Source organism: Streptomyces sp. NPDC107654 (assembly GCF_055639035.1).
In genome coordinates this window covers 1-56167 of sequence record NZ_JBVKBI010000011.1, presented here as the reverse complement: position 1 = coordinate 56167, position 56167 = coordinate 1, and the positions used below count along the sequence as shown (strand labels likewise).

Genomic DNA, 56167 nt, shown 5'->3' with positions numbered 1-56167 from the left:
GCCCAGGTCGCGCTCTTCCAGATGGCGCTTCTGGATGCGGTGCACCCGGCGGGTGAGCCGCAGCAACTGCTCGGCGAGCAGGCCGTCGGGATCGGGGGTGGTCATGCGGGAACAATATCAGGATGCCGTTCATTGTGAGTATAGGTAACAATGAGCTGCGATCCGTTCCGACATCGTCGGTCGACCCCCGGCCGGCGCCCGTCCTTCCCGTAGGAGCCCATGCACCCCGACCGCGAACCCTCCTGGACCCCACCTGCCGACGCCGGCGAGCAGCCCCGGCAGGTGCGCCGCATCCTGCGGCTCTTCCGTCCCTACCGCGGCCGTCTGACGGTCGTGGGCCTGCTCGTCGGCGCCTCGTCACTGGTCTCGGTGGCCACGCCGTTCCTGCTGAAGGAGACGCTCGACGTCGCGATCCCGCAGGGCCGCACCGGCCTGCTGAGCCTGCTCGCGCTCGGCATGATCCTCAGCGCCGTCCTGTCGAGCGTCTTCGGCGTGCTGCAGACCCTGATCTCGACCACCGTCGGCCAGCGGGTCATGCACGACCTGCGCACGGCGGTCTACGGCCGGCTGCAGCGCATGTCCCTGGCCTTCTTCACCCGCACCCGCACCGGCGAGGTCCAGTCCCGCATCGCCAACGACATCGGCGGCATGCAGGCCACCGTCACCTCCACCGCCACCTCCCTGGTGTCCAACGCCACCAGTGTGGTCGCCACCGTCGTCGCGATGATCGCCCTGAACTGGCGGCTGACGATCGTCTCGCTGCTTCTGCTGCCGGTGTTCGTCTGGATCAGCCGCCGCGTCGGCAACGAACGCAAGAAGATCACCACGCAGCGGCAGAAGCAGATGGCCGCGATGGCGGCCACGGTCACCGAGTCGCTCTCGGTCAGCGGCATCCTGCTCGGCCGCACCATGGGCCGCGCCGACTCGCTGACCGCGTCCTTCGCCCAGGAGTCCGAGCACCTGGTCGACCTGGAGGTCAGGTCGAACATGGCCGGGCGCTGGCGCATGGCGGTGATCACGATCGTCATGGCCGCGATGCCCGCGGTCATCTACTGGACGGCCGGCCTCGCCCTCCGGTTCGGCGGCCCGGAGGTCTCCCTCGGCACCATCGTCGCCTTCGTCTCGCTCCAGCAGGGCCTGTTCCGCCCGGCTGTGAGCCTGCTCGCGACCGGCGTCCAGATCCAGACCTCGCTGGCGCTCTTCCAGCGCATCTTCGAATACCTCGACCTGCCCGTCGACATCACCGAGCGCGAGCGGCCGGTCCGCCTGGACCGGATCAAGGGCGAAGTCCGCTTCGAGGACGTCGAGTTCCGCTACGACGACAAGGGCGGACCCGTCCTCGACGGTGTCGACCTCACCGTGCCCGCCGGCGGCAGCCTCGCCGTCGTCGGCCCCACCGGCGCCGGCAAGTCCACGCTGGGCTATCTGGTGCCCCGCCTGTACGACGTCACCGGCGGCCGGGTCACGCTGGACGGAGTCGACGTGCGCGACCTCGACTTCGACACCCTCGCGCGCGCGGTCGGTGTCGTCTCCCAGGAGACGTACCTCTTCCACGCCTCGGTCGGTGACAACCTGCGCTTCGCCAAGCCGGACGCCACCGACGAGGAACTGCACGCGGCGGCCAAGGCGGCGCAGATCCACGACCACATAGCCGCCCTGCCCGACGGCTACGACACGGTCGTGGGCGAGCGCGGCCACCGCTTCTCCGGAGGCGAGAAGCAGCGGCTGGCGATAGCCCGCACGATCCTGCGGGACCCGCCCGTCCTCATCCTGGACGAGGCGACCAGCGCCCTCGACACCCGCACGGAAGCCGCCGTCCAGGAGGCCATCGACGCGCTGTCGGCCGACCGTACGACGATCACCATCGCCCACCGTCTGTCCACCGTCCGCGGTGCCGACCAGATCGTGGTGCTGGACTCCGGACGCGTCGCCGAACGCGGCACGCACGAGGAACTCCTGGAGCGGGACGGCCGGTACGCGGCCCTGGTGCACCGGGACGCGCAACTGCAACCGACAAACTGAATATATGCCGGGTTTATGACGATATGCGTATTACCGTGCCCGCATGCAGACGAACACTCCGTCACGGAGCAGAACCCGACTGACGCGCCGGGGCAGGCTTGCCGTCCTCGTGACCGGCGCCGTCGTGGCCGGCACCGCCGTGGCGGTGCCGCTGCTGACGCTGGGGGCCGGCCGCGAGCAGGCGAAGCCCGCCCTGCTGGTGATCTCGGAGGGCTGGCGGGCGAACCAGGTCTACGACGCGATCGACAAGGCCCTCGCCCTGCCACCGGGAAGCACCCGCAAGTCCCTCGGCAAGGCCGGCCTGAAGCTGCCGAACGAGGCCGGTGGCAACCCGGAGGGCTATCTCTTCCCGGCGACCTATCCCGTCCCGAAAGGAGCAACCCCTCAATCCCTGCTGCAGCTCATGGTCGACACCGCGGACAGGAAGTTCAACGGCGCACCCGTGGCGGCCGGCGCCCAGCGCAACGCGGTGAACGTCTACCAGGCCGTCACCATCGCCAGCATCGTCCAGGCCGAGGCCGCGACGAAGGCGGACATGGGCAAGGTCGCCCGGGTCATCTTCAACCGGCTCAATAGCGGGATGCCGCTGCAGATGGACTCGACGCTCCACTACGCGCTGAACCGCACCACCGTCGACACCAGCCAGGGCGACACCCGGATGGAGAGCCCGTACAACTCCTACCAGCGCATGGGCCTGCCGCCGACGCCGATCGACAGCCCCGGCGAGGACGCGATGCGCGCCGCGCTCAACCCGACGCCGGGTGACTGGCTGTACTTCGTCACGGTCGCGCCCGGGGACACCCGCTTCACCGCGAGCTACAACGAGCACCTTCGGAACGTGGCCGAGTACAACGCCCTGCACCAGGGTGCGTCGACGGCCCAGCCGAGCGGTGGCCCGCTGGGCTCCTCCCCGGCCTCCCCGGAGCCGTCGGGCAACTGAGCAGGCGGCGCGTCACGCGGCGACCGGCTCCTCGGCGAGCAGCCGCCTGATGTCCCGGACGGCGGTGCGTCCGGCCCGGTTGGCCCCGATGGTGCTGGCCGAAGGGCCGTAGCCGACCAGGTGGATCCGCGGATCGGCGACCGCGCGGGTGCCCTCCACCCGGATACCGCCGCCCGGCTCGCGCAGCCGCAGCGGAGCGAGATGGTCGAGCGCGGCCCGGAACCCGGTCGCCCACAGGATCACGTCGGCGGCCACGCGCCGGCCGTCCTTCCACTCCACGCCGTCCGGGACGATCCGGTCGAACATCGGCTGCCGGTCCAGGACCCCGTCCGCGAGACCCCGCCGGACGGCGTCGTTCAGGGGCAGCCCGGTGACCGAGACCACGCTGCGCGGCGGCAGCCCCTGGCGCACCCGCTCCTCCACCAGCGCGACGGCCGCACGACCCGCCTCCTGGTCGAACGGGCCTTCGCGGAAGACGGGGGGCCGCCGGGTGACCCACGTCGTCGCGGCGGCGTAGGGGGCCAGCTCCAGCAGGTGCTGGGTGCCCGAGGCGCCACCGCCCACGACCACGACCCGCTGCCCGGCGAACTCCTCGGGTCCGGCGTACCGCGCGGTGTGCAGCTGGCGACTACGGAAGGTCTCCCGGCCCGGGTAGAGCGGCCAGAAGGGCCGGTCCCAGGTGCCGGTCGCGTTGATCAGCGCCCGCGTCGACCAGTTGCCGTCCGACGTCTCCACGAGCAGCCGCCCCCCGTCGCCCTCGCGGACCGCGCGCACGTCCACCGGGCGCCGTACCCGCAGGCCGAAGGCGCGCTCGTAGCGGTCGAAGTACTCCCGGACGACCTCGGCCGAGGGGCGGGCCGGGTCGGCGCCGGTCAGCTCCATGCCGGGCAGCGCGTGCATCCCGTGCACCTTGCCGAACGTCAGCGAGGGCCACCGGAACTGCCAGGCGCCACCCGGTCCGGGGGAGTGGTCGAGGACCACGATGTCGCGGTCCGGCTCGAAGCCGGTGCGCCGCAGGTGGTAGGCGGCGGCCAGACCTGCCTGACCGGCACCGATGACGACGACCTCGACCTCACGGACTTCGTTCACGCCTCAACCAACAAGGAGGCGGGTGTGGATCTTCCCGGCCACGCGTCGACCGGCGGCCTGATGCGTTCGACCCTGCTCACCACGCGCGGTCCCATCGACCTGCCGCGTGCGGTCCCATCGACCTGCCGCGTGCGCCCCGCCGCGTGTCGCCGAGCATCGGCCAAGCTCCACCCGATCCCCGCCTGTATCGGACAACGCGGGCGCCACGGGGTGTGGAAACCGGCGTATGGGTCAGGATGGGGGCATGTCCGATGCCTTCACCACACGCATGCTCAACGTCTCCACCGGTACCCGGGAACGCGTCGTCGACCTCACCAGCGACTGCGAGGACTTCCTGCGGGCGGCGGCGGCCGGCCGCGACGGCCTGCTCAACATCTTCGTCCCGCACGCCACCGCCGGCATCGCCGTCATCGAGACGGGCGCCGGCAGCGACGACGACCTCCTCGCGGCGCTGCACACGCTGCTCCCCGCCGACGACCGCTGGCAGCACCGGCACGGCAGCCCCGGTCACGGCCGCGACCACGTCCTGCCCGCCATCGTCCCGCCGCACGCGACCCTCCCGGTGATCGGCGGACGTCTGGAGCTGGGCACCTGGCAGTCGGTGTGCCTGGTGGACACCAACAAGGACAACCCCGACCGCCGGGTCCGGCTGAGCTTCCTCGGCTGAGCGGCAGCCCGGGGCGGTGACCGGCGGATCACGAAGGGCCGGCCCAGGCGGCCCGAGCCGGACCCGGCGACGGCACCAGACCGAGGCGCTGGGCGCGCAACACCGTGCCGACGCGGTCGCGGGTGCCCAGTTTGCGGTAGATGTTCTCGACGTGCTTGTGCACCGTGCGGACCGAGATGCCGAGGCGCCGGCCGATCGCGTCGGCGGTGAGCGCGTCGGTGAGCAGCAGCAGGACGGCGGTCTCGCGCGGGGTGAGCGCGCACTCCGCCGCCCGCTGGTCCGCGGCGCGGGCCGGACCGAGCGCCCGCCGCCACTCCTCCAGCAGACGGCGCTGCCGCTCGACCGCCGCCAGCAGCGGCTGGGCGCGCTCCGCCATCACCACCTGCTCGTCGGTGAAGTCCGCACCGGCCCGGTACACCAGGCACCCGGTGATCGGCTCGGCGCTCCCCGGGAGCGGCACGCCCAGCGCGTGGTCGACGTCCAGCACCTCGCGCAGCAGACGGGCCGTCGGGCTGCCCGGCCAGGTACGGCCCACCGCCCGGAGCGCGGTGACCGGCGTGCGGTCGGTTCCGGGCCCGTAGTGCCCGGCGAAGGGGTACCCCGCGCGCAGCAGACCCAGGTCGGCGTCCCCGAGCCGGGCCAGTTCCGCGGCGGCCGCGTCGGGCACGGTGCCCAGCGTGCCCCGGCTCTCGTTCCAGTCGTCCAGCTTGTGGATGACCGCCTCACCGCCGCACACCTCGGCCAGCGTGCCGGCCAGCAGCGGCCACAGCCGCTCGGGTTGCCGTTCGTGCAGCGCCGCCACGGCGACGGTCGTCATGCGCTCGTAGGCCTTGTCCAGCCGCACGAGTTCCTCCGGTTGCCTTGCGTACTCGTCCTCCCCCCGTCGGCGTACGTACTTGTACGCATACCCCCGCGGTCCCCCGCTGTCGCACACTTCAACCGGCGACACCGGCCTGACCGGACGCATCGCGCCCGACGGGCCGCCGGCACGGGGGAACGGCGGCCCGTCCGGTGTCGCCGGACGCACCTCTCCGCGGATCACCGCTCGGCCCCTCCTTGGGCCTCGGCCCGGCGTGCGCCGCGAATTCCCGCACGATCCTCGCCGTCGATCTCCGTACCGTCCTCGCCGCGGGTCACCGCTTGTCCTCCACCGTCCTCCACGGATCTCCGCTCGGCGGACCCGCGGGAGAACCGACGACGCCCCCCGGGTGGAGCCGGAGGGCGTCGGGACAGGGCCGAAGGATCAGCCGCGCTCGGCGCCGCTCTCCTTCTCCTTCTCCAGGTTCTTCAGCCGCACGGACTCCTTGCGGACCTCGGCCTGGGTGGCGCGCTCCTTCTCCAGCCACTCGGGCCGCTCCTGCTTGAGCGCCTCGATCTGCTCGGTGGTCAGCGCCTCGGTGACCCCGGCCCGGGCGAGGCCGGCGATGGACACGCCCAGCTTGGCGGCCACCACCGGACGCGGGTGGGGACCGTTGGCCCGCAGTTCGCGCAGCCACTCCGGCGGGTTGGCCTGCAGCTCGTTCAGCTCGGCGCGCGAAACCACACCCTCCTGGAAGGAGGCGGGGGTGGCGGGGAGGTACACACCCAGCTTCTTCGCCGCGGTCGCGGGCTTCATCGTCTGGGTGCTCTGCTGCGACTTCATGACGTCAGGGTATCGGCCGTGTGCCGGGGGCCCGACCACGGCCGGTGGCGGGGGGCTCCGGTGGCGGCCGGTAACCTGGCCTGGTGACAGGCTCGGAGGATTCACCGTCGTTCCGGCTCGCGTACGTTCCCGGGGTGACGCCCGCCAAGTGGGTGAAGACCTGGAACGAGCGCCTGCCCGACATTCCGCTCACCCTCGTCCAGGTCCCGGCCTCCGAGGCGCCCGAGGTGCTGCGGGCGGGGGAGGCCGACGCGGGCCTCCTGCGGCTGCCGGTCGACCGTACGGTCTTCAGCGCGATCCCGCTGTACACCGAGACCACCGTGGTGGTCGTCCCCAAGGACCACCTGATCACGGCGGCGGAGGAGGTCACCCTGGCCGACCTCGCCGACGAGGTGCTCTTCCACCCCCTGGACGACGTCTTCGACTGGGAGGCCCCGCCGGGCGAACCGGCCTTCGAGCGGCCCGCCACCACCGCCGACGCCGTCGAGCTGGTGGCGGCGAACGTCGGCCTGCTGGTCGTCCCGCAGTCCCTGGCCCGCCTGCACCACCGCCGGGACCTCACCTACCGCCCGGTCGTCGACGCGCCTCAGTCCAGCGTCGCCCTGTCCTGGCCGGAGGAGGCCACCACCGATCTGGTGGAGGACTTCATCGGCATCGTCCGCGGACGCACGGTCAACAGCACCAGGGGCCGCACCCCGGCGTCCTCACAGGCCAAGCCGTCGCAGACGAAGGCGCAGGCCAAGGCCCAGGGCAAGGCGCAGGGCAAGTCGACGGCGAAGACGCAGGGCAAGGCGTCAGGGAAACCGGCCGGCCGCACGGCAGGCGTCCGCGCGGGCGGCAACAGGTCCGCCAAGCCCGCCCAGCGGGGTAAACCGCGCCGGAGGTCGTGAGCCCGTCCGGCGAGAGCACGCCGGCGGACCCGCGCCCGGACGCTCAGGCCCCGGGCCGTACCGCCCCCTCGGCGCCGCTCTCTCCCGCACCGCGACCGACGGCCTCCGCGACCCTCTCGGGCTCCGGGCGCACGTGCCGTTCCCGCAGGTCGGCAACCGCCAGCACGAGCGCGACCACGATGATGCCCACCGCGGAGAGCAGTCCGAGCTGCATCGCGGTGTCGGTGCGGCCGTGGTTGGCGAGGTGGGCGAAGTACACCGAGCCCACCACCGCGATGCCGGCCGCCGAGCCGACCCGCTGGCCGGTCTGCAGCACGCCCCCGGCCGCACCCGCGCGGTGGACCGGGACCCGGGTGAGGGTGAGGGTGGTGTTCGGGGAGACCGTCAGGCCGGACCCGATACCGCCGACGAGCAGCGGCAGCGCCGACGCCCAGCCCAGGTTCGGTCCGGGCACCAGCTGCACCGCCGCCATCACCCCGAGCAGGCCCAGCGCGACCCCGCCGAGACCGATGACGACCAGCTTGCGGCCGAAGCGCACCACCAGCCGGCCCCCGGCGGCGGCCCCGACCGCCGAGGCCGCCGCGAAGGGCAGGACGGTGAGCCCCGAGGCCAGCGCGCTGTAGCCGAGGCCGTTCTGCAGGTACAGGGCGTAGAGGAAGAAGACGGTGGTGAAGCCCGCGAAATAGGTGAGGCTGATCAGCGCGCCGAGCGTGAAGGAGCGCAGGGAGAACAGCCCCAGGTCCACCAGGGGCGCGCGCCCCAGCAGCCCCATCCGTTTCTCCCACACCCAGAACGCGCCCAGCAGCGCCAGGGCCACCGGCACCAGCGCCCACTTCTCCCGTCCGGGCCACTGCTGCTCCTGCACCAGGGGCAGCATGAGCGCGAACACACCCGAGCCGAGGAGCAGCACGCCGAACAGGTCGAACTCCTCCTGTTTGCCCGTCGTCGCCGGGTAGCGGGGCAGCAGCCGGATCCCCGCGGCGAACGCGGCCACGCCGATCGGCAGGTTGACGAAGAACACCCAGCGCCAGCCGTCGTCGGTGCCGACGGCGTCGATCAGCAGACCGCCCGCGAGGGGGCCCGCCGCCGTCGACACCCCGATGACCGTGCCGAGGACACCGAACGCCTTGGCCCGCTCGGCACCCTGGAACATCTGCTGGATCAACCCCGAGGTCTGCGGCGCGACCATGCCCGCGGCCGTGCCCTGGATCAGCCGGAACACCACCAGCCAGCCGGGCCCGGCCGCGAGGCCGCACGCCAGCGAGGCCACCGTGAACAGGGCGAGCCCGATCAGGAATGCCTGGCGCCGGCCGCGCATGTCGCCGAGCCTTCCCGCTGGGACCAGCGCGAGCCCGAAGGTGAGGGCGTACCCGGAGACCACCCATGACTGGACCGCCTCCGAGGCCCCCAGCCCGCGCTCCAGGGAGGGCAGCGCGACGTTCACGATCGAGGTGTCGAGGAGCGAGATGAATCCCGCCGCCAGACAGACCCCGAGCGCCTTCCACCGCCGCGCGTCGGGCGCGGGTGGGGCCTGGACTGTGCTCATGGGGTCACGCTATGCAGTCGAGGCTCCCCCCGCCACGCGAGCCACAGCTCCCCCCGGCCACGCGAGCCACCGGTCGCTCCCCCGGAAACGATGCCGCCCCGCCACCCGCCGGTTCCGCGCCGCCACCCGCCGGACCTGCGCCTCCACCCCGACGGGCACCCGCCGCCACTCCCCGGACCCGCGCTCCCACCCCGCCGGAGCCGCTCACTCCAGTTAGGCGGCCCGCCGTGCCGTACGCACCACCGCGTCGCCCGCCGCACGCCCGAGCCGTCCCTCGGCCACCCAGGTGTCCACGACCTTCCCCGCCCGGGTGACCAGCGCGCCCTTGCTCCGGAAGGGTGCACCCGCCCACACCGCGTCCAGCAGTGTGGTCCCGCCCGGGCGGGACGGGTTGGCGACGCCGGAGTCCAGGCCGCCGGAGACCGCCCGGGACTCGCCGCGGCGGACGTACGCGTGGGCCGGGTCCCCGGTGCCCTCCGGGAAGGGGGCGAACTCCGTGCCGTTCAGGGTGTAGTGCAGACAGGTAAGGGAGTGGATCAGCGGGCCGAGTCCCGCAGCCACGCGTACGCCGACCGCGCCGTGAACTCGGCCTGCCCGCCCCGCAGCAGCAGCGACGCGGTGGTGAACTCGGGAGCGTCGGCCTGGGCGGGGACGTACGGGACCGCCACGCACCGCATGCCGGCCGCGTGGGCGGCGGCCGCGCCGGGGGCCGCGTCCTCCAGGACCACGCAGTCGGCCGGGTCCGCGCCGAGCCGGCGGGCCGCCTCCAGGAAGACGTCCGGGGCGGGCTTGCCGCGGGGGACCTCGTCCGCCGAGACCGCCGTGCCCAGGTGGGCGGCCAGGCCGGTGCCCGCCAGGATCGCCTCGATGGCCTCCGGTGAGGAGCCCGAGGCCACCGCCATCGGGACGTTCTCGGCGGCCAGCAGCTCCACGAACGCCCGCATCTCGGGGTACGCGCGCGTGCGGGCGCGGGCCAGCTCCAGATAGCGGCGGTTCGTCGCGGCCAGCAGCTCCGCCGCCGGGACGCGCAGGCCGTAGCGCTCCCGCCACATCACCACCGCCTCCCGGGTGCTGATGCCGACGTAGCCCTCGTGGTCCTCCCAGGTGAACCCGGGCACGCCGTGCTCGGCCAGAACCTGTCGGCTCGCCTCGTAGTAGTTCGGCTCGCTGTCCACCAGCGTTCCGTCCAGATCGAAGATGACCGAGAGGGTGCCGAGATCGTTCATGGCGTCCAGGATGCCAAGCGTCAGCCGCGGGCCGCTCGGCCGACCGACTCCACCAGGGGCAGCAGCCGGTACGGGACGCGCTCGCGCAGCGCCACCTCCGTGCGGGTGCGCACCACGCCCGGAAGGCTGATCAGCTTCTGGATCACGTCCTCCAGATGCGCGTTGTCCCGGCCCACCACCCGCGCGAGCATGTCCCCGCCACCGGTGATCGAGAAGGCCTCCACGATCTCCGGTACGGCGGCCAGCGCGTCCCCCACGTCGTCCAGATGGCCCTGGGTGACCTCGATGTGCACGAACGCCAGCACCGGATGTCCCAGCGCGGCGGGGGAGAGGGACGGACCCGTGCCGGTGATCACGCCGTCCCGTTCCATCCGGTCCAGCCGGGCCTGGAGCGTGCCGCGGGCCACCCCGAGGATGCGCGCGTACTCGCGCACGCTGGTGCGCGGCTGCTCCAGGAGCAGTCGCAGGATGCGGGTGTCGAGTTCGTCCACGGCCATGATGCACGACTGTACCAATGGCTCAGCACCTTGAGAGGGGCGTCTGCCGCCCGACCTGGTCCGTTGGCATTCCGACGACCGCTGGTACCCCGTCGAAGCTGTGCCAATGGACCAGCGATTCGGGGAACACTTGAGCCAGTGACCTCGGTGATGCTCTCATGGACGTGTCGATGGCGCTGCGGATCCCCGCGGCGCCTTTTCTGTGCCGGTGTACCCGTGTACCCAGGGGAGGGCAGCAGTGCTGAAGAGGATGTTCGTGGCTCCGGACCCAGGGCGGGCGCGGTTGCGCTTCGCCGCGCGGGCCGTCCTCGGCATCGGGCTGGCGGTCGTGGTCTGCGCATTCGCCGGACACTCCCTCGCCGGTGCGGTCACCGGCGGCCTCGCCGCGCTGCTCGCCCTGTTCACCGTCACCGACCCGACCGTGCGCGGGCAGGCGGTCACCACCGCCCTGCTCCCCGCGGTGGGTGTGCCGGTGCTGGCCGCCGCGGCCGAGCTGCACGCCCACCCCGTCGCCCGCGACCTCACCTTCCTGGCCGTCGTCGGCGCCGGCGTCTACGCCCGCCGGTGGGGCCCGCGCGGGCACAGCCTCGGTGTGTTCGCCTTCATGACCTTCTTCGTGGCCCAGTTCCTGCACGCCACCCCGGGCCGGCTGCCCGAGCTGTACGCCGCCGTGCTGCTCTCCGTGCTCACCGCGGCCGCCGTCCGGTTCGGCCTGTGGTGCTACGAGCGCCGGCTGCCCGCGCCCGCCGTACCCGCCCCGCCCGCCGGGACCGGGCTGCTGCGCGTGACCACCCGGCAGGCGGTCCAGGCCACTGCGGGCGCCGGGTTCGCGCTCGTCGTGGGCCAGCTGGTGTCGGGGCAGCGCTGGTACTGGGCCGTCGGCGCCACCTGGTGGATCTTCGTCAACACCGCCTCGCGCGGCGAGACGCTGGTCCGCGGTTTCCGCCGGGTCCTCGGCACCGTGATCGGCATCTGCCTGGGCTTCCTCGTCGCCGTCCCCGTGCACGGCGCGCCCGTGCCGACGGCCGTGCTCGTCGCGGTCGCCGTCTTCGGCATCTTCTACACCGCCGCCGTCTCCTACACCTGGATGATGCTCTGCGTCACCCTGCTCGCCGAACTGCTCTACGGCCTCCTCGGCGTCCTCAGCCCCGGACTGCTCGCGCTGCGGCTCGCCGAGACCGGCGTCGGGGCGCTCGGCGCCGCGCTCGCCGTCCTGTTCGTGCTGCCGGTCACGACGCACGCCACGACCGACGCCTGGATCCAGCGCGCCCTGCGCTGCGTGCACGCCTGCACGGCCGAGGCCGCCGCCCGCCTGGCCGGCTCCGCCACCGCCGACCCCGCGCCGCGCGTGGCCGAACTGGAGCAGCTGCTCGGCCGGGTACGGCTCTCGGTGGCCCCGCTGGTGCACCCGCTGAACCCGATGCCGGCGCGCAAGGCGCGGGCCCGCCGGGTCCTGGCGCTGCTCGACGACTGCGCCCGCGAGGTCCGGGGCCTGGTCGCGGTCGCCGCCGACCCCGTGGCCTCCCACGACGCCCGCCTCGCCGCCGCCTGCTGGCGCGTGGAGCACGCCGTCGAGGCCCTCACCGCGGGCCGTACCGAACCCCTCCAGCACCCCGCGGAACCGCCCGCCGAACCCGCCCTCGCCCATCTGCACGGCCTGGAACGCGCGCTCGCCGACCTCGCGGAACCGCTCCGGACGCCGTCGCGCTCGCGGCTGGTGGGCGCCTGACGCGACTGACTCGCTGACCGGAGAGGCGGCATCGGCGGAGCCGTTCGCGGGGTGCTCGGCGCGGGCGCGGGCGCGTTCGCGGAGGTGGCGGGCGAGTGCGCGGTCCAGTCTGCGCAGCACCAGGCCCAGTTCCGGCTCGTCGTGGGCGGCCTCGCGGAAGCTGCCGAGGAGGGCGGCGACAGCGCCGAGGCAGCGGCGCATCACGGCCGCCTGGCCGGAGAGGCGGCCGGGAGCGGCGCATCACGGGAATCGAACGCGCCGATTCCCGACGAACCGTCCACAGCATCCCCCTCTTGGTCTAGACCGCCTTCGGCCGACTGCTACCGTCGGCCCCGGAACGGCTCCACGGGCGGCTCGACCGAGAGGGGACAGACGGTGGCACAGGACGGCAGGGCGGGCAGGCGCCGGGCGTTCATCGGATCGTTCACGGCGGCGGGCGGCCCCGGACTGGTGACCGCGGAGGTCGCCCCGGACACCGGTGCCCTCACCCTCCGCACCGCCGTGAAGGACCTGCCCGACCCCTCCTACCTGGCCCTCTCGCCCGACGGTGGCACCCTCTACGCGGTCAGCGAGACCGCCGAGGGAGCCGTGGCCGCCTACCGCGTCACCGGTGACCGGCCCGAAGCCGCCGGCACGCCCGTCCCGGTGGCCGGCAGCAGCCCCACCCACCTCGGCCTGTACGCCGGGCACGTGCTGACCGCCAACTACGGCTGCGGCAGTGTCACCGCCGTCCCGGTGCGCCCGGACGGCGCTCTCGCCGGCGCGCCCTCCGGACGGCTCCAGCACACCGGCTCCGGCCCGCACGACCGGCGCCAGCGCGGCCCCCACGCCCACCAGGTGCAGGCCGACCCCAGCGGGCGGTGGGCGGTCAGCGTGGATCTCGGCACGGACTCCGTGCGGGTGTGCACCCTGGAAGACGGCAGCCTCGCCCTGCACCGCGAGATCGCCCTGCGCCCCGGCTCCGGCCCGCGCCACCTGGCCTTCCACCCCGACGGCGCGCACGCGTACGTGGTCAACGAGCTGACCCCCACCGTCACGGTGTGCCGCTGGGACGCCGCGAGCGGCTCGCTCAAGCCGCTCACCGAGGTTCCCGTGCTGCCCGGCGCACCGGCCGGCGACGCCTACCCCTCGGGGATCGTCGTCTCACCCGACGGCCGCTTCGTGTGGACCGCCACCCGCGGTGAGGACGTGCTCTCGGTCCTCGCCGTCGAGGCGGACGGGCTCCGGCTCACCGGCACCGTGCCCTGCGGCGGGCACTGGCCGCGCGCGCTGGCCCAGCACGACCGCTTCCTCTACGCGGCCAACGAACGCTCCGGCGACGTGACCTGGTTCGCCGTCGACGAGACGACGGGCACGCCCCGCTACGACGGCTCGGTACGGGTCACCGCGGCCTCCTGCGTCGTCTTCGGCTGATCGCGGAAGGGGGCGGCCGGGTGCCTCCTGTACGGCTGCCTCCGCCGGCTGCCCCCGGTACGACTGCCCGGGCGCGGCTGCCTTGGGGAAGGCCCCCAAGGGATGCCGGATGCTCGGTGAGACTGGCGAGGGGGGAGGCTCACCAAAGGCTGTCGGCGGAGCTGCCGGGCAAGGCGAAGGGCCCGCCCCGGGACGGGGGCGGGCCCTGTGTCGTACAGATACCGGAATGCCGGAGCCGGTCGCCTGAGGCCGGGCGGCCGCGGGCGTCAGCGGACCGGTGTGCCCTGCGGCTGCTGCGGGGAGATGCCCAGCGCCGTCGTGTACTTGGCGAGCGCGAGCTTGCCGATCGCCGGGTACGCGCCGAGCGCCTCGGCCGTGGAGCAGCCCGCCTCCTCGGCCGCCGCGGCCGGCAGCGCCGGGTCGATCTCCGGGCCGATCAGGTACGGCGCCAGGGCCAGCTGCTGCGAGCCCGCGGACCGCAGCTGCTCCGCCACGGAGGCGATGGAGCCCTCCTGGTCCAGGGCCGCGGCCATCACCGGCACGGCCAGGCGCGCGGCGAGCAGCATGCCGGTGATCCCGGCCGCCTGCACGGCCTCCTCACCGCCCACGGAAGCCAGGATGATGCCGTCCGCTGCGGTCGCCACGGTGAACAGCCGCGCGCGGTCCGCGCGGGCCAGGCCCGCCTCGGACAGCCGCACGTGCAGCGCCTCGGCGAGCAGCGGGTGCGGGCCGAGGACGTCGGTCAGCTCGGCGGCGACCCGGCTGTCCATCACGGACTGACGGATCTGGCGCAGCAGCGAGCCGTCCGGGCCGGCCAGCAGCGGGACGACGACCGCGACCGGGCCGTCGGGCTCCTTGATCCCCTCGATCCCCGCGGCGACGGCCCGCTCGTACCGGGCGGCGCGCTCATCGGCGGCACGGCCCAGCACGGAACGGAGCGTCGGGAACTCGGAGTCGTCCCCGTCCAGGTACCCGATCCGGGCGTCGAGACCGGGCAGCTCGGAGCGGGCGATGCTCACGACCTCCTCGACGAGGCTGCGCGTGGTGGTGCTGGGCACACCGGGCACCGCGAGGACGAGCGCGGGCGCGCCCTCGGGAGCCACCAGCGGTTCCGGGCGGCGGTGCCGTCCGGGCTGGCGGGGTCGCGGCATTCGTACGGGCAGGCCGGACGCGGGTCCAGTGGGGGAGCTCATGGCGCCGCATGTTACTGGCTTACCCGCCTCCGACGTTCGGGGAGGGTGCAGGTGAGCGGTATCCGTCCGCTTTTGTCTGATGAGTTACGTGGTGAAGACACATGTTCCGGGCACGTGCCGGGAACATGGGACGGCAAAGAGTGTGCAAGGGTGAACAATCCGCTTTTACGGCTTCTCAACAGCCGTGCCCCGGAACGCGGCAGAGCGGCACGGGTTCACCCGGCAGGGTGAGCAGGCCGAACGCCAGGTCGTCGCGATGCGTATCGTGCCGTGCGCTCGCGACTCGTACCGCGCCGTGCGGGGGGCGTCCTCGGCCGGAACCCGCCGGGGCGTGCGGCCGTCTGCCTCCGACTCCTCGCGCAGCGGCGCGAGCCGGGGCTCGCTCGCCCGGCCGGAACAGGCCGCCGGCGAGCGCGGGCCGGGGCCCCGTCCGCCCGGCACACGGCCGACGAACTCGCCCTCCGGTCCGTCGGGGACGTGGCCCCGACGAACTCGGCCGTGTGCCGGGCCGCGGCGCGCACGACGACTGCCAACCGGAGCCTGGAGCCTCAGGAGTCCACCGTCGGACACCCGGGGACGGTCACGGCAGTCGCCAGTCCACCGGCTGGCCGCCCTGCTGGATCAGCAGGTCGTTGGCCCGGCTGAACGGGCGCGAGCCGAAGAAGCCGTACTCGGCCGACCTGGGTGAGGGGTGCGAGGACTCCACCACCGGCAGGCGGCCGAGCAGCGGACGCAGATTGCGGGCCTCCCGGCCCCAGAGGATGGAGACCAGCGGCTTGCCGCGTGCCGCCAGGGCCCGGATCGCCTGCTCGGTCACCTCCTCCCAGCCCTTGTCGCGGTGGGCGCCCGGGCGACGCGGGGCCACGGTCAGCGCCCTGTTGAGCAGCAGCACGCCCTGTTCCGTCCACGGCGTGAGGTCGCCGCTGGACGGCTGGGGCAGTCCCAGGTCGGTGTTCAGCTCACGGAAGATGTTGATCAGGCTGGGCGGCAGCGGGCGTACCTCGGGCGCCACCGAGAACGACAGGCCCACCGCGTGCCCCGGGGTCGGATACGGGTCCTGACCGACGATCAGGACCCGTACCTCGTCGAAGGGTTGCTGGAAGGCCCGCAGGACATGGGGTCCGGCCGGGAGGTACGTGCGTCCGGCGGCGATCTCCGCGCGCAGGAAGTCGCCCATCTCGGCGATCCGTCCGGCCACGGGTTCCAGGGCCTTCGCCCAGCCCGGTTCGACGATTTCATGCAAGGGTCGTGGTGCCACGGGCGTCACCCTACTGCCGTACTCCACCCGGTGATCAACCGATGGCCCAAGCCCGGCGCGGACGCCCCGCGGCCCCCGCGTCCCTCAGCCGACCACCGCCGCCCGCACGCACAGCACGTCCGGCAAGTGCGCGGCGAGCTGCTGCCAGCTGTCGCCGTCGTCGGCCGACGCGAACACCTCGCCGTTGCGGTTGCCGAAGTACACGCCGGCCGGGTCGCGGTCGTCGGTGCACAGCGCGTCCCGCAGGACCGTGCCGTAGTGGTCCTCCCGGGGCAGCCCCTCCGACAGCGGCTCCCAGGTGCGGCCCGCGTCCGTGGTGCGGAAGACCCGGCAGCGGTGCTCGGCGGGCACCCGGTCGGCGTCGGCGTTGATCGGGAAGATGTACGCCGTCTCGCCCCGGTGCGGGTGCGCGGCCACCGCGAAGCCGAACGTGGTCGGCAGATCCGCGCCGATGTCGGTCCAGTGCGCGCCCGCGTCGTCGCTGCGGTACACCCCCCAGTGGTTCTGCAGATACAGCCGGTCCGGGTCGGCCGCGTCCCTGGCGACCTTGTGCACGCACTGGCCGAACTCCGGGCTGGGATCCGGAAGGAACACCGCCGAGACCCCGGAGTTCGACGGCGACCAGCTCGATCCGCCGTCCGTCGTGCGGAACACGCCCGCCGTGGAGACGGCCACCGTCACGGCCCGCGGATCGCGTGCGTCGGTGAGCACCGTGTGCAGGCCCTCGCCGCCCCCGCCCGGCACCCACTGCGAACGGGTCGGGTGCTCCCACAGCGGCCGGACCAGCTCGAAGCTCTCGCCGCGGTCCTCCGAGCGGTACAGCGCGGCCGGTTCCGTGCCCGCGTAGACCACGTCGGGCTCGGCCGCGGCCGGGTGCAGCTGCCAGACGCGCTCCAGGGAGGCGCCGGTGTCCTTCGGGAACTTCACGGCGGGCCGGGCCGGTTCGGTCCAGGTGCGGCCGAGATCGTCGGAGTGGAACACCGACGGCCCCCAGTGCGCGCTGTCGCCGCCCGCCAGCAGCCGGGGGCGGGCACCACGGGTGTCGATCGCGACCGAGTAGACGGCCTGCGCGTTGAAATACGGACTCTCGTCGAACTCCCAGGGGCCGTCGCCCCGCCGCCGCGCGATGAACAGGCCTTTGCGCGTGCCCACCGCCAGCAGAACCTCGGTCATGCCGATCACCTCCGGACGCCGTTGTCCAGGTAGTCGTCGTAGCTGTCGTAGCTGACGTAGCCGTCGTCGGATATCGGCCAGTCTGCACCCCACCACTGACACTCACCCTCGGAGTGCGTGTCCGTGCAGGTCACGGCCTGTGTCGTGGGTCCGCAGGGGGGCCCGGCCGGTCGTGTTCCGGGATGCGCCTGCGCGAGAGGGGTGTCTCATGCGAACGTCGGGGAGACGGCTCGTCGTGAGCAACGGAGCGATCTCCCCCGTATGGGAGGGCGGTCCGGCCGGTCGGTGCGCTCGTGAGGAGGATGCCCTTGAAGGCGTTCCGTGGTCCGAAGGTGTGGCTGTGGCGCTGGCGGCGCAACCCGCTCAAACGCCGGGCCGACGTGCTGGAGGCCTGGGTGGTGCTCGGCGCCTGCCTGCTGACCGTCCTGGCCGGAGTGCTGGCCGGCCTCGCGGCGGCCGGCTCGGTGGAGCAGGGACTCGCTCGGGAGAGGGCCACCCGGCGGCCCGCCGTGGCCCGGGTCGTCGACCAGGTACCGGGGTCGTCCCCCGCCTACGGCAGCCATGCCTCCGCCGGCGAGCGGGTCTGGGTCGAGGTCCGCTGGACCGTGTCCGACGGCTCCGCCCACACCGGCCAGGTCCGCGTGGAGCCCGGCAGCGGGCCCGGGGCGCGGGTCACCGTCTGGACCGACCCGCAGGGCCACCTCGTCTCCCGCCCCACCACCGCCTCCGAGGCCGCCTTGCGGGCCACTCTCATAGGCCTGCTGGTCGGCGCGAGTGCCGGCGCCGTCCCCTTCGTCGCCGGCCTGGCCGTACGCGGCCGGCTGGAACGACAGCGCCTGGCCGCCTGGGACACCGAGTGGTCACGGCTCGGCCCGCAGTGGGGGCGGATGGTCTGACCTGGCGGGCCGTCGCGGATCCGGGGCGCTCGCTCCGGCAGCCGTGGGCGGGCGGTCGCGGCTCGGGGCGCGGGTGTGGGCCTGGCCGGTGTGCGGTCCGGGCCCCGACCGTGCTCTGTCCGTCGGCGTCGGGCCGTCAGGCCGTCAGGCGTGTGCCGGGGCCTGTCGGCGTCCGTGAGGCCCCCGCCGCCCCGGGGCGCCGTGTGGCGACACACAGGCCCTACGGGGCCGTCGTCACCAGGAGGTTCGGTGGCTGCCGGGGGCCCGCAGGGAGGGTTCTGCGCCGCCCAGGGCTGACGCAAGCACGCCTGGCGAGCTCCGAGGCGCTCGCCGCGGTCCGGAACACCGGGCGTCCTCGACCACGTCCATGGTCACCGTCAGGCCCGGATGCCCGCTCCCGGGCCCTCTTCCCGCCCCGCCAACCTTCACGGCCGCGCGGCGGTGCCTCGTGGCCCCCGGCGTCCCCTGCGAGGCCCCCCGCCCTCTGCTGCCCGGCGGCCCGCGCTTCCGCCGAGGCCCGCGCCGCGCCCCGCGGCGCCGACCGTCCCCCTGCTGCCGCCTACACCCCCGCCAGCACCCTCCGGCACATCCGCAGCAGCTCCTCGTCGTCCGGGATGTCCTGCGGGCCGTAGGCGCCCTGCTGGGCCGTGTGGCGGCGGGGGCGGGTCAGTTCGGTGGCGAGCAGGTCGTGCAGGGGCGCGGCGGCGGGGCCCATGGTGGTCAGGCAGTGGGCGATGGGGATGCGGGTGAGGGGGTCCGAGGTCCAGGCCGATCTGAAGAGGGGGAGGACCGGGGCAGGGTCCCCGGTGATCTGCCACAGCGCACACGCGGCCGGTATCCGCTCCCGCACCGGGCCCTCCCCGGCGAGCCGGAGCAGCTCGGGCAGCCCGGCGCGCGCGGCCGGCCCCAGCCGCGCCAGGTGCCGTGTGGCGTCGCGCCGGGCGCCGGGCTCCGGCCGGGCCAACTCCTCCAGGAGAACGGGGAGTACGGCCGAGGCGTCACCGTCGACGGACCACAGCGCGCCCGCCGCCGTCGCAGCGTGCCGGGTCCGCAACAGGGCGCGCAGCAGGGGTGCCGCCTGTGCCGCGGCGCCCAGCTCCGCGAGTGTCTCGATCACCTGGTCCGCGACCGCGTCCCGAGGCCCCAGGCCGTCGGGAGCACCCGAGAGCAGCCTGAGCAGTTCCGGTACGGCGTCCCCATCTCCGACGGCTCTGACCGCCGTCAGCAGCGGGGCGGCGAGCCGGGCGACGGCCGGGGAGGCGAGCGGGACGCGGCCGAGGTGACGGCGCAGATCGGGGGCCAGTGGTGCGGCGGCCCGGCCCAGGTGCGCGACCTCCCAGCCCAGCCCCACGGGAGCCGCCGGGCCGGCCAGCAGCTGGGCCAGGGGCGGGACCGCGCGCGGATCGCCGGTTCTGGCCAGTGCTTTGAGCGGGCCGCCCAGCGTGGGCGGGCAGCGCTCCCAGCGGTGGGTCCAGAGGTCGGGCCGGGTGGTCACCAGCGCGTGCAGGTCGTCCGCGGCGGGCACGGCCGACGCGAACAGCTCCGTCAGGACCGACACCGCCGCGTCCCGTAACCGGTCCTGCTCGCTGCCCAGCTGGGCGCCGAGCAGCCGCACCGGCCCGTCGTACCCGCCCCGCCAGCCGCGGAACAGCCCCGCCGACATCCACACCGCGTTGCACCGGTCCACCGGGTCAGGGCTGGTCAGCTGGCCGGTGAGCAGGACGATCCGGTCGTCCACCCGGTCACCGAGCGCACTGTGCAGGGTGCGCAGCAGCATGGCGCCCTGCTCGTCGGACGGGCGCAGCCGCCGTATCCGGCGCACCAGGGTGTCCGTGCCCGCGTGCTCCTGGCGCCGCAGGCGCTGTGCGGACCGCTCCTGCAGCAACCGCACCGCCGCCGGCACCAGGTCGGCGGGGAGCCGGCCCGGTGCGCGGAGCGCGAGCTGGCCGAGCGCGGCGAGTCGCAGTCCCGGCGCGTAGGGCGGCGCGCTCTGCTCGGCCAGGAGGTCCACCGCGCCGTCGGCGTGCGCCGGGTACCGGTGCGCGAACACGCCGAGGGCCTCTGTGAGGGCCAGCAGGACGCAGTCCTCCCGCTCGACCCGCAGCCGCCGCCGCAGCAGCTCCAGGACCCGCGGGGGCTCCTCCAGGAAGCGCACCAGGGCCCCGGTCGCCGCCCGCCGCACCGCGGGGTCCGGGTCCCCGGAGAGCTGGGCGAAAGCCTCGGCACCCGCGCACACCGCCTGCCGCGCCCGCCGGTCCAGTCCCGCATGCGCCGAGCCCGCCGAGGTCGCGGAAGAGGTCTCAGAGCTCTCGGAGCCGTCCAACCGCCGAGGGCTCTGAGAGCTCTCCCCGCCGATGCTGACCAGCAGTTCGACGATGCAGCCCCGGTCCGGAACCTCCTCGCGGGCCAGTAGCGCGAACAGGAAGGGCACGCACGCCAGCGTCGAGTCGTACACCCTCCCCTGGTGGTGCACCGCGCCGAACATGCCGTCGAGCGCGGCCGCCCGCTCGGCGGTGTCCGCGGAGGCCAGCGCCCGTAACCATCCGGGCACGTCCTCCGCGCTGCCGTACGCGTGCCGCAGCGAGGCCCAGTCGACCTCGTCGATCCCCGTGAACACGTTGTCCTCCCCAGACGAGTGCCACCTGATCGCGAGTGTGCACCACCGCACTGACAACGGTGCGGAAGCATCCGCTGACTGTGTGCGATCCGTCGGCGGTCACCGGCCACGGAAGAGGGCCACGCGCACGCGCGCGCGGAGGGGTCAGTTCAGGCCGGGCAGGGCGCGTTCCAGGATGGCGTCCAGACCGGCTCCCGGGGGCAGGGTGCCGAACGCGTGGCCCCAGTCCCCGCCCAGCCGGCTCGCGCAGAAGGCGTCCGCGACCGGGTGCGGAGCGTGCCGGACCAGCAGGGAGGCCTGCAGGGTGAGCGCCATCCGTTCCACCAGCCGCCGGGCGCCCGCCTGATCGGTTCCGGCCAATTGGTCCTTGAGCGCCGCCACGGCCGCGTCGAGTCGGGCGTCCGCCCCGCGCGCCAGGGCGAGTTCGGCGAAGAAGGCCTCCGCGGTGTCCGGTTCGCGGCCCAGGGCGCGCAGCACGTCGAGCGCGTTGACGTTCCCGGAGCCCTCCCAGATCGACAGCAGGGGTGCCTCCCGGTAGTGCCGGGGCATGCCGGAGTCCTCGACGTACCCGTTCCCGCCCAGGCACTCCAGGGCCTCGGCGGTGAAGGCCGGACCCCGCTTGGTGACCCAGTACTTGCCGACGGCGGTGGCGAGGCGGCGGAAGGCCCGCTCCCCGGCGTCCCCCCGCACCGCCCGGTCGGCCGCGCCGGCCAGCCGCAGCGTGAGCGTCGTCGCCGCCTCCGACTCCAGCGCGAGATCGGCCAGGACGTTGCGCATCAACGGCTGCTCGATCAGCCGGGCCCCGAACGCGCTGCGGTGCCGCGCGTGGTGTCCCGCCTCGACCAGCGTCTTGCGCATCAGGGTCGCCGAGGACATCACGCAGTCCAGCCGGGTGCAGTTGACCATCTCGATGATGGTCTTCACCCCTCGCCCCTCCGGCCCCACCAGCCAGGCCACGGTCCGGTCGAACTCCGGCTCCGAGGATGCGTTGGACCGGTTGCCGAGCTTGTCCTTCAGCCGCTGGATGCGGAACGGGTTGCGGGTGCCGTCCGGCAGGACGCGTGGCACCAGGAAGCACGACAGCCCGCCCGGGGCCTGCGCGAGCACCAGGAAGACGTCGCACATCGGCGCCGACGTGAACCACTTGTGCCCGCGCAGCGTGTACACGCCCGGCTCGCCGGTGGGCGTGGCGACGGTGGTGTTCGTGCGGACGTCGGAGCCGCCCTGCTTCTCCGTCATGCCCATCCCGGCGAGCAGCCCGGGCTTGTCGGTGGGCACGCGCAACTCCGGCTCGTACTCCCGGCTGGTCAGCAGCGGCTCGTACACCTTGGCCAGATCCGGCTGGGCGCGCAGGGCGGGTACGGCGGCGTACGTCATCGACGTCGGGCAGCCGTGTCCCGCCTCCGTGTGCCCCCACACCAGCCCGCCGGCGGTCCGGGCGACGTGCGCTCCCGGCCGGCCGTCGCCCCACGGGGCGCCGGCCAGGCCCTCGGCGACCGCCGTCCGCATCAGGTGGTGCCAGCTGGGGTGGAAGTCCACCTCGTCGACGCGGTGGCCGTAGCGGTCATGGGTGCGCAGCACCGGCTCGTACCGGTTCGCCAGCTCGCCCCATTCCTGCGCTTCCGCGCTCCCGGCGCGCGCCCCCAGCCGCCGGATGTCGTCCTCGGCCCACCCGGCGCCCTCCCGGCGCAGCCCCTCCAGCAGGGCAGGGTCGGCTGAGGCGTCGTACGGCGCGAGGGGCGGCGCCTGGTTGGTGACGTCGTGCGTGACGGACGGCCGCTCGGACGCTGACGGCAGTGGCGACGGCGACGGCAGTGGCGATGGCGACGGCAGTGGCGGGTGCGACGGCAGTGGCGAGTCCGCGGGAATCGAGACCATACGATTCATGTTGCACTCTTTCTGCGGTTGTAGCAATGATGCAACAACAGGGCGCACGTACAGTCGGGGCCATGCGCGTGAACGTCCCGGCGGAGCCGGAGCAGGAGGAGGACCCGGCCGGTCTGCGGCCGCTGTCCGCCCGGTCGGTCGTGCTGAGCCTGTTGCTCGGCGTCCACCCGCCGGAGCTGCCGGTCAGGGACCTGGTCCGGCTCGTGGAGCCGTTCGGGGTCGGCGGCTCGACGCTGCGGGCCGCGCTGAGCCGGATGGTGGCCGCCGGCGACCTGCGGCGCACGGACGCCGTGTACCGGCTCAGCGACCGGCTGCTGGCCCGCCAGCGCCGCCAGGACGAGGCCGTGCGTCCCCGCACGCGCGCGTGGGACGGCGACTGGGAGATGGTGGTGGTCACGGCGACCGGCCGCGGCCCCGCCGAGCGTGCCGAGCTGCGCGCCCGGCTCACCGCCCTTCGCCTGGCCGAACTCCGCGAGGGCGTCTGGCTGCGCCCGGCCAACCTCGACCGCCCCCTGCCCGCCGGTCTGCGCCAGGTGGCCCTGACGTGCACCGCACGCCCCGACGAGCCCCCGCGCGCCCTTGCCGCCCGGCTCTGGTCACTGGCCGACTGGGCGGCCGGCGCGCGTTCCCTGCTCGCCCGTGCGAGCCGGGCCGACCACCCGGCCGACCGGTTCACCGCCTACGCGGCGGCCGTCCGCCATCTGCTCACCGACCCCGTCCTGCCCCCCGGACTGCTGCCCGCCGACTGGCCGGGGGAGGCGCTGCGGACGGCGTACGCCGGCTATCGGCGGGAACTGGGCGCGGCTCTGGATACGCGGGGAACGGAGTGATTCCGCAACGGCCCGCCCCCTGCGCCTGCGCAGGGCGCGACCAGCAGGAGGCTGCGAGGTCCTGGGGCACCGCCGGGACGCGCTGCGGACGGCCGGGGACGCGCCGGACGCGCCCGGCCCGGACGAGGCGCCCCTGTCGGGGTTCTTCGGCGACTTCGCCGGCACGGCCGACGGGCTGGTGATCGGAGCCGGGCCGGGCCGCTCGGCCGGGCCTGGCGGGCGTCGGCACGTTCGCCAAGGGCATGCCGGCGCACGCGGTGACGCCGAAGGCCAGGCGCCGGAGGACGGACCCGCTGCCGAGCGCCAGGCGCGGGAAGGCGGATCCGGAAGGCGGATCCGATGCGTACACGGTGACGCCGGACGCGGTGGCCGGGAAGGTGATCGGCGGGGCCTCGCGGTCCTCCTGCCCCTCGACAGCGCCGGCGTGCCCCCGGCGAACGCGCCGACGCCCGCCTCGACGCGGGTCAGCAGGACCGCCGGGGCGGGACCGAGGGCGGGCCGCCGCCGCGGCCCGCCCAGCGATCACCCCGTGCCTCGGCCCGGGCTCACTTGTACGTGATGTCCGAGCTGGAGTACTTGCAGTAGGTGCCGTCCGGACCCGAGCCGTTCGTGGTCGGCTCGGCGCCCTTGTTGTTGCCGATGTACTTCTGGCAGGGAACGATCTTCTTGCTGGTGTCCCCGACGACGGTGATGTTCCTCAGGGTCGCGCTGTCGCCGTAGTTGGTGTTGATGCCGACGAGCTTGTTGCCCTTGTAGGTCGCCTCGATGCCGCTGAGGTTGATCGTCCGCTTGTACTGCGTCTTGCAGTTGCCGCAGGAGCGGGCGAAGGTACCGAAGTCCTTCACCGCGAAGCCGGAGACGTTCAGCGTTCCGGCGCCGTTGAACTGGAACACCTTGTCGCCGGCCTCCTTCGCCCCGCCGCCGCTGACGGTGTAGACGTTGGACGAGGACGAGCCGAGGAAGGTGGCGGCGTCCTCGCCGACGTCCTCCCACCACACGTTCTGCAGCGTGCAGCTGCCCAGGCAGTGGATGCCGTCCGCGGCGGGGGAGCCGATGACGACGTTCTTCAGGACCGTGCCGGGGGCGAGTTCCAGGATGGGCCCCTGGTCCTCGTCCTGGCTGTCGCTGCCGAGGTCTCCGGTGCCGTACAGCCGCTTCATCCCGTAGTCCTTGGTGCCGGACAGGGAGATGGTGGCGGAGACCGCCTGGCTGCCGTTGGGGGTCGGCCAGGTGGCCGCGCCCGCCGGCGCACCGGAAGTCATGATCATGCCAAGCGTGAGTCCGAGGGTGGCCAGGCCGCCCAGCAGACCGCGTGCGGTTGCCGATGAGGTCATGTCCCGAATGCCTTCTTCCGAGTGGGGGTCAGAGAGCGGTGAGGGTGGGCTCGGAGCGGAGTCGGAGAGGACTCGGCGGTGGGGTCGGAGGGGGCTCGGAGGTGCGTGGGGGGAGAGGCCGTCAGAGCCTTCCGGTGCCCGCGCCCGCCGTCACCGAGGCGACGACGCCGGAGGCCGGTTCGGCCGTGTAGCCGTACGGCGGGCTGGTGAAGCCGCCGGCTTGCGAGATCTCGGTGGCCGCTCCGCCGAGGTCGTTGCCGCGCAGGTCGGCGTATCCGTCCACGTCGCTGTCCCGGCTGGTGGTGACGGCGACCTGGGTGTCACGGAAGACGTTGTTCTCGACGAGCATCTGCGCGCCCATGCGCGAGTGCACGGCGGTCTCCGCGCCGACGACGAAGTTGTCGTAGAAGTGGCCGGTGCCGAAACGGAGGCTCGGGACACGGGAGTTGACGTGGTCGAACCAGTTGTGGTGGTACGTCACGTGCAGGTGTCCGGTGTCCTCGCTCGCGTTCTTGTCGCTGTGGCCGACCAACGAGCCCTTGTAGTGGTCCTTGAAGACGTTCCAGGACACGGTGACGTCGTCGGAGGCGTGCGTGATGTCGACCAGGCCGTCGTAGTGGTCCTTGCCGTGGGCGCGGTCCGAGGACAGGGAGTTGTGGTCGATCCACACCTTCGAGGACGCCTGGACGGTGACGGCGTTCGTCTTGACGGCCTTGCTGATGTTCAGGTTGCGCAGGACGACATTGGTCACCTTCTTCAGGCGCAGTCCGCCGCCGGTGAAGCCGGAGGACGAACCGAGGCCGAGCACCGTGGTGTTGGAGCCGATGTCGACCTGCCCGCTCAGGGTGATCAGGCCGCTCACCTTCACGACCTTCGCCGAGTTGCCGGTCACGGCCGTCTTGAAGGCCTCCAGGGTGGAGACGGTCACCGCCGGGGCGCCGCCGCCACCGGTCGTCCCCGCGCCGAAGCCGACCGGCGTCGCGTCGGCCGCCCCGGCCGGCTGCGGCAGGGCGAGAACGGCCGCGGCCGCCAGGGCGACGGTCGTGCCTGCCGCGCTTGGCAATCCTCTCGTGTGCATGCGGGTGCGTCCCTTCTCTGAGGGGGAAGGCCATTCGTGTACGTGAATGATGTACGTCGTACGGAACGCAAGCGGGGGTCCGGTGGCCGACGAGGCTCTTTGTCGCGCTCGCGGGTCACGCTGATGAACGGACCGTAGAGTGCAAGCGCTTTCTAGTCAACACGTCGCGCAGGGCTGTTTTCCAGCCAGGGAAAGGTGGCGTGGGAGCGCTTCCATGGGCTGCGTGTCCATGCCACGATGCCGGTGCCCCGCACGAGCCGCGATCAGAAGGGACAGTGACGTGCCCCCCACACCGCACCGCTCGCCCACCGGCCTCCCCAGGACACTCGCCACCCTCCTCGGTGTCCTGCTGCCGCTGCTCGCGGCACTCGCCCTCGCCGCGCCCCCCGCCTCAGCCCGGGCCCAGGCCGTCCCCACGGCCACCCTCACCGAGGTCACCGGCTTCGGCACCAACCCCAGCAACCTGCAGATGTACGTCTACGTACCGGACAGCATCCCCGCGCACCCGGCGGTCGTGGTGGCCGTGCACTGGTGCGGCGGCTCCGCCTCCGCGATGTACTCCGGCACCGAGTGGGCCCGACTCGCCGACCAGCACGGGTTCGTCGTCGTGTACCCGTCGGTGACCCGTGCCGGCAAGTGCTTCGACGTCTCCTCGCCGCAGGCGCTCCGCCGTGACGGCGGCAGCGACCCGGTCGGCATCCGCTCCATGGTCGACTGGGCGAGCCGCGCCTACGCCGCCGACACCGGCCGGGTCTTCGTCACCGGCATCTCCTCCGGCGCGATGATGACCAACGTCCTGCTCGGCGACTACCCCGACGTGTTCGCCGCGGGCGCCGCCTTCTCCGGGGTCCCCTTCGGCTGCTTCGCCACCACCGACGGCTCCGAGTGGAACAGCGCGTGCTCCGGCGGCACCGTGACCCGCACCCCGCAGCAGTGGGGCGACCTGGTACGTGCCGCCTACCCCGGCTACACCGGCCCGCGTCCGCGGATGCAGCTGTGGCACGGCACCGAGGACGACACCCTGCGCTACCCCAACTTCGGGGAGGAGATCAAGCAGTGGACGAACGTGCTCGGTGTGAGCCAGACCCCCGCCGCCACCGACACCCCGGCGTCCGGCTGGACCCGCACGCGCTACGGCGCCACCGGTGACCGGGCACCCGTCGAGGCGATCAGCCTCCAGGGCGTCGGCCACAACCTCTACAGCCGGGGCATGGCCTCCCGCGCGCTCACCTTCTTCGGCCTCGACGCCGGCGGCGGCACACCGCAACCTCCCACCGGCGCCTGCGAGGTGACGGCCGGCGCCAGCACCTGGAGCACCGGCCTGACCGCTTCCCTGACCCTCACCAACACCGGTACGACCACGGTGAACGGCTGGCAGCTCGGCTTCACCCTGCCGGCCGGCCAGACCATCACCAACGGCTGGAACGCCACCTACAGCCCCCGCTCCGGCGCGGTGACGGCGACCAACGCCGCGTACAACGCCATCCTCGCCCCCGGCGCGAGCGTGACCCTGGGCTACCAGGCCACGCACACCGGCAACAGCGCGACACCGAACACGTACAGCCTCAACGGCACGGCCTGCACGGTCGGCTGAGGAGAAGTCGCGCACCGGGGCGTTTCGGCTGGCGCGCTCCGGGGTGTTGTTCGGCTGGTCGCCCTGGCTGGTCCTGGGCGGGTTCAGGGGGCTGCCTGGGCGGTCCTGGGTGTGGCCGGGCGGGCCGTCCGGACCGGTCCGGCGTACGTCCGACCGTCCCGCCCGGCCTACCGGCCCGACCGGGCATACGCACCCGGCCGGGCGGGCCTCACCTTCCGGAGCGCCCGTAGCGCCGCCTCCGTGGCCCGGTCACACCTCCGTGCTCCCAGGGCGGCTCACTCCACTGCCGCACCCGCCCTCTCCGCGAACCCCCGCATCACCGCCGTCCCCTGTCCTTCCCGCACCGCCACCCCCCGCACCCATCGCGCCCGAGAGGTCCCCGTGAAACCGCCCTCCAGAACGCCGTTCGCCACCCTGCTCGGCACCGTCGTCCTCGTCCTCGTCCTCGCCGTGTCGGCCTCCGCGCTCACCGCGCTGGTCACCGGGCCGGCTGCGGCGAGACCGGCTTCAGCCGGTGCCGCGGACGGGGGCGGGCGGCACTGGGTGAACACCTGGACCGGTATGCCCCAGCTGACCGAGCCCGCCAACCTGCCGCCCGCGCCGTACACCGGGGAGAAGTCGGTGCTCGTGGACACCACCCTGCGGCAGACGGTGCGCGTCACCGCCGGCGGACCCCGGATCCGGCTGCGCTTCTCCAACGCGTACGGCGACACCCCGCTGCCGCTCACCGCCGTCACCGTGGCCCTGCCCCGCGGCGGCAGGGCCGGCGTCAGCGCGGTCGAGCCGGGGAGCCTGCGCCGGGTCACCTTCGCGGGCCGGGACTCCGTGACCGTCCCGGTGGGCGCCCAGATGGTCTCGGATCCGCTGGACTTCGGGCTGCGCGCGGGATCGGAGCTGAGCGTGACGGCGTACACCGCCCGCGGCCAGGCCTCGCTCGCGCTCACCTCCCACCCCGGCTCGCGCACCACGTCGTACCTCGTCCACGGCGACCACACGCGTGACGCGGACCTGGCGGGCGCGGCCGCCGTCGACCACTGGTACCTGCTCAGCGACGTCGAGGTGCTGGCACCCGGCCGTACCCGGGCGGTGGCCCTCGTCGGCGACTCCCTCACCGACGGGCGCGGCTCCACCACCAACGGCAACGACCGCTGGCCCGACCAGTTCTACGACCGTCTCCACAGTGGCCCGGCCGCCTCGGACATCGCCGTCCTCAACCAGGCGGCCGGCGGCAACCGCGTCCTCAACGACGGACTCGGCCCCAACGTGCTCGCCCGCCTCGACCGGGACGTCCTCTCCCGCAGCGGAGTGGCCTGGCTGATCCTCTTCGAGGGCGTCAACGACATCGGCGCCGCGGACGCCGGCGCCGAGGCGCAGCGGGCGGCGGCCGACGACCTGATCGCCGGGTACCGGCAGATCGTCGTCCGCGCCCACGCCCAGGGCATCCGGGTCTACGGCGCGACCATCACCCCCTTCGGCGGCAACACCCAGTACGACGACCCGGCGGGTGAGCGGGAGGCCGCCCGGCAGCGTGTCAACGCCTGGATCCGCACCCCCGGCCACTTCGACGCGGTGATCGACTTCGACCGGGCGGTACGGGACCCGGAGGCCCCCGACCGGCTGCTGCCCGCCCTGCACGTCGGGGACTGGCTGCACCTGAATCCGGAGGGGTACGGGGTCCTCGCGGCGGCCGTGCCCGCGGGGCTGTTCCGGCACGCTTCGTAACCCGACCGGTCACACCCCGGAGGCGGGCGGGTGGCGTCGGTGGGATCCGTGGCGTTTTCTGGGGGAGAGAGGGCGTTTCGCCGGAAAAGGGAGGGTGACCGGCACGGTCGCGGGCACTCGGAGGGGCACGCAAGACGGATCTCGTCCGAGGAGAGTCATGGCTGAGCACAAGTCGTCGGCCCTCACGGCGCCCCTGCGCGGCGCGGCCTCGGTACTGCGCAGGGTCCCCGGCGCCGGAACGGTGGGCAGGGCCGCGGAGGGAACACTGGACAAGGTCGGCGCGGTCTCGCCGCGCGGGCGGCGCATGGCGGTGTACGCGGGGGCCGGTCTGCTCGGTGCCGCGGGCGTGGTGGAGTGGCCCGTCGCCCTCACCGGCGCCGCGGTGGCCTGGCTCACCCAGCCCCGCCCCGACCGGCCCGCGGTCGCGGCGGACGCGGGCGCGGCGCAGCCCGAACCCGCGCACGACCTCGGCACCGCGGCCCTCAGGTCCGGCGCCGGCGGCTCCGCCGGGACCCCGGCGGGAGGCCGGGCCCCGGGTCGTACCGGGACGCCGGGAGGGGCCGAGGCGTCCGGCCGGCACGCTCACACGGAGGCGGCCGGCCCGCCCGAGGCGTCCCACGGCGCCCGGGCGTCGGCGGGCAAGACGTCCTCCGGTCCCCTCGGGCCGACCGCGCGGCCCGACCGCACCACGCTCTGAGGAGGCCATGGTGCTCGGTGTGCTCACGGCTCCGCGTGCCGCCGCCCGGCTGCTGCCCGCGGCCCCGCGCCTGCTCGCGCGGGCGACGGCACCGGCGGTCGGACTGGCCGCCGGTGCCGCCGCCGGAACGGCGCGGGCCGGCGTGCGCGGCGCGGACACCGCCGCCCGGGTGGCCCGGGTGGCCCGCAACGCGCTCCCCGGCGCCGGAGGCCACTGGCGGTCCGGCGCCCGCGCCCACCTGGTGGTGCGGCCGCTGGAGCAGGAACGGGCGCGGCAGGCCGGCGGCACGGCCCACCTGGCGCGCCGGCTGGCCGAGTCCCTGGCGGAGCACCCCGATGTGCTCGTCGCCTACTGGGACCAGGGCCTCGCCCGCCTGGTGGTGACCGCGACCGGCGAGGAGGCCGCCGACCGGGTCCTGGAGCACGCGTCCGGCCTCGCCGAGCGGCACGGCCTCGTCCTGGCCGCCGGAGACGTGGAGGAGACCACGCATCCGGCCGACCCGGCCGGGGTGCGGGCCGCGGCGGCCACGCTCGCCGCCGACGGCGTCGGGATCGCCGTGGCCCTCTCCGCCTACGCGCTGCGGCTGCCGCCCTCGCCCCGGATGGTGACCGCGGTCGTGACCCTGCTGCGGGAGAACCCGCGGTTCCGTTCCTGGCTGCGCGCCCGGATCGGCGACGCCCCCATGGACCTGGTGCTGGCCTGCGCCAACGCGGCCGTGCACGGCGCCGGACAGACCCCCACCTCCCTGGTGCTCGACGGCGCCCTGCGGGCCTGCCAGTTGGTCGAGACGGTGGCCCGCTCCGCCGCCTTCGACACGGTGCACGACCGGCTGTGCGGACCCGGCCGGATCAGCCTCGGCACGGGCCCGGACGACCCGCCGCGCCCGCCGCTGCGCGTCTCCCCGGCCCAGGAGTACGCGGCCCACGCCTCCGCCGGAAGCCTGCTGGGCGCGGCGGCCACCCTGCTGGTGAAGCACGACGCCGCGGAGGCCGCGGAGGCCGTGCTGGCCGGCTCCCCGAAGGCGGCCCGCTACGGCCCCGCCGCCTTCCACGCCCTGCTCAGCGCCGCGCTGGCCCGCACCGGCGTCCTGGTCCGCGACCCGGAGCGGCTGCGCCAGCTGGAGATGGCCGGCACGGTCGTGCTGCACCCGAGCGCCCTGCGCACCGAGGACGGCGAGCCCGACCCGTGGGCCGAGCCGGTGCTGGACGCGGCCCGCCGGGCCGGACTGCGGGTCGTGCTCGTCGACGATCCGGCGCTGGAGGACTTTACCGGCCTCGCCGACCAGGTCGTCGACGCCCGCCGGCCGCTGGACGACGTGGTGTACGAGGCGCGCGGCGACGAGGCGGCCGTGCTCGCGGTCGCCCGGGTCGGCTCGCCCGACGAGCACGACGTGCTGGCCGCGCTGCGAGCCGCCGACGTCGCCCTCGCCCTGACCGACCGGGACGGTGCGGTGGTGTGGGGCGCGGACATCCTCGCCCTGCACGGACTGCCCGACGTGTGGCGGGTGCTGACGGCGGTCCCGGCCGCCCGCCGGGTCGGCCACCGGGCGCAGACCCTGGCCCGCTCCGGAGCCGCGCTGTCCGGGCTGCTCGTCGCCATCGGCGAGTCCGGCGGCGGAGGCGGCCGCCGGACCCTGCTGCCGGGGCTGCGGCACGCGCCCGTCGACGCCGGGGCCGCGGCGGCGCTGCTGTCCGGGGCGCGGGCGGCACTCGCCGTGGCGGCGGCCCGCGCCCCGCACCCGCGTCCCCGGGTGCACTGGCACGAGCTGGACCCGGAGCAGGCCCGGGACCGGCTGGCACAGGAACCGGCCGCCGAGCCCGGCGCGTTCGCCACGCTGACCGCGCGGCTGCGCAAGACGGCCGAGGGCGTCACCGGCCATCCGGCCGCCGCGCCCGTCCGCTGGTCCTACCGGCTCGGCCGGGCCGTCCGCGGGGAACTCCAGGACCCGCTGACCCCGGTCCTGGCCGTGGGGTCCGCCGCGTCGGCGATCCTCGGCTCCGTCGCGGACGCGCTCCTCGTCGTCGGCGCCCTCGACCTGAACGCCCTGGTCGGCGGTGTCCAGCGGCTGCGGGCCGAACGCGCGCTGTCCGGGCTGGTCGCCGAGCAGAAGCAGAAGGCGCGCGTGGTACCGCCGGAGGCCGAGGCCCCGGCAGGCGGCACCCGCACCGTGGAGGCGGGCCGGCTCCGGCCGGGCGACGTCATCCAGCTCAAGGCGGACGACGTGGTGCCCGCCGACGCCCGGCTGCTGTGGCAGGAGGGCCTGGAGGTCGACGAGTCCGCCCTGACCGGCGAGTCGCTGCCGGTGGAGAAGCAGACGGACCCCACCCCGCACGCCGTCGTCGCCGACCGGCGCTGCATGGTCTTCGAGGGGACGACCGTGGTGGCGGGGGACGCGCGGGCCGTCGTGGTCGACACCGGGGAGAGCACCGAGGCCGCCCGCGCCGTGCACCTCGCCGCCCGCACGCCCCCGGCCGGCGGTGTGCAGGCCAGGCTCCAGGAGCTCACCCGCAAGGCACTTCCGCTGACGCTCGCGGGCGGTGCCGGCGTCACCGGTCTCGCGCTGCTGCGCGGCACCCCCATCCGCGAGGCGGTCAGCGGCGGGGTGGCGGTGGCCGTGGCGGCCGTACCCGAAGGGCTGCCGCTGGTCGCGACGGTGGCGCAGCTGGCGGCCGCCCGGCGGCTGAGCCGGGGCGGTGTCCTGGTCCGCACCCCGCGCACGCTGGAGGCGCTGGGCCGCATGGACACCATCTGCTTCGACAAGACCGGCACGCTCACCGAGAACCGGCTGCGGCTGGTGCGCACCTCCGACGCCGAGGGCACGGTCCGCCCGGTCGACGACGCGGGCTCGGCGGAGACCGTCCGGGCCGCCGCGCGGGCCTGCCCGCGGCTGAACGGCGGCTCCGACCGGCCGGTGCACGCCACCGACGAGGCCGTCCTGCACGCGGCGCCCCCCGACCCGGACTGGACCCCGCTCGCCGACCTGCCGTTCGAGGCCGCGCGCGGGTACGCCGCGGCCGTCGGCCGGGTCGGGGACGGCCCGCCCGTGCTGGTGGTCAAGGGCGCTCCGGAAACCCTCCTTCCGGCATGCTCCGGTCTGCCGGAGCACGCCCCGGAGTCCGCGCACGCGCTGGCCGGGGCCGGGCTGCGGGTACTGGCGGTCGCCGAACGCCGGCTCGGCTCGGGCGAGCAGGAGACGGACGTTCTCGAACAGCCCCTGCGCGACCTGGAGTTCACCGGTCTGCTGGCGCTGTCCGACGTACCGCGCGAGACCTCCACGGCCCTGGTGAACGGGCTGAACGGGGCGGGCGTACGACCCGTCATGCTCACCGGCGACCATCCGCAGACCGCGCGCGCCATCGCCGCCGACCTGGGCTGGCCCGAGGACACCGTGGTGGTCACCGGCGACGAGCTGGCCGCGGCCGACCGCGCCGCCCGCGCCCGGATGCTGCGCGACGCGGGAGTGGTGGCCCGGGTGGCACCCGAGCAGAAGCTCCAGGTCGTGGAGGCCCTGCGGGACGCGGGCCGGGTGGTCGGCATGGTCGGCGACGGCGCCAACGACGCCGCGGCCATCCGTGCCGCCGACATCGGCGTCGGCATCAACGCACGGGGCTCGGCCGCCGCGCGCAACGCCGCGGACATCGTGCTGACCGACGACGACCTGACGGTCCTGATCGACGCGGTCGGCGAGGGCCGCGCCCTGTGGCACAGCGTGGCCGACGCGATCGCCATCCTGATCGGCGGCAACGCGGGCGAGGTCGGGTTCGGCCTGCTCGGCACGCTGCTGTCCGGGCGGGCGCCGCTGTCCACCCGGCAGATGCTCATGGTGAACCTCTTCACCGACCTGTTCCCGTCGATGGCGGTGGCGGTGACGGAGAAGGAGGACGAGGCGGACCTGGAACACGTGGAGGAGGCGGCCGGGGTGCTGGGCGACCCGCTGCTGCGGCAGATCCGGCACCGGGCCCTGACCACCTGCCTGGGCGCGCTCACGGCCTGGCTGATCGGCCGCTTCACGCCGGGCACCGCCCGCCGCTCCAGCACCATGGCGCTGTGCGGGGTGGTCGGCACCCAGCTGGTGCAGACCCTGCTGGACCGGCGCGACAGCCGTCTGGTGCAGATCACCTCGCTGGGCTCCGCGCTGGCCCTGGTGGCCGTGGTCCAGACGCCGGGCGTCAGCCGCGCGGTCGGCTGCACCCCGCTCGGCCCGGTGGCCTGGGCCGGCGTGGTGGCGGCGATCGCCCTGGCCCTGGCGGGTCAGCGCAGCCTGCCCCGCCTGGAGCGTACGGTCGTACGGCTGCTGCCGGGCTCACAGGGTTCGCCGGACTCACAGGGCTCACCGGCCTGACCGCTCTGGCAGCTCCGACCGCTCTGACCGCTCTGACCGGTCAGGCCGGGCGCCCCGGGCTCATCCGGCCGCCCGGGGCGGGCCGTCCGCCGCCCGCGCCCGCCCGGAGCGGGCCGGCGGCGGTGGGCGGCTCAGACCGAGCGGTGGTACTGGTCCGGCACCCGGACCTCCGCGCCCAGCTCGCGGGCGGCGTGCCGGGCCCAGGACGGGTTGCGCAGCAGCTCGCGGCCGAGGAGGACCACATCGGCCTCGCCGTTCGCGAGGATCTTCTCGGCCTGTCCGGTCTCGGTGATCAGGCCGACGGCGCCGACGGGCATCGGGGTCGCGGTCTTCACGCGGGTGGCGAAGGGGACCTGGTAGCCGGGCTCGGTCGGAATGGTGACGCCGGAGGCGTTGCCGCCGGTGGAGACGTCCAGCAGGTCGACGCCGTGGGCGTGCAGGTCGCCGGCGAGGCGGACCGTGTCCTCCGTGGTCCAGCCGCCGTCCTGGAGCCAGTCGGTCGCGGAGACGCGGAAGAACACCGGCTTGTCCGCGGGCCACACCTCCCGTACGGCGTCCACCACCTCCAGGGCGAACCGGGTGCGGTTCTCGTACGAGCCGCCGTAGGCGTCGGTGCGGTGGTTGGAGTGCGGGGAGAGGAACTCGTTGACCAGGTAACCGTGGGCGCCGTGGATCTCGACGGCCTCGAAGCCCGCGGCGAGAGCCCGGCGCGCGGCGCCGGCGAACTGCCGGACTATGCCCTTGATCTGATCGACCGTCAACTCGGTCGGCACCGGGTGGCGTTCGTCGAACGGCACCGCGCTCGGGGCGAGCGGCTGCCAGCCGTGCGCCTCCGGTCCGACGGGGGCGCCGCCCTTCCACGGCCGCTCGGTGGACGCCTTGCGGCCACTGTGGGCGAGCTGGACCGCCGGCACGGTGCCGTGCGCGGCGAGGAAGCGGGTGATCCGGCGGAACGCCTCCACCTGGGTGTCGTTCCACAGCCCCAGGTCGTACGGCGAGATCCGCCCCTCGGGCGAGACCGCGGTGGCCTCCACCACGATCAGGCCGGTGCCGCCGGTGGCCCGCGCCGCGTAGTGCGCGAAGTGCCAGTCGTGCGGGGCGCCGGCGAGCGGACCCTCCGGCTCGGCCGAGTACTGGCACATCGGGGCCATCCACACCCGGTTCGGGATGGTCACTTCGCGCAGGGTGAGGGGCTCGAAGAGGGCACTCACGACGGGACTCCATTCGTCACGGACCGCTGACGGGTTCGTACGATACCCCTCGTACTACGAGGAGTGTCAAACTACGAAGCCCCTCGTACAATGGGGACCGACAGATCCCGTGACGAGGGGGCGCCCGCCGTGACCGACACCGCCACCACCGGCCGCGCGCTGCCGCACCCGGAGCGGGGGGAGATCCGGCTGGAGTCCGTGCTGCACGCGCTCTCCGACCCGATGCGGCTGCAGATCGTGCGCGAACTCGCCGCAGAGGAAGCGGAGTTGACCTGTTCGCAGTTCGACCTGCCGGTGACCAAATCCACCACCACGCACCACTTCCGGGTGCTGCGGGAGAGTGGGGTCATCCGGCAGGTCTACCGGGGCACGGCCAAGATGAACGGGCTGCGCCGGGACGACCTGGAGGGCCTCTTCCCGGGGCTGCTCGACGCCCTCCTCGCCGCCGCCGACCGGCAGTCCGGCCGCATCGGCGACAGCCGCTGAAGGGGCCGTAGAGCACGGCCGGCCGGCCGCGAGAAGCTACGACACTCCCACGACACCCCCCGCTACGACGCCCCGCTCGGCCGCGAGGCGCTACGGCACCCGTGCCACCCCGAGCAGCGTGTCCCAGTCGGCCAGCTTGACCACGCCGCGGCCCAGCCTCGCCCCCAATTCCGCCTCCGCCCGTTCGATCGCCAGCCAGCCGTCCCAGGGCACGGGCTCGACGCCCGCCGCCCGGAGGACCGCGACCGGGTCCTCCGGCAGCTCCGTGCCGGCGAGCGCGGGGGCGTCCGCCAGGAGGGAGGTCACCGTCTCCTTGGCGCAGGGCCGGTTGGTGCCGATGACCCCCGTCGGGCCGCGCTTGATCCAGCCGGCGACGTACTCGCCCGGCGAGGGCGCACCGTCGCGCAGGACCCTGCCCTCGTGGTGCGGGACCGTGCCGCTCGACGGATCGAACGGCAGCCCCTCCAGCGGCACTCCGCGATAGCCCACCGAGCGCAGCACCAGCTGCGCGGGCACGTCCTCGTACCGGCCCGTGCCGGTCACTCCGCCCGCACCGTCCGGTTCCGTCCGCTCGAAGCGCACCCCGCCCACCCGGCCGCCCTCCGCCAGCAGCTCCACGGGGCGCAGGAAGAACCGCAGCCGGACCCGCCGGGCCGCGGCAGCCGTCGCGGGCCGCGCCGCCCACGCCCGCAGCACCTCGAGATTGCGGCGCGGCCCGGCTGGCAGCGCGCCCGGATGGGCCGGATCGAGCGCCAGCTCGGCCTCGTCCACGGTCACGTCGGTGCCGGGCAGGGCGCCCAGCTCGCGCAGCTCCTTGGTGGTGAACCGGGCCTGGGCGGGCCCGCGCCGGCCCGCCATCTGCACCTCGGTCAGCCCGCTCGCCGTCAGTGTGTCCAGCGCGGCCTGCGGGATGTCCGTGGGCCGTAGCTCCGCGGCGCCCCGGACCAGCATCCGGGTGACATCCACGGCGACGTTGCCGACCCCGATGACGACCGCCGACCGCACCCCGCGCAGGAAGCCGGCGTCGGCCGCGTCCGGATGGGCGCTGTACCAGGACACGAACTCGGTCGCGGACCAGCTGCCCGGCAGTTCCTCGCCGGGGATGCCGAGCCGGCGGTCGGTGGCGGCGCCCACGCAGTAGACCACCGCGTGGTAGAGCCCGCGCAGGCGCTCGACCGACAGGCCGCCCGGGCCGCCCACCCGGACCCCGCCGAGGAACCGCACCCGCTCGTGCTCCAGCACCGCACGCAGGCTGCCCTGCAGAGACTTGATCTTCTCGTGGTCCGGCGCGACGCCGTAGCGGACCAGGCCGTACGGGCAGGGCAGCCGGTCCAGGACGTCCACCAGGACCCCGGCATCGCTCTGGACCAGGCTCTGAGCGGTGTAGCACCCACTCGGCCCGGAACCGACGACGGCGACACGCAGCACAGCGGTACTCCTCGCCCCAAGGAGGGTGTGCGGACGGCTCCAGGATCGCACTCCGGGACGCCCGGCGGCAGGGGCCGGTGGGGTGACCCGATGCGTGTCCGCCGAAGTCCACCGGTTCGGGATGTGATCATTTGGTTACGTTGCGTGCGTGCTGGAAGCATCCTTTCTCAACCTTTCTGATCGGAACGCGGGGGACTGCGCGGTCTCCGTGCGGCCCGCGTGGGAGGTGCGGGAGCGCGGGGGCGCGACCTCCTGGTTCCACGTCCGGCTGGCCTTCCCCGACGGTGCCGGGGTCGACGCCCTCGCCGTGGTGCACGCGGGACGCGTCTCCGTCGAGGACGTCAAGGCCCAACCGCCCCTGTCCCTCGCCGATCTGGCGCTGCTCGCCCACTGGCTCGGGGGACCGCTGTCCGAGGCGTGCGGCGTGCACGCGGACGGCGGGGCGGAAGTGCACGGCGCGGCGGACGTGGATGATGCCGCGGAAGTGGGCGGCGCGGCGGAAGGGGGCGGCGCGGCCAGGACGGACGGTGCGGCGGAGACGGACTGCGCGGCGGTCGCGAACGGCACGCCCGTGGCGGACTGCGCGGCGGACGTGGACCACGCGGGCGGCGCGGAGCCGGGCCGGGAGGGCGGGTGCGACCACGTCGACACGGGCGCCCGGTGTCCGGCGCCGTCCGGCGGACCCGGGCCGGAGGCCGGCCGGCGCCCGGGCGCGCGCCGTGCCCGGCAGGCCTGGCCGCGCGGCATCGAGGGCCGTCGGCTCGTCGCGCGGCACTACCGGACCGCGCAGGACGAGGGCGCCGACCCCGTGCTCGCCGTGATGAACGCGACCGGACGCGGCCGTCGGCGCGCCCTCCGGCTGATCGCCCAGGCCCGGGACGCGGGCCTGCTGACCCCCCGTCACGCCCGCCGCTGACCCGTCAGGAACCTTCCGGCCGCCGCTCCGTGGCGAAGAACCGGGACAGGTCCCCGCCCCCCGCCCCGGGCTCCGGCTCACTGTCCGGGGGCACCCCCATCTCCCAGTCCAGCCCGTACCGCTCGAACAGTTCGGCCCGCAGTGCCGGCACGGGCATCGGCACGCCCGGCACCAGCGCCGCGTACACCGCGCCCATCAACAGGGCCCGCAGCATCGGGTAGTCGGCCGAGACGTTCTGCGCGCCGTACCGGGCGACGGTGTCGCTCAGCAGCTCCGCGAGCCGGCGCTGTTCGGGGCACTGCACGAAGCCCTCGGCGTGGAGCAGGCCCGCCATGTGCTGGCGCATCAGCACGGGCCGGTCCCGGGCCAGCCCCAGGATCGCGTCGATGGCCCGGGCCAGCCGCTCCCGCCCGTCCTCGGTGCGCGGCTCCCGCTCCAGCGCCTCCTCCAGCGTGCGGTGCATCAGCCGGTGCACGGCGGACTGCACCAACTGGCGTTTGCCGGGGAAGTAGTACGACACCAGTCCGCGTGCCGAGCCGGCCCGGTCCGCGATGTCGCCGAGCGTCGTGGCCTCGAACCCGTGCTCTCCGACCAGTTCGACGGCGGCCTGCAGCAGCCGTTCCCGGGAACGCCGCCGCAATTCTTCATTGACCGAGGCGCTTCGCGGGGACATCCTGTAACTCCTGCGTTGACTGGCTGCCAGCCAACTATACTCAACGCATCGGGGCACCCCCATGCTCGGGGCCGCCCGGAACTGCCGTCCGCCTGGGGCGACGCGGGGGAGCGTCCCAGACGGGCGGCGCCGAGGCGCCGGGGCCAATCTGCCGGTGCCGCCGCAGCCGCCTCCCCGATTCTGCTACACCGTCGGGGACTTGCAGGCCAAGGGCAACTTCCCCGCGCCGGCCCGGTGTCGGGGCGTGCCGGCCGTCACCCGTCGCTCGGTTCACCGGGTCCGGTACAGGCAGCGGGACGCCCGGGCGGCGGGGGCGCGTGCCGGTCGTACAGGGCGTCGTACAGGACCGGATCCGGGAGGGGCGGGCCGGTGCGGGCGGCCCATGTCCGGCAGCCAAGCGCGGGGCCCTACCCGTGTCGGCGTGGCGGCAGCCGGCGCCGGCCGTCGCGCGGCCGCTCGTACACCAGCACCGCCACGGCCACCAGCAGCGCCCCGGACAGCCAGCCGCCCAGCACGTCCGAGGGCCAGTGGACGCCCAGCCACACCCGGGTCACCCCGACGCCCACCACCGAGACGAGCGCCGCCGCCACCGCCGTACGCCACAGGGCGCGGCCCGGGCCGGAGCGGTGCAGCAGCCACAGCAGCAGGCCGCAGACGACGGCGGCGGTCATCGCGTGACCGGACGGGAAGGCCGTGTAGTGGGCGGTGTCGACGGGGTCCCGCCAGACCGGCCGGGGGCGGCCCACGACGGCCTTCACCCCCTGCTGCACCCCCGAGGCCACCGCGCAGGTGGCCGCCAGCCACAGCGCCGTCCACCAGGCCGCCCGCCGCCACACCAGCCACACCGCGGCCGCCGCGCACAGCAGACGCATGGTCAGCGGGTCCCACACCCAGTCGGTCAGCACCCGGAAGACCCGCGTCACCTCCCGGTCGCGGACCGCCCAGCGGTGGACGGCGTCGGAGATGTCACCGTCCACGGCGATCAAAGGGTGCCAGCGCAGGGCGACGAGGACCAGCAGCACCAGGAAGCCGGCGCCGAGGGCGGCGGCCGCCCGGGCGGCGGTGCGGCGTGCCGTCGGCGGACCGGGGGAGGGGGGTGACGGGGGAGCGGTGGGGTTCTGGTGCATGCGGCGATCTTTGTGGAAGGGACGGGCCGGGGCCAAGCAGCCACCGGCCGGCGCGGTCAGCCGAGTGCCCGCAGCCCGGGCACCAGCGCCACCAGGACCGGCACGACGGGCACCAGCGCGGCGGTCGCCGTCAGGCGCAGCCGGTGCAGCGCCGGAAGCCGGTCCGGCGCGGTCAGGAGCCGCTGCACGCGCTGCGGCACGTGCGCCTGCGGGGTCGGGCAGGGCCCGAACACCCCCCGCTCCTCGTTGAGTTCGACCAGGGCCAGGGCCGTGGTCAGCCGGCCGAAGCGCCGGGAGGCCATGTCGTCGGCGGCCAGCTCCACCAGCCGGTGCATCTCGTCACGGAACGCGGCGAACACCGGCACCTGCGGGAAGCCCCCCGCCAGCGCGGCCGAGCAGTGCAGCAGCCAGTCGTGCCGGGCCTGCGCGTGCCCCTGCTCGTGCGCGAGCAGCGCGTCCAGCCGGCGGCCCTTCAGGCGGCGCAGCGCGGCCGTGGTGACGACCAGCCGGGGCGCGGCGCCGGCCAGCCACCAGGCGTCGGGACGGTCCCCCTCCAGCACCACCAGCCGTCCGCCCGCCGGCTCCTCGCCCGGCAGCAGCGGTGCCCGCACCAGCAGTTCGGCGCGCCGACCGCGCCGCCGGATCCGGGCCCGTACGACCTCGCGGACCAGCATCGCCAGGCTCCACAAGCCGCCGCACGCGAGCAGGACTGCGGTGGGCGCCGCCCAGGAACCGGCCGCGCCGAGGGCGTACGCGTCCACGACCGCGCTCGGCGCACTGGCGAACACCGGCCCGCGCACCGCCTGCCAGGCCGCCGCCGCGCTCAGTGTCATCGACAGGGCGCAGCACACCAGGACGGCCGCCACCACGCACTGCCACACCCAGAGGGCGACGACCGGCTCGCGGTCCGGCCAGTCGGCCCGGGCGAGCAGCCGCGGGGCGAGGACGGCGGTCAGGGCGCCGAGCAGCAGCAGGGCCACGGAGACCATCATGGTCAGCACCCTATGAGCGCGGGGCCGCTCAGCGGTACGGTCCGCGGAGCCGAAGTGACGCAGACAACGCGTGTTTTCCGGCGATGCTGCTCACATCGTCAGCAGCATCGCCACCATGCCGATTAAGCGCCCTGAGGAACGCGCTTGAGCTGCACGGATTGGGTCATCTCCTGCCCATCTGGGAGAGTAATGGGAAACGGGGGAGCCCACCAGACCCCCATGCTCCAGAACCTCTCCCATCGCTCCTGCAGCGTGTCGGCGATCCGCTTCTCCATGACCGGTGTGAGGTTCGAGTAGAGCCCCTCGACGCCAGCCACCTCGTGCCCCATCCGGGTCTCCATGGCAATGCGCGAGTGCCCGTCCTCCTCCAGCCACTCACGGTGCCCATGCCGCAGCAGATAGATTCGCTTCCCCGCCATCTCCGGAACCGGGTGAATCTCTTGCCGCGTGCGGTCGCTGCGCGCGCTCCTAGCCGGCGAGCCCCCTCTGATGTAGGGCCAGTAGGTCTTGCCCCACTGCGTGCCCATCTGCTCGCCACCGAGTGCAGGGAAGACCCAGGGAGAGTCGTGCGAAGCCAGCAGGGCCGAGTGCATCTCATGCAGGAACGGCGGCACGACGAGCGTCCTGTACGAGTCGTACTTCGGACCGACCTGCGTGCGCTTGCCGCTCTCGTACTGGGTCTGGAACTGGACCCTCAGGGCCGGCATGAGATCAGGCCCGTAGCGCTCCATCATGCGTTCGCGCTGCTCCGGGTTCGGGTCGGTGGCCGGCCAGGTAGGAGATGCGAACTCGCGGCGCAGGCCCCACATCTCTCCAGGCGGACGCATGCCGGTGAAGGCGAGCGTCCAGATGTAGGCCCATCCGGTGAATCCCCACACGTGGTAGGCGTTCGTCGCCAGCGCGTGCAGCACGGGCATCTGCATCGGGCGCTTGTCCTCGCGTGGCTTCTTCCGGTACCGGCCGCGTCTGCGCTGGACGATCACCGGGGACTCGCTGCGGAGCTTGTACTTGACGACGGCATCCGTCATCAGCATCCCGAAGAGGCTGGTCAGCTGGTCCACGTAGTGATGGGAGATCTGGTCACGGGCTGCGGCTTCTTGCAGCGACTTCTTCCAGGCCTCGTACTCCCACGTCGTGATGTCGCCGACAGCATGGTCGCCCCAGTACGGGACGATCCTAGATCGCAGGCGAGACCGGTACCTGCTCACGGACGTAGCACGGAGATCCTGGGCTTCGAGCCACAGCCAACAGTAGTCCTTCATGAGCGTCTTCGAGTCGACGCGACGGATGTGCTTACCGTGCCGAACGTCGTACTCGCGGTCGAGGCCGTAGTTGTATGCCGCTTCTTCGTCTTCGAAGGGCACCCCGGGCTGGGGTCCGCTGGCTGACTCGTACTTCTTCCGCTTGGTGGGCGTGCCGTCAGCTTCGACGACGTAGTCTCCGTTCCACCACTTGACGCGGATCGAGTTGCCGCGGACCTCCACGTAAGGCATGGCTCTCCCTTGGGTGGTGTCGGCCGCGGAGCCCGGCAGGTACCCCTACCGCCTGGGCTCCGACGCCCGTCTGCTCAGGCGCCGAGCCAGCAGCCCCGGCATCCCTCGCAATTTCCTCCGGCGCGCTTCACGATCTCGCGCATCGAGCTGCGTGCCTGCTCGCTGCGAACGATCTCGGGAGGCGCTACACAGATCATTCTCCCATCGGCCGCCCCGGCCCATCCTGCAAACGTTGGGCCCATCTCGACTATGGACAGACTGCTCTGCATAGTGGTCCCCCTTCATGGGTGCTTCGGGGAACCCCCAAGGTGCTGAAACGACTGTGCCATGCACAGGACCAGTTGGGACCAGACAAGACCCAAGTGGTTCAAGAAAAAACGACAACAACACGTAGAAGCGGAATGGTTGTACGACCTTCGACTGAGTTTCGCTAGAGGACGCCGCGATCGCGCAACTGTTGCAGCACGCGTTCGTTCAGCTCGGTGATCTCCTCCGCCGTCAACGACCCCTTTGTTCCGATCGCTGCCGCTACGACGGCATCGCCGACGACCCGTTCCAGCTCGGACTTGGGGACATCGCTGATCTTCACGTCGTCGGCAGCGGGTTCGCTCGTGACGGGCTCACCGCCGGATAGCACGAGTAGACAGCTACCCGCCGCCCACTGCAGGGCGGTCTCGATACCGCCGTAGGTGCGGTCCCAGACTTTCAGCCCCCCTTCGACTCGCTTCCACGTGTCCTTAGAGATGCCGGCCAGCTTGGCGGCTGGCTCGATGCCGAGCCGTAGCTCGGTGCGCCGCTTCTTAACGAGCACCGCGAGGCGCTCCAGGTCGGGGGTGGTCATGGCGCCATCTTCGCAGGACCCGCTAGGACCGGCTAGGACTGGGCCAAAGCAGTCCGGAACGTGGTGGCTTGAAGTCGGAGAGTGACCGAATCCCCGGCCGGACGCACGTTCGAGTGGGGTTACTGGCCCGTAGGATTCTCCGCTAACTCGAACGGCTACCGCACCCGCATGAGACCCGGCTCCTACGCCGGCCTCAAGACAGCACTCGGCCTGACAGCCGACTCCACTCAGCTCCTCGCACCACCAGAGGACTCATCCGAGAAGAGGTGACATGCCCACCCGAAAGACTCCCCCCACGAAGCCTCTGAAGCTTGAGGGCTTCTACGACGTCAAGCAGGCGACCGTGAAGCTCGGCCTCGCCACCGAGGACGCCGACGACATCCGTGGCCAGCGCTGGCTCCGCGACGGCGTCAACCATGGGGGATTCCCCCACCACCGCATGAACCGCCAGCTGATGTTCAGCGACAGCGACTTGGCGGAGATCGCCGCGATGCACCGCAACGCGCCCACCCGATCTGGCCGCCCCCGCCGCAAGCTGGCCCGGGCCGCCGCCTAGCCCCTCATCCGTGCACCACTTCGAGATCGGACCTGCCTTGATCTCCATCGACTTGAGCTCCCTCGTCCTCACCGCGCTGGCCGACACCCTCACCGAGCAGGCGACGGTCGCCCACCCGTTCGCCCCGGAGTACGTCGAGCAGCGGTGCATGACCGCCGGGATCCTCGACGTCGCCTTGGGCACCGCCGCGTCCCTGGTGCTGCGCCGTAACCGGCTGGTGGCCGACACCGACGTGTGGGCGGCCCGGGACGCGGTCCGTGCGGTGCTGCCGCCGGCCACGGGGACCGTCACCGAGTACACGGACCGCCTCCGCGTGATCAGCCTGCCCGAGCCGGCCCTCGCCGCCTGACGCGGCACGCACTAAGGCCGCCCCGGACGCGCATCCGAGACGGCCAGACCCACCCACACCATCCGAAGGAAGAAGGGCAGATCAATGCCAGTCTCTCAGATCATCGACGGCAGCAAGATGACGCTGGTCGAGCTCGCCGATATCTCCTACACCGAGTACCTCGGTTCCATCGAGGACGAGGCCAGCGAGCGGCGTGAGCAGGAGCGCGAGACCTTCCTGATCACCGCCCAGGCCACCGCCCGCAGCCGCTTCGGTGACACCGCCGACCAGCTCCAGTGGACCTACACCCCGCACAACGAACTGCCGGGTGGGATCGAGGAGGCCACCGCGCCGCTCGGCAAGGGCCGCACCGAGTATCTGCGGTACCGGTACGACCACGACGGCGAGACTCCCTCGTTCGAGCTGGTCCAGCCGTGCGCCACCTGCGGCCACGACCGCGTCAACGAGGTCACCGGGATCGTCGAGCTCGGCCGACTGCTCGCCGACGGCGGTGCCCGATGAGCGACCTGACCCCGTTCGAGCAGATCACCGCCAAGCTCCCGCACCTGTCCGCCTTCCAGGCCCAGTGGAATGAGGCGGAGGAGCTACTGGCCGAGACGCATCCGGAGGGCTACGACGTCCTCGACATCGGCCGCATCGCCTGGGACTGCCTGCCCGAGTCGGAGAAGACGGCCGCGCTGGACGCCCTCTTCTACTGCTGGTGGACCGCGCTCCAGGCCGACCGTGAGCAGCGGGCCGCGTTCGAGGAGCAGGCCGGAGGTGCGCGATGACCGTCGACCTCTCCCGTCTGGACGTGCCGCTGCCCGTGGTCGAAGCCGAGGCCCGTCTGAAGGCCCTGCTCGCCGAGCCGCCTGCCGGCCACACCCCCAGCCTCCAGCCCAACGACTGGTACGAGGCCGTGTTCGACGCCATGGCCTGCGCCCACCCCGAAGCCTGCACGTGCGGGGAGGCGAGGTGACCGAGCGTCAGTACCCGATCCGGCCCCGTCCGGACGACGACCCGCGCTTCACGTTCGGTCTCGCGTTCGACGTCGCCAAGGTGCTCCACGAACACGGCTACTCGAAGATCGGCGGGCTGGACTTCGTGGACCTCCAGCAGGCGCTTTTCGGATTCCTGTACGGCGGCCCGGACCCGGACCCGGAGCCGGACGCGGAGCCGACCCGGTGACCGCGGCCGTCGATCTGGCCGCGCTGCCCACCGCCCGCACCTCACCGATGGCCGGCCTCGTCAACGCGATGGCCGCCCTGCACAACCGGCGAGCACGGGCCCGAATCGCCGAACTGGAGCAGGCCATCGTCGCCGCCACCGAACAGCCGCACGCCGACCGCACCCGGGCCAGCTACGAGGCCAGCCTCGCCGCCGGCTACATCGACTGCGACATCGACAACTGGCCCAGCCCGCGACACCGGCGAACCGCATAGACCCGCCGCCCCGCCGGATGGCACCGGCCAGCGGGGCGGCGCACAAGCAAGAACCCCGAGCGCGCCAATCGCCCGGGGATCCACCATCAGCATCCCACGGAGGACACCCGTGACCACGATCAACGCCCACAAGCTGCAGCGGCTCATCAAGCAGACCCGTCCGCACGCCTGCCCCAACGACACCCTGCCGCCCATCAACGGCATCCGCTTCGAGTGCGACGGCATCCACATCCACGCCCTCGCCACCGACCGGTACACGTTCGCCGCGGCCCGCACCAAGGTCCGCGAGGAGACCGACACCTGGGCCGTCACCGTCAGCGAGAAGACTCTCGGCTGGCTGATCCCCTGGCTGGAGGGTCACGAGGGCGACACCATCCTCAACCTGTCGGCCGGCGAGAACGGACTGACCATCACCGACGACGAGGGCAAGCTCACCGTCCCCGTCAGCACTGCGACGTTCCCCAAGTGGCAGCACCTGTTCCGCAGCGCCCTGCAGGACGCCTCCGACTCCGGTGACCTCGTCAGCGTCGACACCAAGATGCTCGCCCGCTGGAAGCACGTTGACACTCACCTGCGCGTCTGGCAGTCCGCCGCCGAGAAGCCCCTCCTCCTCGTCGGTGACGACTTCCTCGGCCTGCAGATGCCGTGCCGGTACAGCGGCGACGGCAAGAACCGGGCCGCGGTGCTCGGCGACTGGACCGGCAGTCTCGGCAAGACGGGTGAGCGCACCGAGATCCCCGCCCCGCTCCCGCAGCCGGGAGCTGTCGCCGAGATGGAAAAGGACATGCTCCGCCGCACCCTGCAGTCGACGGCCGAAATGTTCGACGCCGACCCGGACACCGACAAGGGGCGCGCGGCCTTCATCGCCTGGGTGCACTCCGGCAGCTACGCCTGGTCCGCCTACCGGATCCTGCAGGCCCTGAAGAAGGCCGACCCGGACCTGGCCGAGGCAACCGTCCGCGACCTCAACGAGCAGCTGGAGTCCGGCGAGATCGGCGAATGGGCGTGGGACGAGGCTGAGACCGCCGGCCACAACCCGCAGCAGTGGCACGACGAGTACGAGGCCTTCCTCAAGAAGCGCGCCGACAAGGCCGCCGCCGAGACCACCGCCTGACCGCATCCCCACAGCCCGCCGCGCCGAGCGTCTCCCCCTCGCGCTCCGCGGCCTCCGAGGCGGCCAGCCCCGCACCCCCCGCCCGGGGCTGGCCGCCGCCCCTCAGCACACCCTCAGGAGCCTCACATGAACGCTAAGCGCCCCAGGATCCCCACCGAGGTCGCCTGTCACGTCCTTTCCCACTTCGGCCGCGGCGGCTACCCGGCCGGCGACTGGACCGAGTCCCTGATCAGCCTCATCGACCGCGCCGACGCCGTGAACCGGGCCAAGCTCTGCACCACCTTCCCCGACTACGGCGACGCCATCCTCCTCGCCAAGTACGACGAGAACGGCATCGCCGTCCTCCAGGCCATCGCCGGCGGCGAGGTGGCCGCGTGAGCCCGCTCGCCTGCCGCGACTGCGGCGACACCGCCGGCCCGTTCGTGAAGGACGGCCGCTGCGAAGACTGCGCGGACGGTGCCAAGTGACCGACCCCCGCCACGCGTTCGCCACCGACCACGGCCGCTACTACCGCGACCCGGCCGGCGGCCCGGACCTCGTCTCCGTGACAAACGTCCTCTCCGCAGGCGTCGCCAAGTTCGCGCTCGTCCCGTGGGCCGTCAAACTCACCGCCGAGTACTGCGTCGACAACCGCATCGACGTCGCCCGCCGCGCCGTCCACGACCGCGAGCAGCTCCTCAAGGACATCAAGGCCGTCCACGTCGCCGCCCGCGACAAGGCCGCCGACCTCGGCACTCGCATCCACAAGCGCGCCGAGAAGATGGCCCTGCTCGCACCATTCCCGGCCGACCCGGAGGTCGACCCCTACGCCCGCCAGCTCACCCTGTTCTGGGAGCGCTGGGGCGTCGACCTCGAACAGGACATCGTCGCCGCCGAGATCACCTTCGTGCACCGGCGTCTCGGGTACGCCGGTACCGGCGACGTGATGCTCCTGCTGCGCACCAGCTGGCGCCGCGTCCGCGGGCAGCGCGCCAAGCAGCTGTGGCTGATCGACTACAAGACCAGCGCCACCCGTCCGGCCTCCTCGGTGTACCCCGAGAACGCCATGCAACTGGCCGCGCTTCGCTACGCCGAGCACGTACTCCTGCCGGACGACACCGATGGCGCCGTGCCGCCCATCCAGTGCACTGGTGTCCTCAACCTCCGTCAGCGGTCCCACGCCCTCGTCCCCATGCCCGGCAACCGGCGAACCTTCCGCGCCTTCCGCGGGGCCCTGGAGACCACCAAGTGGCTGCACGCCGCTCCGACCACCTACCCCGCCCTGCTGCCGCCGGCAGCAGACGCGCAGACCCGAAAGGCAGCCTGACCATGGGCTCCCGACTCCTCAACATCCAGCGCCGTGCCGCCGAGCACGGGCGCCTCCGCACCGGCTTCACGAACGGCAACGGGCCCGCCCGGTCCACCACCTGGATCATCACCTCCCATAGCGAGGAACACGTCCGCCGGGCCGCCGAACTCTGGGGCGGCGAACCCGAGCAGTGGACCCCGCTCAACTCGACGATCGGCCAGTGGCGGGTCATCACCCAGGCCCCGGCCATCGAGGCACTGATCACCCCCGGCGACCCGCTCAATCAGTACAACGAGCTGTGGACCAAGGGCGGCTGCCAGCGGCGTTGCGACGGCCAGACCGAACTGCTCTCCCGGCAGCCCTGCCTGTGCGCCCGGCAGTTCGGTGAGGACTGGCACCAGCAGAAGAAGGGCACCGTCTGTTCCGCCACCTCGCGGCTGAACGTGATGCTGCCGGACCTGTCCGGGATGGGCATGTGGCGGGCCGAGACGCACAGCTTCTACGCGGCCAGCGAGTGGGGCGGCATGGTCGACATGGTCCTTGCTGGGACCGACGGCCGCGGCTTCGTCCCTGTGACCCTGCGGATCGAGCCTCGCCAGGTGGTTCGTGAGGGAGAGACGAAGAAGTTCCCGGTCGTCGTGGTCGAGCTGCGCGGCGTCACGCCGCGGCAGGCGCTCGCCGGGCCGATGACCGCGGCGACCGCACTGGACCCGGTCGGCGGCCAGGCCGTGGCCGCGCTCGAAGCCGGGCGTCCCGACTACATCGCCGAGGCCGAGGGTGCACTCACCTCCGACGACGTCCGCGATGTGTGGCGCAAGGCCCGCGCTGCCGGCCACGTCGACCCGAAGGGCCGTGACGAACTGTCCAAGCGCCTCATTGCGATCGCAGAACGCATGGACGACGAGCCCGTCGAGGGCGAACTCGTCGACTAGCCCGCACAGCGGAGGCCGGCCGCGGGCAGTGCGGCCGGCCCCATCACCCGACAAGGACATCACATGCAGCTGACTCCCGCCCAGGCCAAGGCCCGCGCCGACCGCATCCTCGCCGCGCTCGCCCCGACCGTCTCCCAGTGGACGACCGCCGTCCTCGACCAGGTCGTCCTCCACCTCGCCGACTCCGGCGCCCCGTTCGGCATGAACGACATACGGCTCCTCGCTCCGGAGGACGACTGCCGCAAGGCGGGCCTGTACTTCGCCGCCCTCACCGGCCACGACGCCCTTCACCCCGACGAGCCCCAGCTGCTGCGCAAGGTCGGCGAGGAGCCGTCGATCAACCCGAAGGCCCACGGCAAGAAGGTCAACACCTACCTGCTCACCCGGGCCGGCCGCCAGTTCATCAAGGAGCGGCAGGCTTCCCGCGCCGAGCAGCGGCAGGTGGCGTGATGGTCCGCTACTTCGTCCTCGCCTGGCTGGCCGCGATCGCGGCTGGGGCGGTCGTCGGTGCCCTCGCCGGCGCCTGCCTCCACCTCACCGACCGGATGCGCACCAGCTACGGCATCCGCCTCCTCGAACACCACGCCAACCAGACCAGCACCCGAAAGGAGAAGCCGTGACCACCGCCGTCCGCGAAGCCCCCCACCACCGCAACACCGTCTGCATCAAGCAGTACGGCTGCAAGCTCCCCGAGTGCCGGGCCCGCCACAACGCCCGCCGCCGAGCCATCGCAGCAGGCGCCCTCCAGCCCAGCCGGATCCTCGTCGACGCCACCCCTGTGCGGGAGCACCTCGCCGTCCTGCTGGAAGCCAAGATGACGCTCACCGGCATCGCCCGACTGGCTGGCGTCGCCCACACCACCGTCTGCTGCATCGCCCACGGCCGACCGTCCAGCGGACGCGGACGACAACACCACACCACACCCCAAATCGCCGCCAAGCTCCTTGCCATCCGCCCCCTCACCACCATCGGAGCGATGCGCCGCATCCAGGCGCTGAACACCGCGGGCTGGCCGACCGCGCGGATCGCACGAGAGGCCGGCATCTCCCCGCGCAGGGCCTGGGAACTGAAGCCCGACTCGATCATCTCGGTCGGCTCGGCCGAAGGCGTCGCCATCGCCTACGAGGAGCTGCGGCGCCTCGTTCCGGAAGAGACCGGTGTCGAGGCCTGGCACGCAAAGCAGGCCCGCCAGCGGGCCGAGGAGAACCGCTGGCCTGACGTCGCCTACTGGGACGCGCACGCCGACGACATCGACGACCCGCACTTCGTCCCGGAGTTCGGCATCACCCGCCGGGAGATCGTCGCCCAGGACGCGGCCTGGGTCATGCGCACCGCCGGCCTTGACCGGCGAGCCGCCGCCGAACGCCTCGGCGTCCACAAGAGCTACCTCGACCACGCCTTCCGCGAGTACCCCCAGTACGCGATCGGAGTGGCCGCGTGAGCCGGCCCCGAGTCCTCGACCTGTTCTGCTGTTCCGGTGGTGCGGGCATGGGCTACTGGCTCGCCGGGTTCGATGTCGTCGGAGTCGACATCCAGCCCCGCCCCAACTACCCCTTCGAATTCATCGAGGGCGACGCCCTGGACGCCATGAGGGAGATGGGCCAGGAGTTCCACCTCGTCCACGCCTCCCCGCCCTGCCAGCACTCATGCACGCTGACCAAGGGCACCAACCGCGGCCGACAGTACATCGACCTCATCCCCGAGATGCGGGAGCTGTGCAAGTGGTACGGCGTCGACTGGGTCATCGAGAACGTCTCCGGCGCGGACATCCGTAAAGACCTCACCCTGTGCGGCGAGCAGTTCGGACTCGGCGTCATCCGCCACCGCCACTTCGAACTCGACTGGGTCGGCAGCGACGCGGTCGTCCCCCTGCCGCACCGCAAGCACCGCGGACCTGTCCGCGGCTGGCGGCACGGCGTCTACCAGGACGGCCCATACATCGCCGCCTACGGCAAAGGCGGCGGCAAGGGCAACGTCACCGAGATGCAGCAGGCCATGGGCATCTGGTGGACCGACGTCCACGAGGAACTCACCGAGGCCATCCCGCCCGCCTACACGGAGTGGATCGGCCGCGAGTGGCTGCTGCGCTGCGAGTGGGGCGCCAACCGCGAGCCGGACGCCGAACAGCGCATCGCTCGCCTGCAGCGCCAGCCTGAGGCGGTGGCCGCATGACCCCCAGGGAGCGGCGCGCCGCCATCGCCGAATACGACGAGCTGGGCTTGTCCTCGGCGGAGATCGCCAACCTCCTCGGCTGCTCCCGCCGCACCGTCCACCGCGCCCGCAGCCGCCGGCGAGCCGACGGCGACACCTGGACCTGGACCGGCCCGGAACCCGACGACGCCGCCATCGAGCGGGCCGCCGCCGGAGAACCGCCCCCCGGCCTCATCCCGGCCGAGCGGCACGCCGCGATCGACAAGTGCGACCGGCTGGGTCTGCCCACCGCGGTCATCGCCGCCCGCATCGGCTGCAGCCGTTCGGCCGTCTACTACGCCCGCGCCAAGCGCGCCACCCAGTGACCGCGGGCCGCCGGCCACGCGACCGGCCCTAACCAGCAACACACCACCCCAGCCACCGGAAGGAGCGCGTAGACGTGCTGAACAACCAGGTCATCATCACCGACGCCAGCGTGCGCGCCTACGCGCACCGCAACGACCGGGGGATCGTCGACGCGGCTGGGCTCTCCAGCAGCGAGTGGGAGGAGCTGCGGGGCCGGAACGCGAACTCAACGAAGGTCCGCCTGGTCCAGTGCGCCAAGTGCTGGGAACTGTACGGGGATATCCAGTGGCTCAAGACGTACAACCTCGCCGGCACCCGGGTGATCAGTCACCAGCCCGGCGAATCCCGCCCGGACCACGACTACGAACCCGTCGAGACACCGGAGCACCTCGCCTGGAACGAGCGGGCGTTCATCATCGGCGACAGGGAGGGCTACAACCCCCGCAAGGAAGCGTGGGCGCCGAACATGAAGACCCGCGCCGACGTCCTGCTGACCGGCACCCTCACCATCGCCTACGAGCACCAGCACTCCCCGTTCAGCGCCACCGGGCGCTACAGCGCACCCGAACAGACACGCCTCGCCGCAGCAGTTGGGCGCACCACCATGTGGCACGCCACCAGCGACAAGGTCCGCGGCCAGGTCCCCATCCTGCGCACCGATGACGGCCTGCCGCCGAAGGTCATCCTCAACCCGAACTACCGGCACGAGTTCCGAGGCGGTATCTACCGCATCGAGATCTACACCTGCACCGTGCGCGAAGGCCACGAGTGCCCCAACGGCAAGTTCAGCGGCTGCGGCAAGCCCCACGCCCGCGGTCAGGTCACGGCCGGCCAGCTCGACGACGTTCTCCGCGGTGCGCCGATCGGCGCCTACATGCCCGTCATGGACGCCAAGGTGCTCCGAGCGCCCCGGTTCTTCTGGACCGACATGGCGTCCTACGGGCAGTACCTCGCGTACATAGCCAGCCCGGCGGTCGCAAAGACCAGCGGGCCAGCCAGCAATGGGCCGACCCGGAAGAGCCGCCGCGGCGGACACTCTCCCGCCAGGGAAGCGCGGCTCGAGGCCATGCGCGCCCAGGCAGTCGACCTGTCCATCCCGCAGCAGCGCGCTAGCTCGAAGTCTGCCTCGTCCGCACCGGCCATCGAGCGTCCGGCCCCCGGGATCTGCGACACCGGCCAGCCAAGGTGCGGCCAGCCTGCTCGCTTCTACCCAGCTGGCTGGCGCTGCGACAAGCACCGTCCGAGCAGCTACTGGCGCACCCGGTAGCGGTCCCCGAAAGCCCGAAACCCTCAAGCACTCGTCAGAAGGACACCACTCATGGCACGTGGCCACGGCCGGATCCTCACCAGCATCTGGGAGGACGCCGACTTCCTGAAGCTGGACGAAAGGGAGCAGCGCTTCTACCTGTTCCTGATCTCGCAGCCCAACCTGAACCACGCCGGGCTGCTGCCGCTCACCCTTCGACGCTGGTCCCGCAAGGCGAAGGGCCTCACCTCGGCCGACGTTGAGAAGCGCCTGCAGTCCCTCGACGACGCCCAGTTCATCGTCGTCGACGAAGACACCGAGGAGCTCCTCATCCGCTCCTTCGTCCGCAACGACGGTGTGTGGCGCATGCCCAAGGTCATGGGCGCCATGGTCTCCGGTGCGCTGGAGATCTCCTCCCGCCGGCTCCAGCTCGCCCTTCTCGCCGAGATGGACCGCATCCCGCTTACCGATCTCAGCGACGAGCCGACCAAGACGAGCCGCGGCCCGGGACCGTCAATCCGGTCTCAGGTTGCCGGGCACATCGCGGATCTCCGCAAGGCGTTCGGCAACCCGACGCCCGACCCCTCGCGAGGGGGTTCGGGAACCCCCTCCGCAACCCCTTCGGAAACCCCCTCCGATACCCCTTCCGAAGGGGATGCGGAAGGGCCTCCGAAACCCTCTACGCGCGGGCGCGCAGGCGTACACGTGCGCGCGGCCCCTACCCCTGCCCCTGCCCCTTCCCCTACCCCGGACCCCTTCCCGGTGGGGGTTGAGGTGAGTGGAGAGACCTCAGGTAGTGGCGAGCCGCGCGCCGAACGGCCTGACGGCCTCCACTCCATCCCTGACGACTTCGCGATCAGCGACGCCGAACGGCGCTGGGCGAACGCCACCTACCCCGGACTCGACCTCAACTTCGAGACCGATCAGTTCATCCGCTACTGGCGCAGCGAGGGACGCCGCAAGCGCAACTGGCACGACGCCTGGCAGAAGTGGATCGCCGACTCCGCCAAGCACGCCAGCAAGCGCGGCACCCGACCGTTGCGCTCCATCGAAGGCACTGGCTCGCGTGCCGAAGCGCACACCGCAGACGACTACATCAACTCATCAGTAGGAGACCTGTTCGCGTCATGACCACCACCGACCACGACAACTGGCTGGCCGAGGCCCAAGCCGAAGCCGTCGCCAACCGCCTCGAGGCCTTCCTCAACCGGCGGCCGGCCGCCTTCAACGAACCTGGTGAACTCCGAGCCGACATCCAAGCCTGGATGGACAACTACCTGGCCGGCCACCACGGGTCGCTGATCCTCACCGGCGAGATCGGCACCACCAAGACCTGGCACCTGTGGAAGCTCAACGAGACCCTCATCCGCCGCGGTTGGCGCGGGCAGTTCCGTATCGCCACTACCTACGACGTCAAGCTCGCCACCGACCGGCCCATCGACCACGAGCGGCTCACCGCCTGGCGAGAGGCGCATCTCTACGCCATCGACGACCTCGGCGCCCGAGCTGTCAACGACTGGACCGCAGACGCCATCAGCGAGCTCATCGACAGCCGCTGGCAGAACCGCCGGCCGACGCTCATCGCAACGAACCTGATTGGCCGCGAAATTCGGGACGTCCTCGGCGACCGCGCCTCGTCCCGCCTCGGCGACGGAGCAACCGTCGCCCACTTCACCGGAGCCGACCGCAGGAAGGGCAGCAAGTGACCCACGACGACTACGACCCCGAGCAGCAGCGGGAGTCCCGCCCTCCGCAGAACATTGCCGCGGAAGCGAGCGCCCTCGGCTCGATGCTGCGGTCCCGCGATGCGATCGCCGACGTCACCGAGATCATCAAGAATCCGGCCGACTTCTTCAGGCCCGCCCATCAGACGATCTTCCAGGCGATCGTCGCCCGATACAACGATGGCGCACCCGTCGACCCGATCGTCATCAACGACGACCTGACCAAGAGCGGCGACATCGCCCGCGTCGGAGGCCCGGGCTACGTCTTCAGCCTCACCCAGGCAGTCGACACCGTGGCGAACGCTGAGTACCACGCCGAAATCGTCCGCGAGAAGGCCGTGCTGCGGAACCTGCAGTCGGCCTGCAACCGCACCCTGCACGAGATCGCCGACGGCACCGGCGATACCGGCGAACTCCTCGATGACCTGCGCGCCGAAGTCGACGGCATCGTTGACGACACCAGCCGAGGCGACGAAGACACCCTCATCGGCGCCGACGGTGAGGATTTCCTCGAGCAGCTGGAAGAGCTGCAGAAGAACGGGCCGGCTCGAGGCGTCCTTACCGGCTTCACCGACTTCGACTCGCTGACCAACGGCCTACAGCCCGGCCAGCTGATCGTCATCGCGGCCCGACCCGCCATCGGCAAGTCCACCCTCGGCACGGACATCGTCCGCCACGCCGCGATCGTCGAAGGTCTGCCGGCCGTGTTCTTCAGCCTGGAGATGTCCCGCGCTGAACTGAAGATGAAGATCGCGTCGGCTCAAGCGAAGGTCGCCCTGCATCACATGCAGAGCCAGAACGGCATGACCGACGACGACTGGGTGCGCCTCGCCAAAGTCTGGCCGCTGATCAACGCCGCTCCGCTCGACATCATCGACGACCCTGGACTGACGCTCACGAAGATCCGCTCCCACTGCCGGCGCATCAAGCGCAAGCGGGATCTCCGTCTCGTCGTCATCGACTACCTGCAGCTCATGGAAGGTGAACTGTCCGGGCGTAGTGAAAACCGGCAGCAGGAAGTCGCGAAGATCAGCCGCAACCTGAAGAAGCTCGCCGCGGAACTTCAGGTACCGGTGATCGCCATGTCGCAGCTGAACCGCGGCGCGGAACAGCGCACCGACAAGAAGCCGCTGCTGTCCGACCTCCGCGAATCTGGCGCGATCGAGCAGGACGCCAACATGGTGATCCTGCTGCACCGCGAGGACGCCTACGACCGAGAGAGCCCTCGAGCAGGCGAGGCCGACTTCATCGTGGCGAAGAACCGCGGCGGCCCCACGGCGACGATCACCACCGCGTTCCAGGGGCACTACTCCCGCTTCGTTGACATGGCCCAGACGTGATCGCCATGACCGACACCTGCCCGGCCTGCTGCCGCCGCAACGTCCGCCCCCGGGCCGAGCGCGCCGACGCCACCCAGACCCGCTCCACCTACCGCTGCCCCGCCTGCGGCCACGCCTGGATCACCAGCCGCCAGCGTGCCGCCTACCCCGCCGCCTGACCGCCACAAGGAGCACCGTGCAGATCCCCGCACCGTCCGGCTGCCGCTGGTGTGGCATCAACGCCCGCGAGCACGCCCGCAGATGGAAGCCGCC

At 73.0% G+C, this 56167-nt stretch carries 56 protein-coding genes and 1 pseudogene (1 of these 57 cut by a window edge); 34 read left to right on the top strand and 23 right to left on the bottom strand.

Annotation, left to right across the window (positions count from 1 at the left end):
* A protein-coding gene (locus ACZ7N4_RS20800) for a MarR family winged helix-turn-helix transcriptional regulator (RefSeq protein ID WP_471359796.1) crosses the window boundary here: on the bottom strand, positions 1–105 show its 5' portion. It extends 345 nt beyond the left edge of the window; the window shows 105 of its 450 coding nt (coding positions 1–105); the start codon lies at positions 103–105; its stop codon lies off the left edge, out of view.
* Between the two features lie 114 nt (positions 106–219).
* On the opposite strand from ACZ7N4_RS20800, the gene ACZ7N4_RS20795 reads away from it, so the two are divergent.
* Both ACZ7N4_RS20795 and mltG read left to right on the top strand, forming a co-directional pair.
* Positions 220–2022: an ABC transporter ATP-binding protein gene (locus tag ACZ7N4_RS20795; protein ID WP_471359795.1), complete on the top strand. Its 1803-nt coding sequence runs from the start codon at positions 220–222 to the stop codon at positions 2020–2022.
* Between the two features lie 43 nt (positions 2023–2065).
* Positions 2066–2962: an endolytic transglycosylase MltG gene (gene mltG / locus ACZ7N4_RS20790; protein WP_471359794.1), complete on the top strand. Its 897-nt coding sequence runs from the start codon at positions 2066–2068 to the stop codon at positions 2960–2962.
* 12 nt (positions 2963–2974) lie between these two features.
* On the opposite strand, the gene ACZ7N4_RS20785 is transcribed toward mltG, so the two are convergent.
* Positions 2975–4051: an NAD(P)-binding domain-containing protein gene (locus ACZ7N4_RS20785; RefSeq protein ID WP_471359793.1), complete on the bottom strand. Its 1077-nt coding sequence runs from the start codon at positions 4049–4051 to the stop codon at positions 2975–2977.
* Positions 4052–4295: 244 nt separating this feature from the next.
* Here ACZ7N4_RS20785 and ACZ7N4_RS20780 point away from each other — a divergent pair, with 244 nt between their 5' ends.
* Positions 4296–4718 carry a secondary thiamine-phosphate synthase enzyme YjbQ gene (locus tag ACZ7N4_RS20780; RefSeq protein ID WP_467926264.1) on the top strand — a complete coding sequence of 141 codons (423 nt, stop codon included), beginning with the start codon at positions 4296–4298 and terminating at the stop codon, positions 4716–4718.
* Positions 4719–4746: 28 nt separating this feature from the next.
* Here ACZ7N4_RS20780 and ACZ7N4_RS20775 read toward each other — a convergent pair whose 3' ends face one another.
* Entirely contained in the window at positions 4747–5562 is an 816-nt protein-coding gene (locus ACZ7N4_RS20775; protein ID WP_471359792.1) for a helix-turn-helix transcriptional regulator, read from the bottom strand.
* 399 nt (positions 5563–5961) lie between these two features.
* A complete protein-coding gene (locus ACZ7N4_RS20770; RefSeq protein WP_471359791.1) occupies positions 5962–6360 on the bottom strand; it encodes a DUF5997 family protein in 399 nt (132 codons plus the stop codon).
* An 83-nt stretch (positions 6361–6443) separates the two neighbouring features.
* On the opposite strand from ACZ7N4_RS20770, the gene ACZ7N4_RS20765 reads away from it, so the two are divergent.
* Positions 6444–7250 (top strand): LysR family transcriptional regulator substrate-binding protein, encoded by an 807-nt coding sequence (locus ACZ7N4_RS20765; RefSeq protein ID WP_471359790.1) that lies wholly within the window; start codon positions 6444–6446, stop codon positions 7248–7250.
* A gap of 43 nt (positions 7251–7293) precedes the next feature.
* Here ACZ7N4_RS20765 and ACZ7N4_RS20760 read toward each other — a convergent pair whose 3' ends face one another.
* From ACZ7N4_RS20760 to ACZ7N4_RS20745, 4 genes are all read right to left on the bottom strand, one after another.
* Positions 7294–8796 (bottom strand): MFS transporter, encoded by a 1503-nt coding sequence (locus ACZ7N4_RS20760; RefSeq protein ID WP_471359789.1) that lies wholly within the window; start codon positions 8794–8796, stop codon positions 7294–7296.
* A 213-nt stretch (positions 8797–9009) separates the two neighbouring features.
* Positions 9010–9357: a hypothetical protein gene (locus ACZ7N4_RS20755; protein WP_471359788.1), complete on the bottom strand. Its 348-nt coding sequence runs from the start codon at positions 9355–9357 to the stop codon at positions 9010–9012.
* On the bottom strand, positions 9333–10022 hold the full coding sequence (locus ACZ7N4_RS20750; protein WP_471359787.1) for an HAD family hydrolase: 690 nt from the start codon (positions 10020–10022) through the stop codon (positions 9333–9335). Before ACZ7N4_RS20750 ends, ACZ7N4_RS20755 begins: the two co-directional genes overlap by 25 nt.
* A 20-nt stretch (positions 10023–10042) precedes the next feature.
* On the bottom strand, positions 10043–10519 hold the full coding sequence (locus ACZ7N4_RS20745) for an Lrp/AsnC family transcriptional regulator (RefSeq protein ID WP_471359786.1): 477 nt from the start codon (positions 10517–10519) through the stop codon (positions 10043–10045).
* A 238-nt stretch (positions 10520–10757) separates the two neighbouring features.
* Here ACZ7N4_RS20745 and ACZ7N4_RS20740 point away from each other — a divergent pair, with 238 nt between their 5' ends.
* The gene (locus ACZ7N4_RS20740; protein WP_471359785.1) at positions 10758–12248 is read left to right on the top strand and encodes an FUSC family protein; all 1491 of its coding nucleotides are present in this window, start codon (positions 10758–10760) and stop codon (positions 12246–12248) included.
* A gap of 9 nt (positions 12249–12257) precedes the next feature.
* Here the strand turns inward: ACZ7N4_RS20740 and ACZ7N4_RS20735 are convergent.
* Positions 12258–12437: pseudogene (locus ACZ7N4_RS20735) on the bottom strand (serine/threonine-protein phosphatase); the annotation flags it as partial.
* Between the two features lie 186 nt (positions 12438–12623).
* Between ACZ7N4_RS20735 and ACZ7N4_RS20730 the strand changes: the two are divergent.
* Positions 12624–13661, top strand: a complete 1038-nt coding sequence (locus tag ACZ7N4_RS20730; RefSeq protein WP_471359784.1) for a lactonase family protein — start codon at positions 12624–12626, stop codon at positions 13659–13661.
* A 266-nt stretch (positions 13662–13927) separates the two neighbouring features.
* Here the strand turns inward: ACZ7N4_RS20730 and ACZ7N4_RS20725 are convergent, their stop codons facing one another.
* The 3 genes from ACZ7N4_RS20725 to ACZ7N4_RS20715 all read right to left on the bottom strand — a co-directional run bounded on the left by ACZ7N4_RS20725 (position 13928) and on the right by ACZ7N4_RS20715 (position 17285).
* The gene (locus ACZ7N4_RS20725; protein WP_471359783.1) at positions 13928–14854 is read right to left on the bottom strand and encodes a sirohydrochlorin chelatase; all 927 of its coding nucleotides are present in this window, start codon (positions 14852–14854) and stop codon (positions 13928–13930) included.
* Between the two features lie 580 nt (positions 14855–15434).
* The gene (locus ACZ7N4_RS20720) at positions 15435–16112 is read right to left on the bottom strand and encodes a uracil-DNA glycosylase (RefSeq protein ID WP_471359782.1); all 678 of its coding nucleotides are present in this window, start codon (positions 16110–16112) and stop codon (positions 15435–15437) included.
* A gap of 84 nt (positions 16113–16196) precedes the next feature.
* Positions 16197–17285 (bottom strand): WD40/YVTN/BNR-like repeat-containing protein, encoded by a 1089-nt coding sequence (locus tag ACZ7N4_RS20715; protein WP_471359781.1) that lies wholly within the window; start codon positions 17283–17285, stop codon positions 16197–16199.
* Between the two features lie 302 nt (positions 17286–17587).
* Between ACZ7N4_RS20715 and ACZ7N4_RS20710 the strand changes: the two genes are divergently transcribed.
* On the top strand, positions 17588–18181 hold the full coding sequence (locus ACZ7N4_RS20710; RefSeq protein WP_471359780.1) for an Rv1733c family protein: 594 nt from the start codon (positions 17588–17590) through the stop codon (positions 18179–18181).
* Positions 18182–18740: 559 nt separating this feature from the next.
* Here ACZ7N4_RS20710 and ACZ7N4_RS20705 read toward each other — a convergent pair.
* Both ACZ7N4_RS20705 and ACZ7N4_RS20700 read right to left on the bottom strand, forming a co-directional pair.
* Positions 18741–20798 (bottom strand): serine/threonine-protein kinase, encoded by a 2058-nt coding sequence (locus ACZ7N4_RS20705; RefSeq protein ID WP_471359779.1) that lies wholly within the window; start codon positions 20796–20798, stop codon positions 18741–18743.
* A gap of 144 nt (positions 20799–20942) precedes the next feature.
* The gene (locus ACZ7N4_RS20700) at positions 20943–22676 is read right to left on the bottom strand and encodes a DNA alkylation response protein (protein WP_471359778.1); all 1734 of its coding nucleotides are present in this window, start codon (positions 22674–22676) and stop codon (positions 20943–20945) included.
* 71 nt (positions 22677–22747) lie between these two features.
* On the opposite strand from ACZ7N4_RS20700, the gene ACZ7N4_RS20695 reads away from it, so the two are divergent.
* The gene (locus ACZ7N4_RS20695) at positions 22748–23515 is read left to right on the top strand and encodes a PaaX family transcriptional regulator C-terminal domain-containing protein (protein ID WP_471359777.1); all 768 of its coding nucleotides are present in this window, start codon (positions 22748–22750) and stop codon (positions 23513–23515) included.
* Between the two features lie 545 nt (positions 23516–24060).
* Here the strand turns inward: ACZ7N4_RS20695 and ACZ7N4_RS20690 are convergent.
* Positions 24061–24849 (bottom strand): pectate lyase, encoded by a 789-nt coding sequence (locus tag ACZ7N4_RS20690; RefSeq protein WP_471359776.1) that lies wholly within the window; start codon positions 24847–24849, stop codon positions 24061–24063.
* A 121-nt stretch (positions 24850–24970) separates the two neighbouring features.
* Positions 24971–25927 carry a pectate lyase family protein gene (locus ACZ7N4_RS20685; RefSeq protein WP_471359775.1) on the bottom strand — a complete coding sequence of 319 codons (957 nt, stop codon included), beginning with the start codon at positions 25925–25927 and terminating at the stop codon, positions 24971–24973.
* Positions 25928–26207: 280 nt separating this feature from the next.
* On the opposite strand from ACZ7N4_RS20685, the gene ACZ7N4_RS20680 reads away from it, so the two are divergent.
* The 4 genes from ACZ7N4_RS20680 (at position 26208) to ACZ7N4_RS20665 (ending at position 34282) form a co-directional block, all read left to right on the top strand.
* Positions 26208–27521 (top strand): extracellular catalytic domain type 1 short-chain-length polyhydroxyalkanoate depolymerase, encoded by a 1314-nt coding sequence (locus ACZ7N4_RS20680; RefSeq protein WP_471359774.1) that lies wholly within the window; start codon positions 26208–26210, stop codon positions 27519–27521.
* A 381-nt stretch (positions 27522–27902) separates the two neighbouring features.
* Entirely contained in the window at positions 27903–29243 is a 1341-nt protein-coding gene (locus ACZ7N4_RS20675) for an SGNH/GDSL hydrolase family protein (RefSeq protein WP_471359773.1), read from the top strand.
* Positions 29244–29400: 157 nt separating this feature from the next.
* Positions 29401–29940: a hypothetical protein gene (locus tag ACZ7N4_RS20670; protein ID WP_471359772.1), complete on the top strand. Its 540-nt coding sequence runs from the start codon at positions 29401–29403 to the stop codon at positions 29938–29940.
* A 7-nt stretch (positions 29941–29947) separates the two neighbouring features.
* Complete coding sequence (locus ACZ7N4_RS20665; protein ID WP_471359771.1) at positions 29948–34282, top strand: HAD-IC family P-type ATPase; 4335 nt, start codon at positions 29948–29950, stop codon at positions 34280–34282.
* A gap of 131 nt (positions 34283–34413) precedes the next feature.
* On the opposite strand, the gene ACZ7N4_RS20660 is transcribed toward ACZ7N4_RS20665, so the two are convergent.
* Positions 34414–35493 (bottom strand): NADH:flavin oxidoreductase/NADH oxidase, encoded by a 1080-nt coding sequence (locus ACZ7N4_RS20660; RefSeq protein ID WP_471359770.1) that lies wholly within the window; start codon positions 35491–35493, stop codon positions 34414–34416.
* A gap of 90 nt (positions 35494–35583) precedes the next feature.
* Here ACZ7N4_RS20660 and ACZ7N4_RS20655 point away from each other — a divergent pair, with 90 nt between their 5' ends.
* Positions 35584–35979, top strand: coding sequence for an ArsR/SmtB family transcription factor (locus ACZ7N4_RS20655; RefSeq protein ID WP_471359769.1), 396 nt, complete (start codon positions 35584–35586; stop codon positions 35977–35979).
* A 90-nt stretch (positions 35980–36069) separates the two neighbouring features.
* On the opposite strand, the gene ACZ7N4_RS20650 is transcribed toward ACZ7N4_RS20655, so the two are convergent.
* On the bottom strand, positions 36070–37407 hold the full coding sequence (locus ACZ7N4_RS20650) for an FAD-dependent oxidoreductase (protein WP_471359768.1): 1338 nt from the start codon (positions 37405–37407) through the stop codon (positions 36070–36072).
* 148 nt (positions 37408–37555) lie between these two features.
* On the opposite strand from ACZ7N4_RS20650, the gene ACZ7N4_RS20645 reads away from it, so the two are divergent.
* Positions 37556–38323: a DUF6214 family protein gene (locus tag ACZ7N4_RS20645; protein WP_471359767.1), complete on the top strand. Its 768-nt coding sequence runs from the start codon at positions 37556–37558 to the stop codon at positions 38321–38323.
* Between the two features lie 4 nt (positions 38324–38327).
* Here the strand turns inward: ACZ7N4_RS20645 and ACZ7N4_RS20640 are convergent, their stop codons facing one another.
* From ACZ7N4_RS20640 to ACZ7N4_RS20620, 5 genes are all read right to left on the bottom strand, one after another.
* Positions 38328–38996 (bottom strand): TetR/AcrR family transcriptional regulator, encoded by a 669-nt coding sequence (locus tag ACZ7N4_RS20640; RefSeq protein WP_471359766.1) that lies wholly within the window; start codon positions 38994–38996, stop codon positions 38328–38330.
* A gap of 407 nt (positions 38997–39403) precedes the next feature.
* On the bottom strand, positions 39404–40123 hold the full coding sequence (locus tag ACZ7N4_RS20635) for a phosphatase PAP2 family protein (RefSeq protein ID WP_471359765.1): 720 nt from the start codon (positions 40121–40123) through the stop codon (positions 39404–39406).
* A 56-nt stretch (positions 40124–40179) separates the two neighbouring features.
* The gene (locus ACZ7N4_RS20630; protein WP_471359764.1) at positions 40180–41115 is read right to left on the bottom strand and encodes a M56 family metallopeptidase; all 936 of its coding nucleotides are present in this window, start codon (positions 41113–41115) and stop codon (positions 40180–40182) included.
* Between the two features lie 122 nt (positions 41116–41237).
* Positions 41238–42608: an integrase gene (locus ACZ7N4_RS20625; RefSeq protein WP_471359763.1), complete on the bottom strand. Its 1371-nt coding sequence runs from the start codon at positions 42606–42608 to the stop codon at positions 41238–41240.
* Between the two features lie 430 nt (positions 42609–43038).
* Complete coding sequence (locus ACZ7N4_RS20620; RefSeq protein WP_471359762.1) at positions 43039–43449, bottom strand: hypothetical protein; 411 nt, start codon at positions 43447–43449, stop codon at positions 43039–43041.
* A 271-nt stretch (positions 43450–43720) separates the two neighbouring features.
* On the opposite strand from ACZ7N4_RS20620, the gene ACZ7N4_RS20615 reads away from it, so the two are divergent.
* From ACZ7N4_RS20615 to ACZ7N4_RS20520, 20 genes are all read left to right on the top strand, one after another.
* Positions 43721–44005, top strand: coding sequence for a hypothetical protein (locus ACZ7N4_RS20615; RefSeq protein ID WP_471359761.1), 285 nt, complete (start codon positions 43721–43723; stop codon positions 44003–44005).
* A 10-nt stretch (positions 44006–44015) separates the two neighbouring features.
* Positions 44016–44354, top strand: coding sequence for a hypothetical protein (locus tag ACZ7N4_RS20610; RefSeq protein WP_471359760.1), 339 nt, complete (start codon positions 44016–44018; stop codon positions 44352–44354).
* An 84-nt stretch (positions 44355–44438) separates the two neighbouring features.
* Complete coding sequence (locus tag ACZ7N4_RS20605) at positions 44439–44855, top strand: hypothetical protein (RefSeq protein WP_471359759.1); 417 nt, start codon at positions 44439–44441, stop codon at positions 44853–44855.
* The gene (locus ACZ7N4_RS20600) at positions 44852–45124 is read left to right on the top strand and encodes a hypothetical protein (protein WP_471359758.1); all 273 of its coding nucleotides are present in this window, start codon (positions 44852–44854) and stop codon (positions 45122–45124) included. Before ACZ7N4_RS20605 ends, ACZ7N4_RS20600 begins: the two co-directional genes overlap by 4 nt.
* On the top strand, positions 45121–45312 hold the full coding sequence (locus ACZ7N4_RS20595) for a hypothetical protein (RefSeq protein WP_471359757.1): 192 nt from the start codon (positions 45121–45123) through the stop codon (positions 45310–45312). The genes ACZ7N4_RS20600 and ACZ7N4_RS20595 overlap by 4 nt, the downstream gene beginning before the upstream one ends.
* Positions 45309–45521, top strand: coding sequence for a hypothetical protein (locus ACZ7N4_RS20590; RefSeq protein WP_471359756.1), 213 nt, complete (start codon positions 45309–45311; stop codon positions 45519–45521). Before ACZ7N4_RS20595 ends, ACZ7N4_RS20590 begins: the two co-directional genes overlap by 4 nt.
* The gene (locus tag ACZ7N4_RS20585; RefSeq protein WP_471359755.1) at positions 45518–45775 is read left to right on the top strand and encodes a hypothetical protein; all 258 of its coding nucleotides are present in this window, start codon (positions 45518–45520) and stop codon (positions 45773–45775) included. The genes ACZ7N4_RS20590 and ACZ7N4_RS20585 overlap by 4 nt, the downstream gene beginning before the upstream one ends.
* A gap of 109 nt (positions 45776–45884) precedes the next feature.
* Entirely contained in the window at positions 45885–46889 is a 1005-nt protein-coding gene (locus ACZ7N4_RS20580; RefSeq protein WP_471359754.1) for a DNA polymerase III subunit beta family protein, read from the top strand.
* A gap of 126 nt (positions 46890–47015) precedes the next feature.
* The gene (locus ACZ7N4_RS20575; protein WP_471359753.1) at positions 47016–47267 is read left to right on the top strand and encodes a hypothetical protein; all 252 of its coding nucleotides are present in this window, start codon (positions 47016–47018) and stop codon (positions 47265–47267) included.
* 85 nt (positions 47268–47352) lie between these two features.
* Positions 47353–48195, top strand: a complete 843-nt coding sequence (locus tag ACZ7N4_RS20570; RefSeq protein WP_471359752.1) for a hypothetical protein — start codon at positions 47353–47355, stop codon at positions 48193–48195.
* Between the two features lie 2 nt (positions 48196–48197).
* Complete coding sequence (locus ACZ7N4_RS20565; RefSeq protein WP_471359751.1) at positions 48198–49109, top strand: recombination directionality factor; 912 nt, start codon at positions 48198–48200, stop codon at positions 49107–49109.
* A 63-nt stretch (positions 49110–49172) separates the two neighbouring features.
* Positions 49173–49559 (top strand): hypothetical protein, encoded by a 387-nt coding sequence (locus ACZ7N4_RS20560; protein ID WP_471359750.1) that lies wholly within the window; start codon positions 49173–49175, stop codon positions 49557–49559.
* Positions 49559–49729 (top strand): hypothetical protein, encoded by a 171-nt coding sequence (locus tag ACZ7N4_RS20555; protein WP_471359749.1) that lies wholly within the window; start codon positions 49559–49561, stop codon positions 49727–49729. The genes ACZ7N4_RS20560 and ACZ7N4_RS20555 overlap by 1 nt, the downstream gene beginning before the upstream one ends.
* On the top strand, positions 49726–50550 hold the full coding sequence (locus ACZ7N4_RS20550; RefSeq protein WP_471359748.1) for a hypothetical protein: 825 nt from the start codon (positions 49726–49728) through the stop codon (positions 50548–50550). Before ACZ7N4_RS20555 ends, ACZ7N4_RS20550 begins: the two co-directional genes overlap by 4 nt.
* The gene (locus ACZ7N4_RS20545; RefSeq protein WP_471359747.1) at positions 50547–51281 is read left to right on the top strand and encodes a DNA cytosine methyltransferase; all 735 of its coding nucleotides are present in this window, start codon (positions 50547–50549) and stop codon (positions 51279–51281) included. Before ACZ7N4_RS20550 ends, ACZ7N4_RS20545 begins: the two co-directional genes overlap by 4 nt.
* A complete protein-coding gene (locus ACZ7N4_RS20540; RefSeq protein WP_471359746.1) occupies positions 51278–51625 on the top strand; it encodes a helix-turn-helix domain-containing protein in 348 nt (115 codons plus the stop codon). Before ACZ7N4_RS20545 ends, ACZ7N4_RS20540 begins: the two co-directional genes overlap by 4 nt.
* Before the next feature lie 74 nt (positions 51626–51699).
* Complete coding sequence (locus ACZ7N4_RS20535) at positions 51700–52872, top strand: hypothetical protein (RefSeq protein WP_471359745.1); 1173 nt, start codon at positions 51700–51702, stop codon at positions 52870–52872.
* 51 nt (positions 52873–52923) lie between these two features.
* The gene (locus ACZ7N4_RS20530; protein WP_471359744.1) at positions 52924–53982 is read left to right on the top strand and encodes a hypothetical protein; all 1059 of its coding nucleotides are present in this window, start codon (positions 52924–52926) and stop codon (positions 53980–53982) included.
* A gap of 424 nt (positions 53983–54406) precedes the next feature.
* Positions 54407–55915 carry a replicative DNA helicase gene (gene dnaB, locus ACZ7N4_RS20525; protein ID WP_471360026.1) on the top strand — a complete coding sequence of 503 codons (1509 nt, stop codon included), beginning with the start codon at positions 54407–54409 and terminating at the stop codon, positions 55913–55915.
* Positions 55912–56073 carry a hypothetical protein gene (locus ACZ7N4_RS20520; protein ID WP_471359743.1) on the top strand — a complete coding sequence of 54 codons (162 nt, stop codon included), beginning with the start codon at positions 55912–55914 and terminating at the stop codon, positions 56071–56073. The genes dnaB and ACZ7N4_RS20520 overlap by 4 nt, the downstream gene beginning before the upstream one ends.
* Positions 56074–56167 lie beyond the last annotated feature (94 nt).

Coding starts and splice junctions, on each gene's coding strand:
- ACZ7N4_RS20655 (WP_471359769.1), top strand. CDS start 35,584: ATGGGGACCGACAGATCCCGTGACGAGGGGGCGCCCGCCGTGACCGAC.
- ACZ7N4_RS20575 (WP_471359753.1), top strand. CDS start 47,016: ATGAACGCTAAGCGCCCCAGGATCCCCACCGAGGTCGCCTGTCACGTC.
- ACZ7N4_RS20595 (WP_471359757.1), top strand. CDS start 45,121: ATGACCGTCGACCTCTCCCGTCTGGACGTGCCGCTGCCCGTGGTCGAA.
- ACZ7N4_RS20530 (WP_471359744.1), top strand. CDS start 52,924: ATGGCACGTGGCCACGGCCGGATCCTCACCAGCATCTGGGAGGACGCC.
- ACZ7N4_RS20560 (WP_471359750.1), top strand. CDS start 49,173: ATGCAGCTGACTCCCGCCCAGGCCAAGGCCCGCGCCGACCGCATCCTC.
- ACZ7N4_RS20710 (WP_471359780.1), top strand. CDS start 17,588: ATGCCCTTGAAGGCGTTCCGTGGTCCGAAGGTGTGGCTGTGGCGCTGG.
- ACZ7N4_RS20760 (WP_471359789.1), bottom strand. CDS start 8,796: ATGAGCACAGTCCAGGCCCCACCCGCGCCCGACGCGCGGCGGTGGAAG.
- ACZ7N4_RS20615 (WP_471359761.1), top strand. CDS start 43,721: ATGCCCACCCGAAAGACTCCCCCCACGAAGCCTCTGAAGCTTGAGGGC.
- ACZ7N4_RS20540 (WP_471359746.1), top strand. CDS start 51,278: ATGACCCCCAGGGAGCGGCGCGCCGCCATCGCCGAATACGACGAGCTG.
- ACZ7N4_RS20715 (WP_471359781.1), bottom strand. CDS start 17,285: ATGACCGAGGTTCTGCTGGCGGTGGGCACGCGCAAAGGCCTGTTCATC.
- ACZ7N4_RS20625 (WP_471359763.1), bottom strand. CDS start 42,608: ATGCCTTACGTGGAGGTCCGCGGCAACTCGATCCGCGTCAAGTGGTGG.
- ACZ7N4_RS20670 (WP_471359772.1), top strand. CDS start 29,401: ATGGCTGAGCACAAGTCGTCGGCCCTCACGGCGCCCCTGCGCGGCGCG.
- ACZ7N4_RS20685 (WP_471359775.1), bottom strand. CDS start 25,927: ATGCACACGAGAGGATTGCCAAGCGCGGCAGGCACGACCGTCGCCCTG.
- ACZ7N4_RS20690 (WP_471359776.1), bottom strand. CDS start 24,849: ATGACCTCATCGGCAACCGCACGCGGTCTGCTGGGCGGCCTGGCCACC.
- ACZ7N4_RS20630 (WP_471359764.1), bottom strand. CDS start 41,115: ATGATGGTCTCCGTGGCCCTGCTGCTGCTCGGCGCCCTGACCGCCGTC.
- ACZ7N4_RS20640 (WP_471359766.1), bottom strand. CDS start 38,996: ATGTCCCCGCGAAGCGCCTCGGTCAATGAAGAATTGCGGCGGCGTTCC.
- mltG (WP_471359794.1), top strand. CDS start 2,066: ATGCAGACGAACACTCCGTCACGGAGCAGAACCCGACTGACGCGCCGG.
- ACZ7N4_RS20750 (WP_471359787.1), bottom strand. CDS start 10,022: ATGAACGATCTCGGCACCCTCTCGGTCATCTTCGATCTGGACGGAACG.
- ACZ7N4_RS20780 (WP_467926264.1), top strand. CDS start 4,296: ATGTCCGATGCCTTCACCACACGCATGCTCAACGTCTCCACCGGTACC.
- ACZ7N4_RS20620 (WP_471359762.1), bottom strand. CDS start 43,449: ATGACCACCCCCGACCTGGAGCGCCTCGCGGTGCTCGTTAAGAAGCGG.
- ACZ7N4_RS20555 (WP_471359749.1), top strand. CDS start 49,559: ATGGTCCGCTACTTCGTCCTCGCCTGGCTGGCCGCGATCGCGGCTGGG.
- ACZ7N4_RS20695 (WP_471359777.1), top strand. CDS start 22,748: ATGCGCGTGAACGTCCCGGCGGAGCCGGAGCAGGAGGAGGACCCGGCC.
- ACZ7N4_RS20665 (WP_471359771.1), top strand. CDS start 29,948: ATGGTGCTCGGTGTGCTCACGGCTCCGCGTGCCGCCGCCCGGCTGCTG.
- ACZ7N4_RS20605 (WP_471359759.1), top strand. CDS start 44,439: ATGCCAGTCTCTCAGATCATCGACGGCAGCAAGATGACGCTGGTCGAG.
- ACZ7N4_RS20770 (WP_471359791.1), bottom strand. CDS start 6,360: ATGAAGTCGCAGCAGAGCACCCAGACGATGAAGCCCGCGACCGCGGCG.
- ACZ7N4_RS20565 (WP_471359751.1), top strand. CDS start 48,198: ATGGGCTCCCGACTCCTCAACATCCAGCGCCGTGCCGCCGAGCACGGG.
- ACZ7N4_RS20745 (WP_471359786.1), bottom strand. CDS start 10,519: ATGGCCGTGGACGAACTCGACACCCGCATCCTGCGACTGCTCCTGGAG.
- ACZ7N4_RS20600 (WP_471359758.1), top strand. CDS start 44,852: ATGAGCGACCTGACCCCGTTCGAGCAGATCACCGCCAAGCTCCCGCAC.
- ACZ7N4_RS20700 (WP_471359778.1), bottom strand. CDS start 22,676: ATGGTCTCGATTCCCGCGGACTCGCCACTGCCGTCGCACCCGCCACTG.
- ACZ7N4_RS20795 (WP_471359795.1), top strand. CDS start 220: ATGCACCCCGACCGCGAACCCTCCTGGACCCCACCTGCCGACGCCGGC.
- ACZ7N4_RS20635 (WP_471359765.1), bottom strand. CDS start 40,123: ATGCACCAGAACCCCACCGCTCCCCCGTCACCCCCCTCCCCCGGTCCG.
- ACZ7N4_RS20725 (WP_471359783.1), bottom strand. CDS start 14,854: ATGAGCTCCCCCACTGGACCCGCGTCCGGCCTGCCCGTACGAATGCCG.